This window comes from Streptomyces sp. Inha503, from assembly GCF_047215865.1.
Classification (GTDB): domain Bacteria; phylum Actinomycetota; class Actinomycetes; order Streptomycetales; family Streptomycetaceae; genus Streptomyces; species Streptomyces lycopersici.
In genome coordinates, this window is the sequence record NZ_CP178360.1 from 801,114 (window position 1) to 857,393 (window position 56,280).

Genomic DNA, 56,280 nt, shown 5'->3' on the forward strand with positions numbered 1-56,280 from the left:
CCGGATCGAATCGCGAAACAACTGTCCCGGTTGTTCACGTTCCCGGTCCGGACTCGCTGGCCGTCGGCAGGTTGTCCGGACGAGTGGGCCGATCACAGTTCCCGGTATGAGTGCGACCAGGTATTTGGAGATCGCGGAGCGGTTGTCCGCCGAGCCGGGACGAGGCGATCGCAGTTATCACATCGTAATGAACCGGGAGAATTGGTGACATACGTCATGAGCAGGGAGCATCGCTGTGCCCTGCTGGCCGAGGCCGAGAGGGCCGAACTGATCGAACTGGCCGATGCCTGCATCGCCGACGGCGCGCGGATACGGGTGCTGGTGGGGCCCGAGGTCGGCTGCGTGACCGCGCAGGTCCGCGAGCCGGTACCGTTGAACACCCATATCCCCGTCGACCCGCTGACGGGTGACGAACTGACCGCGCTCGTGGACGGCCTCGCGGGCCTGCCGTACGGCGGGGAGGCCGTCGACCAACGGACACACGCGCTCCAGACGGCGTGGCTGGCGATGGACGCGGGCGCGGACGACGAGCTGGTGGTGGCCGCGGCGCTGCACGACATCGGCCGGGCCCGGCCGGTCCGGGCAGCACACCCGGGCCTGCCGCACGAGGTGGCGGGCGCCGAGTTCGCCCGCCGCCGGGTGAGCGAACGAGCGGCGTGGGTCATCGCCCGGCACGTACCGGCCAAGCGCTATCTGGTGGCGACCGACGCGGCGTACCACGCCCTGCTCAGCCCGGCGTCGGTCGCGTCCCTGAAGGTCCAGGGCGGCCCGATGGACGAACGCGATGTGGCGGAGTTCGCGGCCCATCCGCTGGCCGCGGACGCGGTCGCGGTGCGCCGCTGGGACGACGCGGCCAAGGACCCGGACGGCCCGCTGCTCGCGCTGCCCACCCTCCTGGCGGCCCACGCCCGCTGCGTGGCGGCGCGGCGGGCCTGAGGCCTTGTGCCCGGAGGGCACGGCGCCCATGTCTGCCGTGTTCCGTGGCTGGCCGCCTGAGCCGCCTCACGGTCAACCGCTTTGACAAAACGGAACGTCGCTCCGTACATTAATCGGAACGACGATCCGTTTTCGGCGCTGCCCGAAGCCGGACACTCCTGATCGCCTCACCCGCCCCGGCCGGACGAGACCGGCGGCAGAGGCCATTGAAGGGATACGCCCACCTCATGAGTGAATCGACATACGCGGCCGACGCCTTCGGCTCGCCCACTCCCGTCCTCTCGGTCAGCCCCGTGGTGCTGCCGGCCCCCGGCCGAGCCGTGGACCTGGAAGTGCGCGTCTCCGCGCCCGTGACCGGGGCCGACCTGCCGGTCATCCTCCTCTCACACGGCCAAGGCTACTCGAACCACCTCTCCTCACTGAACGGATACGCCCCGCTCGCCAACTTCTGGGCCGCACACGGCTTCGTCGTGATCCAGCCCACGCATCTGAGCTCGCGGACGCTCACCCTGGACCCCAACACCCCCGGCGCGCCGCTGTTCTGGCGATCGCGGGCCGAGGACATGACGCGCGTCCTCGACCAACTCGATGTGATCGAGGCCGCCGTTCCACAGCTCCTCGGGCGCGTTGACCGGAGCAAGGTGGCCGTGGCCGGGCACTCGATGGGCGGGCACACCGCGAGCCTGCTGCTGGGTGCCCGGCTCACCGACCCGGACGACGGAACGGAAGTGGACCTGGCCGAGCCCCGGATCACGGCGGGGGTGCTGCTCGCCGCGCCCGGCAGGGGCGGCGATGCCCTCACCGAATCCACGGCCGAGAACTTCCCCTTCTTCCTGACCACCGACTTCTCCAGGATGACCACGCCCGCACTCGTGGTCGCCGGCGACAAGGACGCCTCTCCCTACCTGACGGTCCGTGGCCCGGAGTGGCACACCGATCCGTACTTCCTCTCCCCCGGTCCCAAGTCCCTGCTCACGCTGCACGACGCCGAGCACGGGCTCGGCGGGGTCTCCGGCTATGACGTCGCCGAGACCACCGACGAAGACCCCGAGCGCCTGTCCGCGGTCCAGCGGCTCACCTCGGCCTACCTCCGCACCCAGCTCAACCCCGGGGATTCCGCGTGGCAGACGGCGTGCGACGCGCTGGCGGCCGGCCCCAGCCCGCTCGGGCGAGTCGAATCGAAGTAGGCCGGGAAGGCGGCGGCGAAGGGGACGACCCGCGTCAGCCCCGGACCCGCCACGCAAGGTCAGCGGAACCAGACCAACACGGGGACGCGGATCTCGCGGAGTTCGGGCAGGACGACGTATTCGAAGACCACCGGCTCGCCGCCGATCTGGAGGCTGTACCGGGCGCCGAGGTCGTCCATGGGGTCGCCGGGGGGCTGGCGGTCGCGGTCGATCGCGCCGCCGACTTCGAGGGCCAGCGCGCTCAGGAAGTTCACCACCTTCTTGGAGAGGTCAGGTGGCATGTCGAGCAGCGTCCGGGCGGGGATCTCCTCGGTCCACGCCGTCCAGCCGCCACGCGGCCGGGGGCTCATCGGGTGATTCCCTCCAACTGGTCGACGAGGTCGTCCACGGAGACCAGGCGGGTGCCGGCGGCGGCGTGGGAGCGGCTTTCCGCGGCGCCGGGGGCGCGGTCGAGCATGGCCGCCTTCCACCACTTGCGCATGACGCCCGGAACGGTCTCCTCTTCGGCGGCCAGCACCTCGGCGTAGAACTGGGCCCGGTTCGCTCCGGTCAGCGCGTCGCCGATGCCGTTGATCGTGTTCGGGATCGCCGGAATCCTGCGGTCGGTGGGGTGTTCGGGCTGTGCGCTCATCTCCGAGTTCCCTTTCCCGCATCGGGCGTGACGGTCGGCGGCCCCGGTCGAGACGCCGTCGCTCGGGTCATTCTCTCGCAGGACGCGTGCTCCATGGGGCGTAGTGGGAGATCAGGGTAGCCGGTGGGCCGCCGCTCCACCGTTGGCACAGCTGGTGGCCCGCTCCCCCGCCGGGCGGCTCGGCCGCGGCACCGTACGGATCGGGCGGCCCTGGCGACCCTGGCCACCGTTCGCCCACGGGGGAGACAGCGGCCCCGTACCGTCGCGGCGGTACGGGGCTCCGCGGCCTCAGCGCGCGCTGCCCAGATTCCGGTCGGCGTCGGCGCCCTCGAGCATGAGGGTGGTCTCCTCGATGCGGCGGAACCGCCCGTCAGGGGCGAACTCGGCGAAGAGGTAGACCTCCGTGCGCACGGTGGAGCCGTCGGTCTTGACGACGTCGATGACATGACGGTCCGCGTACCGGTCGCCCTGTGCGAGCTCGTCGAGGACCTGGACCGATCCGCCGGCCACGACCGTGCGCAGATGGGCGATGTGGGCCATGAACTCCCCGCGGTCGTCCCAGCGGCCGTCGGTGCGCTGGCGGTAGTCGGGGGCGAAGTGCCGGTCGGCGGCCTCGGCCAGTTCGAGACCGGGCGTGAAGAGCAGGTCGGTGAGGGCGGTGGCGATATCGGTACGGGAGGTGGGGGTGGCGGTGGCGGTGGCCATGACGGTGCCCTTCGGTTTCGGAGGTCGAGAACTGCGTGCGCCAAGCACGCACTTGCACCGTACCGCATATTGCGTGCGTCGCGCACGCTAGACTGGGAGTCATGCCGACCGACGTGGGACACGAGATCGCCGACGCACTGGGAACGCTGCTCAAGCGCGGCACCCGTGAACAGATCTACCGACGCCTGACCGAGGGCCTGGGCGAGGCCGTGGACGAGGTCACCTATCCCGTGCTCAGCGGGCTCGCCCGCACCGGCCCGCGCAGCGCCGCCGGTCTCGCCGACGAGATCGGCCTGGACCGCTCCGGCGTCACCCGCCGCGCGACCCGCCTGGAGGAAGCCGGTCTGCTACGCCGCGAGCCCGACCCCGCCGACCGGCGCGCCACTCTGCTCGCCCTGACCGACGCCGGGCGAGCGGCGATCGAAACGACCCGGCAGCGCCTCGCCGCGCATATCGAGGACTCCCTCGCCTCCTGGCCACCCGGCGAAGCCCAGACCTTCGCCCGCCAGCTGCACCGCTTCGTCGACCACGGACCCTTCACCGCGTAGGCCGGTCGCGACGACGGGCCGCGCGTAGCGGCGTGCGCGGGTCAGGAGAGCCAGTCGGTGTAGCGGGTGGGGGCGAGGTCGGCGCCCGTGTCGGTGAGGACGTCGCCCTTGACGGCGCCGAACAAGCCTGCGGTCGGGTCGGTGACGACGGTGCGGTTGTCACCCTTGGAGGCCAGGGTGATCCGGCCCAGCTCGTCCAGGGGAAAGACCTCGGGGCCCGCGATGTTGCGAATGCCGCGCAACGGGGGCCCCTGGGCCACATCCGTCACCGCCGCGGCCACGTCCTTGGCGGCGATCGGCTGGATCGGCGTGGCGGGCAGCCGCACGGTCTCGCCGTCAGCGGTCCAGGACATGGTGGCGTCCATGAACTCCATGAACTGCGTCGCCCGGACGATCGAGTACGGGACCGGCCCGGCCACGAGGATCTCCTCCTGGAGCGCCTTGGCCCGGTAGTAGTCCAGCTCCGGCACCTGGTCCACACCGACGATCGACAGGATCACGAAGTGGCCGACACCGGCCTTCTGGGCAGCGGCCAGCAGGTTGTCCATCGAGGTCCGGAAGAAGGCCAGGGAGGCCTCGTCGAAGGTCGGGGAGTTCGCCAGGTTGACGACGACATCGGCCCCCGCCACCGCCTCGTCCAGCCCCTTACCGCTGATGATGTCGACTCCCGTGGACGGCGAATGCGGTACCGCCTCATGCCCGGCGGCGTTCAGATTCTTGACGACCTGCGACCCGATGAGCCCGGTACCGCCGATGACCGCGAACTTCATAACAGGCCTTTCGTCGAGGTATGTCCGTAAAGAGACAGATAACCCCAATACGGGATTCCATGCACCGAGCTCGCACACGTTCCGTCCAAGACCGCCCACGGACCGCGACGGGATGGGGGCCGTAACCGCCGCCGCCGTGCGGGCCGCCCAGTTCCGGTTGTAGATATATGCGTCTGTCTCGCTCGGAACGTGCGCTTCCGTACCTATGTCGTGCCAGACTGTGGGTGGCCCTCACCGCATCCCCCGTCGGTGAGGGCCACTTACGTGAGGTGGGTCCGGGCTGCCGCCACGGGGCCCCGATCGTGGCGATGGCCTGGCCGATGACCTCCTGCGGGGACAGGCCCGTGTGCTCGACCAGCGATCCGAGCAGCAGGGCCCCGAGCAGCGCGGAGCTCTGCCCCAGATGGGTGGCGATCTGGGTGAACTCGTCCCAGCCCGCGATCATCCGCTCCACGTCCCCCGTCTCGGCCGCCCGTGCGAAGGTCGCCGTACCGTCACCACTCGCGGTGGCGAGGAGAGTGCCGTCGGGAGAGAACGCCACGGACCGGATGGTGCGCTGCGTCATGTCCGTCGTTCCCCGCGTTCCCCCACGTCGTGCCGTGGGGAGCCAGGGCAGAGCCATAGCCACGGCGTCCTGCCGTGTCCGGCTCAGCGTGCGTCTGCCACCAGCTCCTGGTGGACGAAATCCACCAGGAGTTCGCGCATGGTTCCGATGGTCATGCCGGGAACTCCGGTCAGTACCTGGATGGCCGCGCCGTCGGTGAGGGCGGTCAGGCGCAACGCGACGACGTGCGGGTCGGCGTCCGCTCGGAAGATGCCCTGCCGCTGGCCGCGCTGGACGATCCGGCGGACGGTTTCCTGCCAGCGTGCGTAGTACTCGTTGTGGGCCGGGCGGAATTCGGGGCGGATCGTGGCCTCGGCCCAGTACTGGAGCCAGATGGCCCACTCGTCCCGGACCTGGCCGACCCGTGGCAGCTGCATGTCGATCAGCTTCAGCAGCCGCTCGTGTGCGTTGTGGACGGCGCGCAGTTGGGTGGACTGGCGGGCGAACGCCCGGTCGACGCAGTACTTGAGGGCCTCCGCCAGGACGTCATTCTTCCCGGGGAAGTAGTAGTGCACCGTGCCGGTGCTGGTGCCACAGACCTTGGCGATGTCGGCGATGCGCACGGCGTGGAAGCCGCGCTCGGCGATCAGCTGCCACGTGGCGTCGAGGATTCTCGCCCTGCGGTCCTCATCGCTCCTGGGCTCCGCCTTCGTCCCTGTGGTCACATCGTCTCCCCGTGGTCGTCGATCCTGGCACCCCCGTCCGCGTCGGCGCTCAGCGTCCGCCCATTCTGACTGATGCGTCAGTTTCTCGGCAAGTCCCGGGTCCGCGGCGAACCCCCTCTGATGCAGGACTTTTCTGGTCGCCACCTCTTGACGTCAGTCTCGACGAGAGGGCTAACTGACGCATCAGTCAAACCTTTGGCTCCCATCCTTTCCGCACACAGATCGAGGAGGCTCTGTGCGCACAGACCAACCCGTGCCGCCGGTCAGCGGACTACGGCCGGATGTCCACACCGGCAAGGTCGCGCTGGTGACCGGCGGGGGCACCGGCATCGGCCGGGCCACCGCCCTGGACCTGGCCGCCGGCGGCGCGCGCGTCGTGATCTGCGGGCGCCGCCCGGAGCCCCTGGCAAAGGCCGCCGAGGAGATCGAGGCCCTCGGCGGCTCCTGCCTCACGGTGTCCGCGGACATCCGCGAGGAGAGTCACGTCACCACGGTCGTCGACCGCGTGCTCGACGCGTACGGACACGTCGATGTCCTGGTCAACAACGCGGGCGGACAGTTCTCCGCACCCGCCGAGGAGATCAGCCCGGGCGGCTGGCGGGCCGTGCACCGGCTCGCCGTCGACGCCACATGGGCGATGACCCGCGAGGTCGCCCGCCGGGCGATGATTCCGCGGCGCTCGGGCGCGGTGTTCTTCATCGCCTTCTCCCCGCGCCGCGGCATCCCCGGCTTCGCCCATGCCGCCTCCGCGCGGGCCGCGGTGGAGAACCTGGCGGCCGGGCTCAGCCTGGAGTGGAGCCGGTACGGCATCCGTACCGTGTGCGTGGCCTCCGGCACCATCGCCACCGGGGGCCTGGACGACCACTACACACCGGAGGACCGGGAGCGCTGGGAGAGCTCGGTGCCGCTCGGCAGGCTCGGCCGGCCCGAGGACGTCTCCGGCCTCATCTCCTTCCTCGCCTCCCCACAAGGCTCGTACATCACCGGCACCACCGTCGTCGTCGACGGCGGAGCCGATGCCTGGGGTGCCGGTCACCCCGTACCCGACGTACCCCACCACCTCACCACGCCGGACTCGTCCCCCAAGGACAACCCATGAGCCTCTCCGCCACCGAGCGGCGCGTTCCCGGACGCGACCTGGGACCGCTCTTCGCACCGAACGCGGTCGCCGTCGTCGGGGCCAGCAACGACCGGGCCAAGTGGGGCAACTGGATCAGTGTGCAGGCGCTGCGCATGCGGGGGCGCCGCCCGGTGTACCTGGTCAACCGCCGTGGTGAACCGGTGCTCGGTGAACGCGCCTACCGCTCCATGGCCGAACTCCCCCAGCGCGCCGACCTCGCGGTGATCGCCGTCCCGGCGGCCGGGTTCGAGTCGGCCGTCGAGGACGCGCTCGCCGCCGGGGCGCGCGCCATCGTCGGCATCACCGCGGGCTTCGCGGAGCTCGGCACGGAGGGCGAGGCGCGGCAGTCGGCGCTGGCCCGGCGGGTGCGCGAGGCGGGGGCCGTGCTGCTGGGCCCGAACTGCCTGGGCGTCCTGGACAGCGGCAGCGAGCTGTATCTGTCCTCCAATCCGCTGCCGCCCGGCACGGTGGGCCTGATCTCGCAGAGCGGCAACATGGCCCTGGAGCTCAGCCGGATCCTCTCCGAGCGGGGGCTCGGCTTCTCCCGCTTCGCCTCGCTCGGCAACCAGGCGGATCTCACCGTGGCCGACCTCATCCGTGCCTACACCGTGCATCCGGAGACCAAGTTGATCGCGGTGTACAGCGAGGACTTCGGCGACGGCCGGGACTTCGTGGCCGCGGCCGCCGAGGCCACCACCATGGGCAAGCCCGTGGTGCTGCTCACGGTCGGCGCCAGCGAGGCGTCCGTACGCGGCGCCAAGTCGCACACCGGGGCGCTGGTCAGCGACGGCTCGGTGATCGACGCGGCCTGCCGGGCCGCCGGGATCGACCGGGTGGCCAGCCCCCGGCAGATGGCCGGCCTGCTGGAGGCGCTGCATCTGTTCGGCGCGGCCCCCGCCCGCAGGGTGGCGGTGCTCGCCGACGGCGGCGGCCATGCCTCGGTCGCCTGTGACCTGGCCGAGCGGTACGGGCTGTCCGTACCGGAGTTCGACCCCGAGCTGTCGCGGCGGCTGCGTGACCATCTGACGCCGTCGGCGGGGGTGGGCAACCCGGTGGACCTGGCGGGCATGGGCGAGAAGGACGTCACCTCCTTCGCCCGTGTGCTGGGCGATCTGCTCGACGCGCCGGGCACCGACTCGGTCCTGATCACCGGATACTTCGGCGGCTACGGCGAGTACGGCGCCGCCCTCGCCACCGCCGAGGTCGAGACCGCGGCCGAGATCGGTGAGCTGGTGCGCGACCGCTGCAAGCCGGTGGCCGTGCACACCATGTACCCCTACAGCGATGCCGCCGAGGAGTTGCAGCGGCGCGGCGTCCCGGTCTTCCGCGCCATCGAGGAGGCGGCCCGCAGCCTCGGGATGCTGGCCCGGCGCACCGCCGCCGACCCCGCGCTGCGGCCCCTGCCCACCCCGGCGCCGCCGGTCACGGACGACGGCTACTGGAGGGCACGCGAGCTGATCCGGGCCGCGGGCGTGGACTTCCCGGCGGCGCGCCGGGTCACGTCGGTGGACGAGGCCGTGGCGGCGGCCCGGGAGATCGGCGGCAGGGTCGTGGTCAAGGCGCTCGGCCTGCTGCACAAGTCCGACTCCGGGGGTGTCGCGCTCGGGCTGGAGGGCGACACGGCGGTCCGGACCGCCGTCGCCGACATGGCCGAGCGGCTGTCCCCGCCGGGGTACTGCGTCGAGGCCATGGCGGATCCGCGCGACGGTGTCGAGCTGATCGTCGGTGTCCGGCGTGACCCCCGCTTCGGGCCGGTCACCATGCTCGGCCTCGGCGGGGTCACCACCGAGGTGCTGCGCGACGTGGACTTCGCCCTCGCCCCGCTCACCCCCGGGCAGGCCCGTGAGCTGCTGGACCGGCTGCGTTCCGCCGCCCTGCTGCACGGCGTACGCGGCCGGCCCGCCGTCGGCATCGACGCACTCGCCCACGCCATCGCCGCCATCACCGACGTGGCGGCTTCCCACCCGGAGATCGCCGAGCTGGAGGTCAATCCGCTGCTCGCCACTCCGCGCGGATGCCAGGGCCTGGACGCCCGCATCGTCCTGGGCTGACCCCATCGCACAAGAGCACTCACCCAGCGCTCCCCCGCGCCACAGCAACAGGAGGAACACCGTGGAATTCGCCCTCAGCCCCCGTCTGCTCGAACTCAAGCAGCGTGCCGCCGGCCTGACCGGCAAGATCATGCAGTTCGAGGACGAGTGCGAGGCCAACAACGGTCTGCCGCCCGAAGCCCACGCCGCGATCCGCGAGGAGGTGCTGGCCCATGGCCTCCAGGCCATCAACATGCCCGCCGAGTGGGGCGGCGCGGGCCTGACCATCCTCGAACAGGTCGTCGTCCAGGACGAGTTGGGCAAGCTGACCAACGCCCTGTGGGACGCGGTGTGGCGCCCGGCCAACTGCCTCAGCGCGTGCACTCCCGAGCAGCGCGACCGCTACCTCGTCCCGGACATCGAGGGCCGCCGTCGCGATGCCGTGGCCATCACCGAGGAACACGCCGGTTCCGATCCCTCCCGGATCCGCACCACGGCCACCCGGGACGGCGACGGCTATGTCCTGAACGGCGAGAAGTGGTTCGTGACCGTGGGCGACGCGGCGGACTTCCTCATCGTCCTGGCCTACGTACAGCCGGACAGCGAGCCGACGATGTTCCTCGTCGACAAGGACACCCCCGGCGTCTCGGTCAAGCGCACCCCCCGCTACACCCACACCTTCGTCTACGAACACCCCGAGTTCCTCTTCCAGGACGTCCGGGTCGGCCAGGACGCCGTCCTCGGCAGGATCGGCGAGGGGTACGACCTGACCCGCGACTGGTTCACCGAGGAGCGGCTGATGATATCCGCGCGCACCATCGGCGCCGCCGAGCGCGCGCTGCGGCTGGCCGTCGACTGGGCGAAGGAGCGTGAGCAGGGCGGGGACGTGCTGATGAACCGTCAGCTGATCCAGGGCATGGTCGCCGACTCGGTGACCGAGATCGTCACCAACCGGGCCTTCACCCACCAGGTGGCCTGGGAGTTCGACCAGGGTGGCGACCGCAAGACCCTGCACGCCAAGGCCGCCACCGCCAAGCTCGCCGCCTCCGAGGCGTCCAACCGGATCGTCGACCGCTGTGTGCAGATCTTCGGCGGCCGCGGCTACATGCGGGACGTCCCGGTCGAGCGGCTGTGGCGCGAGCTGCGGGTGGACCGGATCTGGGAGGGCACCTCCGAGATCCAGCGGCTGGTCATCGCCAACGAGGTCGGCAAGCGCGGCCTGGACGACCTGCTGTCCTTCACCGCCGGGAGCTGACCGGCGCGCTTCGGCGGCAGGGGCCGTAGGGCCACGCCGGGCGTACGGCCACGTACGGCCACGTGGCGACGTACGGCCACACCCAGTGCCGTACGGCCCCTGCCGCCGTGCGCCCCACTGCCGCCGCCCGACCACGTGGCGCGGCAACGTTCCCCCGAGCCCTCAGACAGGAGAAGCACCAGAGCCATGACCGTCACCGACACGACACCCGCCGCCTCCTCGGAGGCCGGCACCGTGGAAATCGAGCGCACCGGCGAGCACCAGGACATCGCCGTCCTCACGCTGCGGCGGGAGCAGAAGCTCAACGCGCTCTCCACTCATATGGAGTCCGCCCTGCTCGACGCCCTGCGCGGCCCGCAGGTGCGCACCAGCCGGGCCGTGGTCGTCACCGGAGTGCCGCGCGCCTTCTCGTCCGGGGCGGACACCGGCGAACTGCGCGAGATGACCCCCGAGGCGATCGCCGAGTACTACCGCTCGTCCGGCGCGGTGTACGAGGCGTTCGCCGCCCTCCCCCAGCCCACGGTGGCGGCCCTGTCGGGCTACTGCCTCGGCGGCGGCCTGGAACTGGCGCTGGCCGCGGACATCCGGGTGGCCGACCCGGACACGGTCTTCGGACTGCCCGAGGTGGGCATCGGCATTCTGCCCAGCTCCGGCGGGGTGACCCGGCTGGTGCGCGAGGTCGGACCGGCCCGCACCCGCGATCTGGTGCTGCGCGGCCGCCGCTTCGGCGCGCAGGAGGCGTACGCCTGGGGGCTGATCGGGGAGATCGCCGAGGGGGCAGTCCGGGAGAAGGCGGTGGAGATCGCCACGGAGCTGGCCGGACAGCCGCGGTTCGCCGTCTCCGTCGCCAAGCAGGTGATCACGGCGGCCACCGAAGCCCCGCGCGAGGCGGCGCTGCTGCTGGAGCAACTCGCGTACGCCGCGCTCAACCGGACCGGCTGAACCGTCGTCTCGGCGGCAATCAGGCCGCGAAGATTGGCTCGTGACCTACATCACAGGCCCCGCTTCCGCATTCCCGTGGAATGATGTTCAGCGTTTTGGCTGGTCGTCATCGGGGGAGACACGAATGCCGACGATGCTTGTCATCGGGTATAGGGACGGCCTGGACGAGGCCCTGCGGCGCCGAGACTTGGAGCCGTTCTATATCGTGCAGGCGCCGGTGCGCCCTCCGCGAGGCCGGGGCGTCAAGTACGTCGCCGACATGGAGAACGCCCAGGAAATATTGCGAGCAGTGCTTTCCGCGCAACTCGACGACATAGCCGGAGTGCTGACCGTACATGAGATGGGCGTATTCGGAGCGGCCTATCTGCGGCAGCAGTTGAATCTTCCCGGCAATACGGATTCAAAGACCACCCTGCGTTTCCGGGACAAGTACCTACAGAAGAGCAAGCTGCCGCCCCACGTCAGGCGAGCGCGTTGCCGGTATGTCTCCGTGGGCACGTCGTTCAAGGATCTCGCCGACGATCTGGGAGAGGTCTTCGTGGTCAAACCGGCCACCGGAGCCGGCGCCCTCCGTACGGCCGTCGTCCGGTCCCCGGAAGAGTACGAACGAGCCTTGACCCCGTTCACCGGGCAGTCGGACGTCGAGGTCGTCGCCGAGGCCTTCATCGACGCCTCGGAAGTCTACATAGACGGCATCTGGAAGGACGGCGATCTCCGGTGGTCGTCCATGAGCCGCAACCACACCTCTCCACTGAGTGCCGTACAAGGCGGCGTCCTGGCCGCCCACATCTTGGACAGAAGGCGCTATTCGACGCTGTTCCAGGAAGCGGAGACGCTTGCCGGGCAGGTGCTCACAAGCCTTGACGCACCTGATTGCGTATTCCATCTGGAAGCGTTCACGGAAGACGCGGGGCTGACGTTCGGCGAGTGCGCCATCCGCCTCCCGGGCGCGCTCTCCCCTCAGATCAACAAGCTGACATTCGGCGTCGACCTCTTTGACGTCGAGATCAGCCTCGCACTGGGGGAAGAGCTGTCCGGGCCGCTGAACAGCGGTGACCCGGATCGCTTCTACGGGTACATCCTGCTACGCCGCCCGAAGAGCGGAAGCCTCACTCAACAGGATTTCGAGCGCAACTTCCGCTTCGACGAGATCCAGTATTCCTCGTCACCCGACACGCCGCTCGGCCCGTACGGCCGCGTGGGGCAGGCCATCGTATCCGACCAGGATGAGCTGAAACTCCAGCAGACAATCGCGGAAATCGTGCGGTTCAATGAGGCTGGCGGCGGATACGCCCAGCCCCGGGGCGAATCATGATCCTGGGACTCGGCATCTCCGCGTTATGCGCCTTCGGCGCGCTGATCGCCCTGATCGGCGTCCTCGCGATGGCGCTCCCGGGCCGGCCCCAGCCGTGGCCGCTGCATCTGATGCGGCGTGGCGCATGGCTGGCCGCCGCTGCCGCGGCGTCCATCTATGCCCTGGGGCTCTTCGCCGTTCTCGGGTCCGAGCAGGAGTTCAACAACGGCGCCGACTCGGTGCCCGCTCCGGCGTGCCGTGAGGGCTTCGACCCGGGCGTGGTTCAGCACCTCTCCCATCACCGGTCCTCCTACCTGCCGCTTCGTTTCGACTGCGTCCTCGACGACGGCACGGTCTACTCCAGCGATCCCCGTTACGCATGGATGAACTGGATGGCCCTGCTCCTCGCGCTGTCCGGTGCGTTGCTCGCCATCGGTGCGGGCTACGTGACCGAACTCCGTGCCCGGAAGCACGCGCGTTACCGCCAAAAGCGTTGACGCTTCGGGTGAGGCATCTGCCATTCCATGGCATCCGACAGGCCGGTTGACGTTCGACCATCCGAACGAAGGCTTGACGTAGACGGCTTGTGCGTGGTGCGTCGGCCTGCTCACCCAGACCAACTCCACCTGCTGACCCCACCGGTCTCGCGACCACACCCTCGGTGCCTGCCGCCCACCGCGCCAGCTGGTCGATGCGGTGGCTTAGGATGTGGCCCGAGGTGCACTAACAGATATCCACGGCAGAGAGTGACAACGTGACAACCGTCGCATACCAGGGCGAGCCGGGATCCAACTCTGCGACCGTCACCCTCACCCTGTTTCCGGGAGCCGGGGAATTGGCGTGCACCACTTTTGAGCAAGCCCTGGACAGCGTGACGCTCGGCACCGCTGACATGGCGGTGATTCCCATCGACAACTCGGCGGCGGGCCGCGTCGCCGATGTGCACCACCTGCTTCCCGGGTCCGGCCTCTTCATCGTCGCTGAGCACTTCCTGCCCATCCGCTTCGACCTCATGGGCATCCCTGGCACGCCACTCGACGAGGTGGTGTACGTACGCAGCCACATCCATGCCCTGGGGCAGTGCCGAAAAGTTCTGCGCGAGGGCGATTGGCGCACCGTCGTCAGTGACGACACGGCGGGCGCGGCCCGTGAGGTGGCCGAGCTGGGCGACGCCAGGCACGCGGCGCTCGCCCCACCCGCGGCGGCACCTCTCCACGGCCTGGAGGTCTTCAAGTCGAAGGTCGAGGACGATCCCGAGAACACCACCCGGTTCGTCGTCCTCTCCCGAAACACCACCGTGCCGCCGAACACGGAGGAAGCGACCATGACGAGTCTGTTCTTCTGCGTGCGCAACGTTCCCAGCGCCCTGTACAAAGCCCTCGGTGGGTTCGCGAGCAGTGGCGTGAACCTCACCAAGATCGAGAGCTACCAGATGGGCGCCGGTCTGAACGCCAGCGGCTTCTACGCCGAGGTCGAGGGACATCCCGACGATCCGCGTGTGGACCTCGCCCTTCAGGAATTGCGCTTCTTCTCTTCGGAGGTGCGAGTCCTCGGCGTGTATCCGGCTCATCCGCACCGGCTGCGCGAGCGGAACCGCTGACGCGGAGCGTTCACCGAAGACTCTCCAGGCGATCGGTCGTCGCGCGGATATGGGATCGAGCGGCTCGCTCGGCCTCCTCCGGGTCCCCGGACTCGATGGCGGCGAGGATCTGGACGTGTTGTTCGATCGCCCTTGCCGCCGTCCCCACTTCCAGGGACGTCCTCTCTTCGGCGGCGAGCCGCGCCGCCAAGCCGTCCACGACCTCGCGGACGGCGTACGCCTGCAACAGCGTCTCCGTGTCCCCGGCGAGGGGCAACATGACGGCAACGTGGCCGGAACGATCCGACCAGTCCGATCGCGGAACTCCTGCGCCGCGGGGGCTATCGGACGGCGGCGTTCGGAAAGTGGCACCAGACCCCGGACTGGGAGATCGACCCGGTGACGGGCCTTCGACCGGTGGCCGACCGGTGAGGGATTCGGTGGGTTGGGCGCATGCCATGAACACACCGTTCCAGTGGACCAAGATGGTGGCGTCACATCTGGGCGGGACCCGGCAAGGGCTCGTGGTGCACTGGCCGGACGGCATCGCCGCCCGTGGCGAACTCCGCTCGTAGTGGCACCACGTGGTCGACGTCACGCCGACCCTGATCGACATGCTCGGCCTCGACACGGACATCCCCGCTTTCGACGGGTGGGCGTGCGCCAAGCACGCCACCCCTGGAAAGCCCGCGTGGGCCCCTCCGGAAACTTCAAGGACGATGTGTGGGAACTCTACGCGCGATCGGACTCGGTGAAGGTACCGCTCCCAATGTCAAGAACAGGTCGTTCCGGCTGACGGTCGGGCTGTCGGCCGACGGCTTCTCGCGATGTGACGGGGTGCTCGTCGCCCAGGGCGGGCGCTTCGGCGGTTGGGTCTTGTACGTCGAGGACGGCGACCTCGTCTACTGCCACACTTCATGGGCCTCGAGCGGACCCTCGTGCGAGCGCGCTCCGCACTGCGCGGGCCCCGGCACGATGTGGCGCTCGACATGAGGTACCTGGGGAAGGGATACGGCGGCCCGGTGGACGTTCCGTACGAGGCGGCGGTCGAGATCCACGCCGTCGAGTAGGCCGGCCACCGGAGCCGAGGTCTGCGTACCGGCGCTTCAGGCGTCGTACATGTAGAAGCCACGACCGCTCTTACGGCCGAGGTGCCCTGCCGCGACCATGCGTCGCAGCAGGGCGGGCGGTGCGTACAGGGGTTCCTTGAACTCCTCGTACATCGACTCGGCCACCGCCTGGGCGGTGTCGAGGCCGATGAGGTCGAGGAGGCGGAGCGGCCCCATGGGGTGGGCGCAGCCGAGTTCCATGCCCCGGTCGATGTCGTCCGGCCGTGCCGAGCCCGATTCCACCATGCGCACCGCGCTCAGCAGGTAGGGCACGAGGAGGGCGTTGACGACGAAGCCCGAGCGGTCGGCTGCCTGGATGGCCTGCTTGCCGAGCCGCTGGACGACGTCGCGGGTGCGCCGCACGGTCTCCTCGCTGGTAGTCAGCGCGGGGATGACCTCGACCAGCTGCTGCACGGGCACCGGGTTGAAGAAGTGCATGCCGATGAGCTGGGTGGGCCGTTCCGTGGTGACGGCGAGGTCGACGATGGGAATCGAGGAGGTGTTGGTGGCCAGGATCGCCGTCGGGTCTTCCACGACCTTGTCCAGGGCGCGCAGGACGTCGGTCTTGATGTCGCGGTTCTCGGCGACGGCCTCGATGACGAATTGGCGGTCGGCCAGGTCGCTGAGGTCGTGGCTGAAGGAAAGCCGGGCCAGTGCCTGGTCTCGCTGCTCCTCGCTGAGCTTGCCACGCCGTACGCCCTCGTCGAGGGAGGCGGTCAGACGGCGGCGGCCCGCCTCGGCGGCGTCCGGGGTGGCTTCGGCAACACGGACATCGATGCCGTGGCGGGCGGCGACTTCGGCGATGCCGGAGCCCATGAGGCCGCAGCCGACGACACCGAGACGGGTAACGGTATCCATCTGAGGTCCTATCCGGTGCGTAAGTGATGTGGCTGGGCTGGTCAGACGTTGCGGCGGTACTGGCCGCCGACCTCGAAGAAGGCGTCGGTGATCTGCTGTAGCGAGCAGACCCGGGCGGCGTCCATGAGGACGGCGAAGACATTGCGGTCACTCACAGCCGCGTCCTTGAGGGCGGCCAGCGCGGCGTGGGCCGTCTCGTGGTGGCGGGCCTGGAAATCCCGGACGCGCGCGAGCTGGGACTGCTTCTCCTCCTCGGTGGCGCGCGCCAGCTCGATGGCGTCGGGCTCGGCGGTGTCCGCATGCGGGTTGCGGAAGGTGTTGACGCCGATGACCGGCAGGGTGCCGTCGTGCTTGCGCTGCTCGTACAGCATCGACTCGTCCTGGATACGGCCGCGCTGGTAGCCGGTCTCCATGGCGCCGAGCACACCGCCGCGTTCGCTGATCCGCTCGAACTCCGCGAGTACGGCCTCCTCCACCAGGTCGGTGAGCTCGTCGATGATGAACGACCCCTGAAGGGGGTTCTCGTTCATCGCCAGACCCCACTCCCGGTTGATGATCAGCTGGATGGCCAGGGCCCGGCGGACCGAGTCCTCGGTGGGGGTGGTGACGGCCTCGTCGTAGGCGTTGGTGTGCAGGCTGTTGCAGTTGTCGTAGATGGCGATGAGCGCCTGGAGGGTGGTGCGGATGTCGTTGAAGTCCATCTCCTGGGCGTGCAGCGAGCGGCCGGAGGTCTGGACGTGGTACTTCAGCTTCTGGCTGCGCTCGTTCGCGCCGTACTTCTCCTTCATCGCCACGGCCCAGATGCGGCGGGCGACCCGGCCGAGGACGGAGTACTCGGGGTCCATGCCATTGGAGAAGAAGAACGACAGGTTCGGGGAGAAGTCGTCGATGTGCATGCCCCGGGCGAGGTATGCCTCGACGTAGGTGAAGCCGTTGGCCAGGGTGAAGGCGAGCTGGCTGATGGGGTTCGCGCCGGCTTCGGCGATGTGATAGCCGGAGATGGACACCGAGTAGAAGTTGCGGACCTTGTGGTCGATGAACCACTCCTGGATGTCGGCCATCATCCGCAGGCTGAACTCGGTGGAGAACAGGCAGGTGTTCTGGCCCTGGTCCTCCTTGAGGATGTCGGCCTGCACCGTGCCGCGCACGCTTCCCAGGGCGTGTGCACGGAGTTCGGCCGTCTCCTCGGGCGACGGTTCGCGGCCCTCGGTCTCCCGGAACCGGTCGATCTGCTGGTCGACGGCGGTGTTGAGGAAGAAGGCCAGGATGGTCGGCGCCGGTCCGTTGATCGTCATGGAGACCGAGGTGGTGGGCGCGACGAGGTCAAAGCCGTCGTAGAGCGCCTTCATGTCCTCCAGCGTGGCCACCGAGACGCCGGATGTGCCGACCTTGCCGTAGTTGTCGGGGCGTTCGTCGGGGTCGCGGCCGTAGAGGGTGACGGAATCGAAGGCGGTGGACAGGCGGGTGGCCGGTTGGCCCTCGGAGAGCAGCTTGAAGCGCCGATTGGTGCGGAACGGGCCGCCCTCGCCGGCGAACATCCGCGCCGGGTCCTCGTTGTCACGCTTGAAGGGGAACACCCCCGCGGTGAAGGGGAAGTGGCCGGGCAGGTTCTCTCCGCGCCAGAACCGCACCAGTTCCCCGTGGTCGGTGAAGCGGGGCAGGGCGACCCGGGGGATCTTGTTGCCGGACAGCGACTCGCGGGTCAGCTTGGTGCGGATCTCCTTGTCCCGGATCTTCACGACCTGCTCATCGCCGGAGTAGGAGGCGATGACGGCGGGCCAGTTCCCGATCTGCTCCGTGATCTCGTACGGGAGCTGCCTGCGGGCGTCCTCGAGCAGCGACCGTACGTTCCCGGCGTCGGAGCCCGCCTCGTCGAGCTCGGCCGTGACCGCCTCCAGACGCTGCACCCGCCTCGCCGCTTCGACCAGTTGACCGGTCTCGGCGTGGTACCCGCGGACCGTCTCGCTGATCTCGGCGAGGTAGCGCGCCCGCTCCGCGGGAACCACCCGCCGGATGCCGGAGGAGTGACGCACGTCGACCGGCGCCAGGGTGCCCTCGGACAGCGGCAGGCCCTTCTCGGCCAGCGCGGTCTTCAGGTACTGGTGGAGCGCGGTGACGCCGTCGTCGTTGAACGTGGCCGCCGAGGAGCCGTACACCGGCATGTCCTCGGGCCGCATGGCGAACGCCTCGCGGTTGCGGACCAGTTGACGGCCCACGTCGCGCAGGGCGTCCTTGGCGCCGCGCCGCTCGAACTTGTTGATCGCCACGACGTCGGCGAAGTCGAGCATGTCGATCTTCTCCAGCTGCGAGGCGGCACCGAACTCGGGCGTCATCACATACATCGAGGTGTCGACGAACGGCACGATCGCCGCGTCGCCCTGGCCGATGCCCGGCGTCTCCACGATCACCAGGTCGAACCCGGCGGCCTTCACCACATCGATCACGTCGGACAGGTGCTCGGGCAGCTCACGGCTGCCGCGGGTGGCCAGACTCCGGAAGAACACCCGGTTGCCGTCGAGGGAGTTCATACGGATGCGGTCGCCGAGCAGCGCCCCTCCCCCGCGGCGACGGGTCGGGTCGACGGCGATCACCGCGATCCGCAGCTTGTCCTGCTGATCGACGCGGAAGCGGCGCACCAGCTCGTCGGTGAGCGACGACTTGCCCGAACCGCCGGTGCCGGTGATGCCGAGCACCGGGGTGACCCGCGCCCCGGCCGCGGCGCGCAACTGCTCCAGGAAGTCCTGCGGCAGCCGACCGAGTTCGGCGCCGGTGATGGCGCGGGCGATCGAGAACCGGTCGCCCGCCAGCACGGCGGCTACATCGGCCGGTTGACGGTCCCACAGCCCGAAGTCGCAGTCCTTCACCACCGAGTTGACCATCCCGGCCAGCCCCATCCGCTGCCCGTCCTCGGGAGAGAAGATGGTCACTCCGCTGGCGCGCAGCCGGTCGATCTCCTCGGGCACGATCACACCGCCCCCGCCGCCCACGACACGGACGTGTTCCGCGCCCTGCTCGCGCAGCGACTCCACGAGGTACTCGAAGTATTCGACATGGCCGCCCTGGTAGGACGAGACCGCGACACCGTGCGCGTCCTCCTCCAGCGCCGCGTCCACGACCTCCCGCACCGACCGGTTGTGACCGAGGTGGATCACCTCCGCGCCCTGGGACTGGAAGATCCGCCGCATGATGTTGATCGACGCGTCGTGCCCGTCGAACAGCGCCGAAGCGGTAACCAGGCGGACGGGGTGCACAGGACGGTGCAGATCGCTCATGAGGGCCTTCCAGACAGGTCAGAGGCGCCGACTGAAGAGATACTAGGACGTCCTAATAAATTACTGGAAGCGAGGAGAGTGTGAAGAGGAGCACAGAAGCAGTGCGAGTGATCCGTAGAGCGTGCCGGCGTCAGCCCGTTCGGCCCGGATCGGACGCCGCGGTACGGCAGGGGAGCCGGGCCCGGAAGACGGTGGCGCCCGGCCCGCTGGTCAGCGTGATCGTGCCACCGTGCGCGGCGACCACGGCCCGCACGATCGCCAGCCCCAGTCCCGTTCCGCCGGCCGCCCGCGAACGGCCGGGATCGGCGCGCGCGAACCGCTCGAACACCTCGCTCTGGAGTGCGTCCGGGACGCCCGGTCCGTCGTCCGCCACCGTCAGCTCGGCGTCGCCGTCCGCCACGGCGAGCCGGACCGTGACCCGGGTGCCGGGTGGGGTGTGGGTGCGGGCGTTGGTGAGCAGGTTGCCCACCACCTGCTGGAGACGGTGCTCGTCGCCGAGCACCGTCACCGGTTCCTCGGCCAACTCCAGTCTCCAGCGGTGGTCCGGTCCGGCGGCCCGTGCGTCGCCCGTCGCGTCCAGCACCAGCCGGGTCAGATCGACCGGTCGGCGGGCCAGCGGCCGTCCCGCGTCGAGCCGGGCGAGCAGCAGCAGATCGTCCACCAGCGTGGACATCCGCTCCGACTCGGCCTGGATCCGCTCCAGCGCGTGCCGTACGTCATCCGGCACCGGGCCCGGATGGCGCAGTGCCAGCTCGGCGTGGCCGCGGACCGAGGCCACCGGCGTTCGCAGCTCATGGCTGGCGTCGGCGGCGAAGTGCCGCAGCCGCTCCTCGCTCGCCTGGCGACGGGCCAGCGCGTCCCCGACGTGGCCGAGCATGCGGTTGAGCGCGGTGCCCACCTGCCCCACCTCGGTACGCGGATCGGTGTCCGGCACCGGCGGCGGCATGGCCACCTCTCCACTGGCCAGCGGCAGCTCGGCCACCCCGGCGGCGGTCGTGGTCACCCGCCGCAGCGGGCGCAGCGACAACCGTACCCACAGCGCCCCGGCCACCCCAGTGGCCAGCAGCGCGCTGCCGAATACCACGCTCTCCACGAGCTCCAGCCGGTGCACGGTCTCCTCCACCGGACGCAGCGGCAGCCCGGTGACCAGGACATCTCCGTCATCCCCGTGGACGGCGACCACGCGGTAGCCGCCGAGCGCGGACAGCCGCACACTGTGGCCGTCGCCGTCCGCCGGCAGCCCCGCCAGGACCCGCCGGTCGGCGCCGGTCAGCGGTACGGCGGCGTCCGTCTGGTCGCGCACCACCGCCGCGTCGGTCGTCGTACCGCGCAGCAGCCGGGCGCCGAAGGTGCGGTCCGACTGGCCGCGGGTGTCGGGCGCGTTGTCGGCGTCGGGGTGCCGCTCACCGTGTTCCAGGCTGGCCGGGAACCGGCCTCCGGCCGCCGTCAGCTGCTGGTCCAGCCGCCGCACCAGAAATCCCTCCAGGGCGAACACCGTGGTCAGCCCCACCGCCAGACTCGCCACCGCCAGCAGCACCACCAGTCCCGCGGTCAGCCGGGCACGCAGCGTACGGGGCGGCCGCCACGACAGCCCCCTGGTGAGCGGCCGCCTCATGAAGGCTCCGCCTTCAGCACGTAACCGACCCCGCGCACCGTGTGGATCAGCGGCGCCCGACCCGCGTCGACCTTCTTGCGCAGATAGCTGATGTACAGCTCGACCACATGGGCCTGGCCGCCGAAGTCATAGCTCCACACCCGATCCAGGATCTGCGCCTTGGACAGCACCCGCCGGGGGTTGCGCATCAGGAACCGCAGCAGCTCGAACTCGGTGCGGGACAGCTCCACGGCCACACCCCCGCGGGTCACCTCCCGCGCCTGCTCGTCCATCACCAGGTCCGCCACCACCAGCCGGTCGTCGCCCGGCTCCCGCGCCATCCCGGCCCGGCGCAGCAGTCCGCGCAGCCGGGCCAGCACCTCCTCCAGGCTGAACGGCTTGGTCACATAGTCGTCGCCGCCCGCCGTCAGCCCCGCGATCCGGTCCTCCACGGCGTCGCGCGCGGTCAGGAACAGCACGCACACATCCGGCAGCTCCGCCCGCATCGCGCGCAGCACCGCGAGCCCGTCGGTGTCCGGCAGCATCCAGTCGAGCACCACCGCGTCCGGGCGGAACGCCCGCGCGGCGTCCAGCGCGGACGCGCCGTCGGCGGCGGTACGGACCTCCCAGCCCTCGTAGCGCAGCGCACCCGACAGCACCTCGGTCAGGTCGGGTTCGTCGTCGACGACGAGGACGCGGACCCGGGCGCCGTCGGGTCGCAGCAGAAAACGGCTGGTGGCGTGCGTATCCATGATGCATCCAGCATCCCTCGTGGGGCGCGGTGCCGAGGCCCGCCCTTCCTCTGAGTTTCCTCTGAATCCGACGGCGTCCGTCCGGGTTCAGAGGGTCCTCAGAGCTTCGCGGGCCACGCTGACCGGGCACATCACCGAGAGGACTCCCATGACCAGCACGACGCCGCCGGCCCCGGCCAGGACCCGCCCGTCCCGGTCGGCACCGCGCCCGCCCAGTCCCGTCCCGGTGCTCGCACACGTGACGATCTGGGGCGGGGCCGCCGCCGTCCTGGCGCTGTGGTGGCACGACACCCCCTCGGTCGTCGGCGCCGCCGGCTGGCTGACCGGCGCGGGGCGGATCACCGGGCTGCTGGCCGGGTACGCCTGCGCGATCCTCCTGCTGCTGATGGCGCGCGTACCGCTGCTGGACCGCGCCATCGGCACCGACCGGCTGGCCCGCTGGCACGCCCTGGGCGGCCGCTACACGATCTCGCTGGCCTGCGCCCATGTCCTGCTGATCATCTGGGGGTACTCGCTGGAATCGCACACCGGGGCAGTGGAGCAGACCGCCACCCTGGTCCTCCACTATCCGGACCTGCTCAAGGGGTCGATCGGCTTTCTGCTGTTCCTGATCACGGCGATGGTGTCCGCGCGCGCCGTGCGCCGTCGCATCCCCTACGAGACCTGGCACCTTCTGCACTTCGCGACCTATCTCGCGGTCTTCCTGGCCTTCGGGCACCAGCTCTCCGACGGGGCCGACTTCACCGGAGACCGCACCGCCCAGTTGGTCTGGTACGCCCTCTACATCGCGGTGGCGGCGCTGCTGGCCTGGTACCGGTTCGCCGTCCCGGTGCGCCGGGCGCTGCGCCACCGGCTGTACGTATCCGAGGTCCGGCCCGAGGCTCCGGGCGTCGTATCGGTCTATCTGTCGGGCAGCGGGCTGGCGGAGCTGCGCGCGGAGCCAGGCCAGTTCTTCCGGTGGCGGTTCCTGACCCGGGGCATGTGGTGGGCCGCCAATCCCTACTCCCTGTCGGCCGCTCCGCACCCCTCGTATCTGCGGATCACGGTCAAGGCGTCCGGTGGCCACAGTGCGGCCCTCGCCCGTCTCCGACCCGGCACCCGGGTATTCGCGGAGGGCCCGTACGGGGCCTTCACCGCACGCCGCCGCCGCGCCCGCAAGACCCTTCTGCTGGGTGGCGGCGTCGGGATCACCCCGCTGCGGGCCCTCTTCGAGACGCTGCCCGGTGAGGTGATCCTCGTCTACCGGGCCCGGCGCCCCGAGGATCTGGCCCTCCGTGGCGAGCTCGACGCACTCGCCGCCGCGCGCGGGGCGGCCGTCCATTACGTCGTCGACGAACCGGCCGCCCACTCCTCTCCGCTGACCGCCGGGGCACTGCGCGGTCTGGTGCCCGACATCGCCGAACGGGACGTCTACCTGTGCGGCCCGCCGGGCATGACGGAGGCCGCGCTGCGCGCCCTGCACGAGGCGGGGGTGGAGCGCCGCCGTGTCCACCACGAGTCGTTCGCGTTCTGAGTCCGATCCGCACCGCGTCCGAAGGAGATCCACCGTGCGCAAGGCCGCCGTGACCACCGTCTCGACCGTGGCGGGAGTGATCCTGCTGCTGTCGCTCAAACCGCATCAGAACCCGGCCCCGGACATGACGGCACCGCCACCCTCCTCCGGGACACCGGGAGCGTCGCCGTCCCCCGCGCCGACTGGGCACAAGCCCTCGAGCGGAGGCACCTCCGGCACGTACACCGGCAGCGTGATCAGTACCTCGTACGGACCGGTCCAGGTGTCCATCACGCTCTCCCACGGCAGGATCACCGCCGTCAGGGCGCTCCGGACACCGTCCGACCGCCCCCGCTCCCAGCAGATCGCCGCCGACGCCGTGCCCCGGCTGACGCGGGAGGCGCTGAGCGCCCAGAGCGCGCACATCGACGCGGTCTCCGGTGCCACCTACACCAGCGAGGGGTACACCAGGTCCCTACAGAGCGCACTGGACAGGGCCGGTGTCTGAGGCGCCCGCCCCCGTGCGCGGAACGCGCCATGTCGAGCACGCCATGGGCACGGTGTTCTCCTTCGACCTCCGCGACCCGGTCACCCCGCCCGTCCGCCGCGCCCTGAAGGAGGCCGTGGCCTGGCTGCACCACGTGGACGAGGTCTTCTCCACCTACCGCCCCGACAGCGCGATCAGCCGCCTGGGCCGCGCCGAGCCGGTCCCGGAGCGGTACGCGCCGGAGGTGGCCGAGGTGTTCGCGCTGTGCGAGGAGGTCGCGCACACCACCGGCGGCTGGTTCAGCCACGCCCCCGGCGGCCGGCTCGACCCCTCCGGGTTGGTCAAGGGCTGGGCCGTCGAGCGGGCGTCACGGATGCTGTACGAGGCGGGCGCGCACAACACCTGCGTCAACGGCGGCGGAGACGTCCAGCTGCGCGGCGAGGCCGCCCCCGGCACACCCTGGCGGATCGGCATCGCCCACCCCACCCGCCCCGGGAAGCTGGCCGCCGTGGTCACCGGTCGCGATCTGGCCGTCGCCACCTCGGGGACGGCCGAGCGCGGCGCGCACATCCTGGACCCGCACACCGGCGAGCCCGCCACCGCCCTGGCCTCCCTCACGCTGACCGGCCGCGGCCTCACCCGGACCGACGCCTACGCGACGGCCGCGTTCGCCATGGGCGCCGGGGCCCGTGACTGGATCGAGGCGCTGGACGGCTACGAGGGGCTGGGGATCACCACGGCGGGCGAGACCTGGTGCACCCCGGGCCACCGCATCAACCGCGCTCCGCGCCAAGCCGGCGACGGTAGCGCAGGCCGGGGCGTCCGCCAACGGTGGCGTCCGCCACGACGGTGAATCCATTGCGGCCGAGCACGGTCATGGAGGCCACGTTGTCGAGGGTGGTGTAGGCGGTGAGGGTGGAGAGCCGGTACTCCGTGGCGGCCAGGTGACACACCTCTCGCACCGCGGCGGTCGCCATCCCCCGGCCCGCGGCGCGCTCGCCGATGCGGTAGCCGAGTTCGGCGTCCCCTTCCGCCACGTCCACGAGATTGACGCGGCCGGCCAACTCCCCCCGGTCGTCGACGACGACGTGGAAGTGACACACACCGGCGTCCTGCTCGTCGAGCCGGGCACGCAGCAGGGCGGCGAACTCCTCGAAGTAGGCGTCCCCCCGGTCCGAGATCGACCGGGCGAAGTACTCCCGGTTCTCGCGCTCGAAGGCCAGCAGGGCGGGCTCGTGGTCGGCCCGGAGCCGTTCCAACCTCAACATGCCCAAAGTATACGTAACGAGGGTCGCGCCCGGCCGCGGTCCGGGCCCGCCAAGCATTCGGTGCGGAATTCTCCCCGGTCCGTCGTATCCCCGGGAAGGAAATCCACAATCTGCTTGTGCATCATGCCTATCCCTCAAGTATGCGGCCCGAGTAGCCTGTTCTTCCGCCGATACCGTCGTGCTTGGGAGGCTGAGAGCCAGTGATCGTACTCGGTTACAACGGATTCAGCAGAGGTGCGGAGCTTTTCGGGCGTCTCTACGGGGCGACTGGTGTCGGCCGTAATCTCTTGGTGGGTCATGACGCCGCGGCGGCTCTGGTGATCGACGGCGAGGTGGTGGCGGCGGTCGAGGAGGAGCGGCTGAGCCGGGTCAAGAAGACCTCCGATTTCCCGGCGCAGGCAATCAGCTGGTGTCTGAACTCCGCCGGTGTCGACCTCGACCAGGTGGACGTTTTCGCTTTCCCCTGGCGGTTTTCGTCGGCTGTGGCCGAGGAGATGATTTCGGGGATATGCGACTCCGACATGCCGGTCGCGGCCAAGTTCGACGCCCTGCGCAGCACGGGTGAGCTCTACACCGGCATGCTCAGCCCGGACGCGGTGTACCACGACTTCGTCGAGCGCACCGGCTACGAGCTGGATCGCAACAAGCTGACCCTGGTCCCCCATCATCTGGCCCATCTCATGTGCGGCGCCTACCTGGCCGGCGGGGGTGACGCCGCCTTCCTGGTGAGCGACGGCCGGGCGGAGACGCTGTCCTCGGTCATGGGCGAGCTGCGGAACGGTGTGGTCCGCCAGTTCGACGAGAGCGCGGTCCCCATGACCAGCTCGCTCGGGGTGGCGTTCGGGCGGATCACCCGCTATCTCGGGTTCGTACCGAACAACGACGAGTACAAGGTCATGGGCCTGGCCGCGTACGGCCCGCCGCCGCGGCACAACCCGCTGCTCGAACGCGTGGTGCGGCTGCACGAGAACGGCTCGTACACCATCTCCACCCCCCGGGACATATCGGCGTACTACGCGCTGTTCGACGACCTGTTCGGCGGCGACAGCGAGAAGCGCGAGCAGTTCGACTTCCGGGTCAAGGTCGCCGGGCTGGCACAGCATATGGTCGAGGCCGTCACCGCCCATCAGGTGCGGGCGCTGACCGCGGCCTCCGGCCTGGACACCCTGCTCTTCGAGGGCGGGCTGGCACTGAACTGCGTGGCCAACACGAAGATGCTGGAGAGGTCGCCGTTCACCGGTATGGAGGTCAGCTTCGGGGCCAGCGATCCCGGGGTCGCCATTGGCGCGGCGGTCTACGCCGCCGGTCTCAGGAACCGGCCGGCCGACGCGGTCACCACCCCCTACCTGGGGCCTTCGTACGACGAGCGGCAGGTCCAGGACGCGCTGGCGGAGTACGCGGACCGCGTCGAGTGGCGGGAGGAGCCCGACGCCGCCTCGATCGCCGACCGCACGGCGGAGCTGCTGGCCGGGAAGAACGTCGTGGGCTGGTTCCAGGGCCGGAGTGAGTTCGGGCCGCGCGCCCTGGGCAACCGCAGCATCCTCGCCAACCCGGCCTTCCCCGACATCAAGGACATCATCAATCTCCGGGTCAAACACCGGGAGCCCTTCCGGCCGTTCGCGCCCGTCATCCTCGAGTCGGAGGCCCCCCGCGTCTTCTCGATGGGCAAGAAGACCTCGTCCCCGTATATGACCTTCGTCTTCCCGGTGCGGAAGGAGTACCAGGAGCGGATCCCCGGCGCCTGTCACGTGGACGGCACGGCGCGGGCCCAGACCGTGAACGAGCGGCAGAACCCCGAGCTCGCCCGGCTGTTGCGCGCCTTCACGGCGCGGACGGATGTGCCCTGCCTGCTCAACACGTCCTTCAACGTGGCCGGTGAGCCCATCGTCTGTTCGCCGCGGGACGCGTTGGAGTGCTTCCTCGCCACCGAGATCGACTATCTGGTCATCGACCGGTTCGTGATCACCAAGAAGGGGAGCTGAGCCGCCGGCCCGCGGGGCACGTGCGCCCCGCGGGCCGGTGGTCCTCAATTCCCCGGGAGCTGAATGGGCTCGTTCGGCCCGTCCTTTGTCTCGATGGTCAGGAACGACAGAACGTCATCGCCGATGTTCTTCAGATCATGCAGATGATATCGCCCCTCGGCGCAGCGGAAATGCTGGGACTGTCCGCGGGCATAAGAGATCTCATGTGTGGTGCCATCGCTCGAGTGCTGCCGGGCCCGGCCATTTGTCAGGGCTATCCAGAAGTAGTCCAGCACATGCCGATGGACGGGAATTCGCTCTCCCGGCTGAAGGTGGGTCTCCCAGATGCGCAGGGAATCGGTCTCTTTCACCAGTGTCTGGCCGATCCACCCGTGATGGGCGTTGGTGTCGAATTCCTTGTGCAGCTGCGGGCTCCAGCGGGCATAACCCTCGGCGACGACAGCGCTGGACAGAGGGGTTTCGGAGCGGGAATCCTTACCCACGAGCGGGGTCCTTTCGCTGAAACGGCATGGCTCACAGAGCGGAGGAGAGTGCTTCGAGCAGGGCGGTGTTCGCGCGCCGATCGCCGATGGTGATACGGCAGGTGTCCGGGATCACCCGCCCGGTGTCGGCGACGACGATGCCCGCGCCCCGGAGCTGGTCCATCACCCGCTCGTGCTTGTGCAGTCGGACGAAGAGGAAGTTGGTCTCCGAGGGGAACACCCGGGCCACCGCGGGGTGCTCGGTCAGCACCGAGGCCATCCGGTCACGTTCGGCACGGATGCGCCGGATACCGGCGAGCACCCGCCGCGCATCGGTCAGCCGGTCCCGCACGGCGTGCTGGGAGGCGTTGGTGAACCCGAAGGGCACCTGCACCCGGCGCAGCGCTTCGATGATGCCGGGCTGGGCCAGCGCGATTCCGCAGCGCGCGCTTGCCAGTCCCCATGCCTTGGAGAGTGTCCTGAGCACGATGAGGTTGTCGTGCTGGGCGATCAGCCGGGCGTACGAGGGCTTCTCGCTGAACTCGACATAGGCTTCGTCGATCACCACCAGCCCGCGGCCTCGAACCACCAGCTCGTGGACCCGCTCCGGGTCGAGCCTGGTCCCGACGGGGTTGTTGGGGTCGCACAGGATGGTCACCCGTGGATCGGCCGCCAGGATGCGCTCGGTGTCCAGCTGGGACAGGTCGTCGCCGTACAGCGGCACCTCGACGACGGGCAGGCGCAGGAGGTGGGCGAAGTGGCCGTAGAGCGGGAAAGTGGGCGGTGTGACGCAGACGCGCTCACCGGGTGACGCCAGCGCCGCCAGGAGCAGCATGACGCCGTCCACCGAGCCGCTGCTGAACAGCAGGTGGTCCGCGCTCAGCGCGTCCACGCCCTCGTGGCCGGGCAATGTCGCGATCGTGGCCAGATAGGTGGCGGCCAGCTCTGTCGTGTCGAGGTGGGGGTACTCGCCCGCGGCGCCCAGGAACGGGTTGGTGTTGCTGGACAGGTCGATCGTGTCGAACCGGGGCACCTGGCGGAAGCGGGCCGGGCCCGGGACCGGCACCCCCGCGACGGGGGGAGCCGCGTACTCCGACAGCGGGTGTTCCGCTCCCGCTTCCTCCGGGAAGGCGAGGCCTGGGGCGCGCAGCCAGTGGTCGAGGGGTACGAACAGATCGGCTCCGAGGCGGCGCATGCGCGGGACGTCACCCCGGCCGAGGTGGACCCACTCCAGGCCGGAGCGCCTGGCGTGGAGGTACAGCCGGTACACGGACGCGGCGAAGAGGTCGTCCCGCGCGGCGGGGTCGTCGTGGTCAATGGCCTGTGTGAGGGAGTAGATCCCCCGGCCGTTGTGGGACGTGGTGATGAGCCCGGCCTGGACCACGGCGTTCTCTTTGCGGCGCACGAGCAGCTCGGTGCGATCGGCCAACGGGCCGTGTGCCAGGGCGTCGAGGGCGTCGGCGCCGTACAGGTTGTCGTGGCCGCCGTGGCGTTCGGCCTGCCGCCGGTGGAGCGTGACGAAGGCGTCTCGCGCCCAGGGACTTCCCGGCAGCTCGCCCAGCCGGATGCGCTCCCAGGTCACCTCGACGGAGACCTCGCGGTCGCGGCGGCGGAGGTCGTCGAGTTGTTCGGCGCCGATGCGGGTCCGCAGGGCCTCGTCCACCTCCGCGGTCAGCCGGACGACACACTCGCTCTCGGTGGCGATCGGAACGAACCCCGCCGCCCGCAGCGCGCTGGTGTCGTCGCCGCGGCGCACATTGGGCACCAGGATCTGGGGCACGCCCAGGGTCTCGGCACGGCGGACCAGTTCATCGAGGGCGTGGCGGGTGGGGGCGGGGGTGGTCGGGTGGTACGGGGACCCGCCGCCCACCAGGGTGGGGCGCTCGACCACGGCGGTGTCCAGGGCGGCGAACGCGCCCGTGCCCTGGCCTAGTCGGCCCAGGGAGCACACCGGGTCCGGGGACCCGAGGGCGGCGGACAGCACATGCTGAAGCGCGTCGATATCTGCGGACCTGCGCATGCTCGTTCTCCACTCCTCGTGGTCACTGGGATGTCCCGGCTCCGTGCGCGGCCAGATACGCGTCGACGCGGTCGCGGTACTCCTCGAACAGGGCGGCCACGGTGCGGGCGATACCGGCCCGCCAGCCGATGGCGCAGTCGCCGATCAGGCCACGGCGTACGTCGTGGTCGAAGATGGCCGTTTCCCGGCTGTAGTCGCCGCGGTCCAGCCGCACCGGCACTCCGGTGAGCGCGGACAGGTACTCCAGCAGATCGGTGATGCCGACCTCCTCGTCCCCGCCCCAGTTCACGACCCGCGCGGGCGCCCTCGCGACGTTCCACAGCAGTGGCACCTGGCGCACGACGTCATCGGTGTGCAGCAGATTGCAGTAGTTCTGGCCCTCGCGGGGCACCGCGCACGGCTGCCCGTCGCGCATCTGGTTGAACAGGATCATGGGCACGCCACCGTGGCCGTACGGGCCGTAGGCGATGTTGAGGCGGGCGATCACCGTCGGCAGCCCGAGTGTCCCGGCCAGACCGCGCGCCACCCCCTCGGCGGTGATCTTTGCGATGGGGTACGTCGGCAGCCATGGCGCCGCCCCGCCCAGCGGATCGCTCTCCCGGTAGCGATGTGTCCGATCGGCACGGTTGTAGACCACCCCGGACGAGACGTACAGGAACGACTCGGCGGCGGAGCAGTGGGTCATCAGCCGTGCGGTGCCGACCGCGTTGACGCGCGCGGTGTCCTCGAAGTCCTTGCCGTCACCCCGGTGCACCGCCGAGTGCAGCACATGGGTGAAGTCGTCCGGCAGGCCCTCCAGGTCATCGGTGGCCATGTCCCAGACGGCGGTGTGGGCGCCCGCTTCCTCCAGCGCCTTGCGGGCGTGTGGATCGCCGAACCGGCCCAGGCACCACACCTCGTTGTCGATGGCGAGCGATTCGGCGACGGGCCTGGCGACCTGTCCGGTCCCGCCGGTGATGAGTATCTTCTTGCCTTGCATGATCGGCCGCTCCTGGTGGTGTCAGCGGTTGCCTTTGCCGGTCCTCAGCCGAGCGCGCGGGCCAGTTCGTGCCGCAGGGTCGCCTGGAAGGTGTGCACATGCTGCGGGCCCATCAGGGTGTAGTGCTCCCCGTCGACCTCGATATAGGTGTTGGGGGCGCGGGTGAACTCGTCCCAGTGGCTGAGCTGGTGGTCCAGCCACTCCTTCTTGGTGCCGCGCAGCGGAGTGCAGTAGAAGACCCTCACCCGCCCGACCGAACCCGAGGGTTCGTAGTCGCGGCCCAGGTGCACCATGCTCTGTGCGAGGTGCACCCAGTCGGCGAACCGTTCGAGGGTGAGGTCGAGTTCGGTCAGCCGCCGCTTCGGGGCGTGGTCGATCAGATGGGCCAGTTGATCGGCCTCGGGCAGTGGGCGGAGGGTGGCGGTCAGCCGCTCGATGTCGGTGGCGTCGATGAGTTCGAGGAACAGCGCCAGGTTGATCGCGCCGTCGGTGAAGGTGATCTCGTTCATACGGTCGGAGATCCGTGGTGGCAGGTTGAAGACGCCCACGAAGTCGACCTTGTCGCCGTCGGCTTCCAGCCGCTTGGCGATCTCGAATGCCACCGCCCCGCCGTAGGAGTACCCCGCGACGGCATAGGGGCCGCTGGGCTGCGCCCGCCGGATGGCCTGGACATAGGTGGACACCATGTCGTCGAACGATCCGAAGTGGGTCTCCCCCTGCCCGAATCCACGGGCTCGCAGCGCGTAGAACGGCCGCTCGCCGGTGAAGTACTTGGCGAGGTTGACGAACACCAGCACCTCCCCCAGACCGGGGTGGACGCAGAAGAGCGGCGTCCCGTCCCCGGTGACCTGGAGCGGCACCAACGGATCGTAGGTGGCGTCGCCGCCGGCGCCCTGCCCCGCGGTCAGGCGGCCGGCCAGCGCTCGTACGGTCGGGGCCTGGAGGAGCGTGGACATCGGCACGTCCTCGATGCCGAACGCGGCCTGGATCTCCAGCTTGAGCCGCAGCACGTCCAGCGAGGTACCGCCCAGGTCGAAGAAGCTGGCGGTGGCCGACACCGCCTTGGTGTCCAGGACGCGGGCGTAGACCTCGGCCAGTGCGGTCTCCACCTCGCCGTCCGGCGCCATATGGCCGCCGAGGAAGCGGGTGCTGATCTCGTCCGACCGGCGGGCGGCCTCGTCCAGGCTCCCGTTCTCGACGGCGGCGCGCAGCCGTGACCGCTGGGGCTTGCCGAGGTTGCCACGGGGGATCTGGTCCTCGGCGACGGGGAGGATCAGCTGGGGGCGGAACCCCCAGTGCATCACCGTGGAGCTGCGGATCGCCACGATGGCCCGGTACACCGCGATCTCGTCGGCGGGGTCGCCCGCCGGGACGAAGGCGATGGCGAGCTGTTCGGTGTCGGCTCCCTCGGGCCGTATCGGGAACGCGGCGACGTGGCCGCGCTTCACCCCGTCCAGCTCGTCCAGGACCGCTTCCAGGTCGTGGCTGTAGTAGTTGACACCGCTGACGATGATGGAGTCCTTGCTGCGGCCGACCAGCGTCAACCGGCCGTCGGAGTCGAGGTGGCCCAGGTCTCCGGTGCGGAACCAGCCGTCGGCGGTGAACGCCTGCGCGGTGGCCCGCGCATCGCCGAAGTAGCCGCCCGAGACCATCGGGCCGTGCAGCTGCACCTCCCCCGGCTCGGCCGCGCCGGGCCGGTCGGTGGAGGCCAGCACCGTGCCGTCGTCGTCGGTGACGCGAATCCGCAGGCCCCGCACCGGGCGGCCCAGCGGGGGGAACTCCGTCTCCAGGTCGCGGGTGGCGAAGTCGCGGTTGAACACACTGCCCGCGCAGGTCTCGGTCATCCCGAACGCGGGCACGATCACGTCGCCGCGCAGTCCGTAGGGCGCGAGCGTGTCCAGGAACGCCCGTACGGTGGCGGTCACGGTGGCCTCACCGCCGGAGATGATGTGCCGCACCTGTGACAGGTCCACCTCCTGGCGCGACGGGGGCCGCCCGGCGAATGCCTGGTTGATCTGCCCGAAGAGGAAGTTGGGGGTGAACGTCACGCTCACCCGATGGGCCGTCAGCAGCCTGAGGAACTCCACGGGGTCGCCCAGCACGGTGGCCGGTACCGCCATGATCTGGGCGGCGCCGTTGAACATCGGCAGCAGATGCGCCTCGATCGCTGCGATGTGATCGACCGAGATCCAGTTCAACGAGGTGTCGTCGGGCCCGAGTTCGAGCGCCCCTGCCTTACCGGCCTGCGCCGCCAGCAGATTGGCGTGGGTGAGCCTGACCGCCTTGCTCGATCCGGTGGATCCGGAGGTGAGCATCAGCAGGGTGAGATCGTCCGGCGCGGGCACATGGAGCTGATCGGGTTCGGCCGTCGCATGGCTCAGCTCCTCGACCGTCACGGACCGCAGCCCGACCTCGGGCAGCTCTCCATGAGCCGTCTTGGACACGATCACCAACGGGTCGCCCAGGAGCGTGCGCAGATGCTCCAGCCGGGCACGCCACCGGGCAGGGTCGGCCGGCGGTGCGACCGGGCACGGCACGGCACCGGCGAGTACGCATCCCCAGAAGGCGCGGAAGAAGATCTCCGGATCACCGGCCGCGATGAGCACTCGGTCGCCCGGGGCGGTGCCGCGCTCCCACAGCCCTTGCGCGATCCGGCAGGCGCACTCCCGCAACTCGGCGTAGGAGAGGAACGGGCCGCCGATGAACGCGATGCCTTGAGTCGTGTCGCGGGCCGCACGCTCGAGCAGCTGCGGGAGTGTCGAAGCATGACGTTGATCCGGCATGGGGGAAGTCCTCCGATCAGAAGGGACGGAAAACCATGGCGAGCAGGGCTGGGGCGCGACGCCGTACCGGGGAAGGGCACCGGGGCCGGGCTCTGACATCGCCTCGGCGGTGGTGCGATCGTGGGGGCGCGGCCGAACGCGGCTGGGGCGGGCGGAGCTCGGCGCCCGCGGCACATGTGATCGAGGTGGACGCGACCGTGTCGGCGTCGGGGTGGCCCGGGCCGGTGGCTCGGTCGGACCGGCCGTCAGATCAGGTGGATCCGACCTCGTTGAATCGCACGATGTCCTCGATCGTCTTGTGCAGTTTCAGCTCATCCGGGTCGGAGACGATGGCCTGTCCCACACGGCCATACGGCCCGACCGGCGCATCAGGCGATGAGTCGTAGACGATCTCATCGAAAAGGAAGTTCCGCTCAAAGTCGCTCTGGGTTAAATTGCACCCGTCTGCGCGGCGCAGAAGAATATATCCATGGAAGCGCTCCGGCGTGCGCTGGTCGCCCAGGGTCCGGGTCGCCCCCTCCCCCAGCGCGAGACTGATTTCGACGTCAAAGAGATCGACGCCGTATGTCAGCCGATTGACCTGAGGGGACAGCGCTCCGGGGAGGCGGATGGCGCACTCGCCGAAGGTCAGCCCTTCCTCTCTCGTGAACGCTTCCATATGGAATACGCAGTCGGGTGCGTTCAGGCTGGTGAGCGCCTGCCCGGCGAGCGTCTCCATCTCATGGAACAGGACGGAATGCCGCTTCCGGTCCAGGACGTACGCGGACAGGACGCCGCCCTGTACGGCCCTGAGCGGTGAGGTGTGATAGCTGCTCATGGACGACCACTGAAGGTCTCCCTTTTCCCAGACGCCGTCGAGATAGACCTCCGGAGCGTCCATGAAGGACTCGGCGACGATCTCGACATCCGACTGACCGGTGAAGGGCGTCAGGGCCCGTGCGTACTCTTCCGGGGTGCGCACGACGTTCGTACGGAGAGCGCCGGCCCCGGTCGCCGGCTTGACCACGAAGGTCTCTCCCAGATCGTCGGCGAGCTCCGTGAACGACGTGCCCATGGGCACATGACGGCAGCGCGCTCGCCTGATCCGGGGCGGCAGCAGGCTCTTCTGGAGGTACTTGTCCCGGAAGTGGAGGGCCGTCCTGGAATCGGCGTTCCCGGGAAGGTTCAGCTGCTGCCGTAAGTAGGTCGCCCCGAATACGCCCATTTCATGGACGCTCAGCACCCCGGCCACATCGCCAATGTCCGCGGACAGCACCGCTCGGAAGATTTCCTGGACGTTCTCCATGTCGGCGACCCAGGTGAATCTCCGACTCTTCGGCGGACTCGCCGGCGCCTGGACGATATAGTAAGGATCAACGCCGCGGCGCCGCAGTGCCTGATCGAGATCGCCTCTGTATCCGATAATAATCATCGTCGGCATTCTCGCCTCCCCGTTACGGCCAGCCAGAACTTGAAGAAGTCATTTGCCGTACTGCCGCCCGATGTGGATTCGGGTCGACCGGTGGATCGGTGATGTCTCGCGATGAGCTACTTCGAGGCCAGCACCGAGGCATCGTTTCACAGGGATACGAAAATGTGATCCATTGATGAGGTGCTTGTGACGCAAGTCACAAGCCAAGGAATGAGCACTAATGGAATTGCCCATTCCATTAGTGCTCATGGCGTGTATTCACCATTCCGGTCATATCTCGTAAAGCACTACATGGAGAAAATGACGCGGCGGCAGCCCGTCGTCGGCGCGCTCAGTCGCGCGCGAGCAGTTCGAGCGTGTCGATGACGCGGTTCGAGAAGCCCCACTCGTTGTCGTACCAGGCCACCACCTTGATGTGCTTGCCGTCGACGCGGGTGAGGGCGGCGTCGAAGATGGACGACGCCGGGCGGCGGGTGATGTCGCTGGAGACGAGCGGCTCGTCGGAGTAGTCGAGGATGCCCTTGAGCCTGCCGTCGGCGGCGGCGCGGTAGGCGGCGAGCACCTCGTCGCGGCTGACGTCCCGGGAGACCGCGGTGTTCAGCTCCACGATCGAGCCCACCGGCACCGGTACGCGGATCGAGTCACCCGACAGCTTGCCGTCGAGGTTCGGCAGCACCAGGCCGATGGCCTTGGCGGCGCCGGTGGTGGTGGGCACGATGTTCACCCCGGCGGCGCGGGCGCGGCGCAGGTCGCGGTGGGGGCCGTCCTGGAGGTTCTGCTCCTGGGTGTAGGCGTGCACCGTGGTCATGAAGCCGTGCTCGATACCGGCCAGGTCGTCCAGTACGGCTGCCAGCGGGGCCAGCGCGTTCGTGGTGCACGAGGCGTTCGAGACGATCACGTGCTCGGCGGGGTCGTACGCCTCGGTGTTCACGCCGTAGGCGAGCGTGACATCGGCACCGGCTGAGGGTGCGCTCACCAGCACGCGCCGGGCACCCGCGCGGAGGTGCGCGCGGGCGGCGTCGGCCGCGGTGAAGCGGCCGGTGGACTCGAGCACGATGTCGACGCCGAGCTCGGCCCACGGCAGTTCGGCGGGCTCGCGCGCGGCGAGCACCTTGAGCCGGCGGCCGTCGATGACGAGGTCGGTTCCGTCGACCTCGACGGAACGGCCGAGCGGGCCGAGCGAGCTGTCGTACTTGAGCAGATGGGCGAGGGACTCGGGGGCGGTGAGGTCGTTGACGGCGACCACCTCGAGGTCGCTGTCGCGCTCGAGCAGGGCACGGAGGGTGTTGCGTCCGATGCGGCCGAATCCATTGATGGCGATGCGGGTCATGGAGATTCCTTTCGTTTCCGCCCCCATCGTCGGCATCCGGATCCCCGGCCGACAGCGGCATGAACGCCACCACGCGCAAGGATCTCGCCACAGCCATCGCACCCTTCATATGAACGGCGCCCGGAAGGGGTCTCAGGCCGAGAAGGTGTGGCGGTACTCCGTCGGGGAGGTGCCGAGAATGCGGTGGAAGTGCAGACGCAGATTCGCGCCGGTGCCGAGCCCCACCCGGTCGGCGATCTGCTCCACGCTCAGATCGGTGCGTTCGAGCAGCTCACGCGCCAGGTCCACGCGCGCCCGGAGCACCCACTGCATCGGCGTGTAGCCGGTGTCCTCCACGAACCGCCGGGAGAAGGTGCGCGCCGATACCCGCGCGTTGCGGGCGAGCGCTTCGAGCGTCAGCGGCTCGGCGAGGTGTGCCAGGGCCCACTCCCGCGTGCTCGCGAACAGGTCGCCGAGCGGTTCGGGCACACTCCGGGGCACGTACTGCGCCTGTCCCCCGCTGCGATACGGCGCCGCCACCAGCCGTCTCGCCACATGGTTGGAGAGCCCGACGCCGTGGTCGCGCCGCACCAGGTGCAGACAGAGGTCGATGCCGGATGCCGCGCCCGCCGAGGTGAGCACGTCGCCCTCGTCCACGAACAGCACGTTCTCGTCCACCCGCACAAGCGGATGCCGCTCGGCGAGAGCCTTCGTGTAGTGCCAGTGGGTCGTCGCCCGCTTGCCGTCGAGCAGGCCCGTGGCCGCCAGCGCGAACGCCCCGGTGGAGATGGCCGCGAGCCGGGTGCCACGCTCGTGGGCGGCCATGAGCGCGCTGACGACGGCCGCCGGTGGCTCCGTGGTCGCCGGCTCCCGGTAGCCGGGGATGAAGACGGTGTCGGCGTGCTCGAACGCCTCAAGCCCCTCGGCCACGTGGTACGAGAGTCCTTCGCCACCGGTCACCGGTCCGGGCGCGGCGCCGCACACCCGCAGCTCGTACGGCATGCTCGGCCGGTTGGAGAACACTTGCGCGGGGATTCCGACGTCGAGGGGCTTCGCGCCGTCGAGCACGAGCACGACGACATGGTGGTTCTTCCGGCTCATCGGGCTCCTTCGGCTTCCCGCGATCGAACGGGGCCCCGCGCGCACCCGTGACCTCGATGACGACTACCGCGAGCATCCTGCCACCGGCTGCCGGGGCGGCTCGCCACCCAGCACCCAGCTGAGGTCGTGTTCGGTGTGTTCCCGCGACCGGGCGCTGAGCTGGTCACCGATCCACATCTTGGTGGGCCGCGGCACCCGTGGATCGGCGACGAGTGCTTCCAGGTCCTGGCGCGTTGCCGCGTACGAGCGGCGGATCGCGCAGCTCACCAGAGCCAGGGCGTACCGTTCCGGAAAGACCACGCGGTCGGCGTCGTCCTCCGGGCCGTGCTCCTTGAGGTGCTCCCACAGTCTCCGGTACACGGCCGGGGAGCCGTGGTCGAAGACGCTGTCCATCGCGCCACGCAGGGACTTGGCGAGGTGGTTCTCCGCGGCGCGGCCCTGTTGCGAGGCCACGGCCGCGCCGATGACGCGGATCAGCAGCTCGGCGGCGGGTGCCGCGCCGTGTGCGGCGCTGAGCCGCCGTACCAACTGGCCGAGCCCGCTGATCAGTCCGGCGTCGGTCGGTGGGGCGAAGGCCAGGTCGAGGGCCGTGGTGAGGGCCGTGGGGGTGAGCGGGCCGGACTCGCAGGCGGCCCTGAGCAGTGCCTTGCGGGCGGCGTTCCGGGTGGCGGCCGACGCGTCATCGAGGACGGGGATGCCTCCAGTGGCGTCGAACACCAGCTCTGAAAGGAAGGTGTGTGCCGTGGTGTACTGGGCGGGTTCGCGCGCCGCGACGGTTCCCACCAGCCCGAGGAAGGCCGCCCGGGTCTTCTGGTCGGAGAAGGTGCGGTACCGGGGCAGGAGTTCGGTCAGGCCGGGCGCGGGGAGGACGCCGGCGGACACCGAGCACTCCCAGAGCGTGAGTGCCTGGCGCTGTCGCTTTCCGCTGTTGCCCTCGGCGATCTCGTCCGCGATCAGCCCGGTGAGGGCCGGTGCCGATGCCCGCAGCGCGGCCAGCACCCGCTCATGGGCGAGAGGTGGCAGCGGACCCGTGCCCTTCTTGGCCCGGCCGGTGGTGACGGCCTCCAGGAGTACGGTGTCGGCGTCCATGAGTGACAGGTTCACCAGCAGAGCGATGTGGCGCTCGGTGTGGAGCCCGGCGTCCGTGACCGCCCGGTGCAGGGACTGGCGGACGAGGCTCCGCGCGGCGGCCGGGGCGGTCGTCGCCTTCTCGATCCTGCTCACGGCGGTGGGGTGACCGCCGAGCGCGGCCGGCAGGAGCAGCGTGGCCAGGCCGTCCCGGGACAGCCACAGCTCGGAGTCGGCGTCCCAGCCGGAGAGTTCCAGTACCTGCCGCACACGGTACGGGGGTACGTCCCGGTGGGCGAGGATCCGGCGGGCCACGAGCGCGAGCCGCTGCGGGGGCGTGACCGGCTGGTTCTCGGGGCAGGGCAGCGCCTTGAGCAGGGCGGCGAGCCGGTGGACGAGACGTTCCGCGGCGGCGCAGTCGGCGCTGAGCAGCAGCGGGAAGACCATCCGGTGCTGGAGCGCGTGCGGCGCTCCCGGCCCGGTCATCGACAGACAGCGGTCCAGGGTGGCCTCGATGGCCCAGTGGCCGTGCGGCAGAGTGGTCAGGACGGCTGCGGCGGCGATCAGCCCGGCGTTGCCCGCGGTGTCGTGGTCGTCCGCTTCGAGGAGCGCCACCGCGGTGTCGAGGCGGCGCGTCCAGGGGTGGGGTGCGGTGGCGGGACCGCCGCCGGGGGTGTCGGGGTCGTCGGCGCCGCCGACGGGGAGTCCGTGGTCACCCTGAGGTCCGTGGTCACCGGGGAGTCCGTGGTCGTGGGTCCAGGAGGCGGCCAGCACTCTGCCCAGGGCCGTTTGGAAGAGCTCGACGTCGTACGACTTCCGGGCGAGACGCACACGCTGGACGCGCTCCTGGACGGCGGCGGCCCATTCCACCGAGCCCAGCGCTTCCCAGTGCCGTGCCCAGAGGGTCATGACGCCGGACGCCAGCTCCGACAGCCCCCGGGTCAAGGCGAAGTCGAGCATTTCCATGAGGCCCGTCCGGGCGGACGCCACATCGACGTGTGACGTCAGCACGAGCAGCCGCGGCAGGACGTCGAGGCCAGCGCCGGCCGTACGGCGCCCGGTCAGCTCCCGTACGCAGCCCCAGTCGGCGAGCGCGGCGTGCACCGCGAGCGGGTTCTGGGCGGCCAGCCGTTCCAGCGCTTCGAGCACGGCCTCCCGCAAGCTGGGCTCCTGCCTCTCCCACAGCCCGTGGAGCCGCGGGAGCAGGGCGTCGATGTCCGTCTCGCGCACGGTCGGGGCCAGCACCGCGTACCGTCGCGCGACGCCGTGCGGCGCCGTCGCGAGCAGGGGCTCGACGGGCACGCCCACGGCCGGGTTCCGGGCCGCGACGGCCACGGCGACGGTGTGCAGGATCATGGCGTCCTCGTGCGCCGCCATGCGGATCAGCGTGTCCCGCACCGGGCCGCGATACCGTTCGGATCCCGCGGCGAGCATGAGGAGTTGTTCCAGGATCGCCCCGACGAAGAAGTCACGGGGATGGGACCCGATCCACTCGCACAGCGACAGCAGCGCCCGCGCCCCGGTGAGGTGCAGCAGGCCGCGCGCGGCCGCGTACTCGAACATGGTCTGGTGGAAGAAGTGGATGCCGTCCGAGGCCCCCCTGCCCAGCACGCCCCGGTCGAGCAGCAGATCCAGGGACGACCGGACGCGGGCGGGTTCGTACGGCCACGCGGGGCGGGGGCCGCCGTGCGGCGAGGTGAGCCGGTCGACCAGGTCCTCGCGTGACAGCTCGGTACGGCCGGCCGACATCAGCACGACGGCGATGGCACCGGTGATCGAGGAGAGGTCCTCCGGCGCCGTGGCGCTCGGGTTGCCGTGCTGGCGCCGGTCGGTGACGACCCGGTGGTCCCAGTAGCGGCGGTAGAGGCCGGTGGCGTCGATCTCGGCGCTGGGGAACGCCCCGTCGTCCCGGGCGAGTTCGAACAGCAGCCGCAGCTGGAGGGGGCTTCGGCACACCTCGCGCACCGGCAGTCCGCGGGCCACGGGCTCCATCAGCGTCCGCACCCGTGCCCCGTCGTCCCGGGGGACGGCGTCGGGGCAGTAGAGCGCGGCGTGGCCACGGATGGCGTGGGGGATCTCGGCGTCGTCGTAGGGGCCGAGCGACATCCGGAGGAAGCCGGTGCGCAGCCGGTTCGCCTCCTCCGGACGGGAGGTCAGCACCAGGCGGACACCGGCGGCGGCGAGATCCTCGCACAGGTCGAGCAGCGCCATCTCATGGTGGTCGTCGTGCAGCAGCAGATCCGCGGTGTCGAGGAGCACGACGGGTGTACGCCCCCGCGTCCGGGCGTGGGTGGCCCCGGACACCACGGTCGCGGGGGCCAGCATGGGCGTTGCGGGGGTGCCGCTCAGGGGGCGCAGCAGCCAGGCGGCGTTCACCAGGAAGACCTCGGCGTCCTCCAGAACGGTCAGGTCCCGGGCGAGGCCCCACAGCAGGCTGCTCTTCCCGTTCCCGGCGTCCCCGGTCACCAGGACCGCCTTCGGATCATCGTCGTAAAGGGCCTCCACCACCCGGTCCTGGATGGCGCGCCGCACATACAGCCCGCCGCTGAGCTGCGGTGGGGAGCCGGTGTCACCGTCCGGCCGCGGGGAGTCCACGAGGTCCAGGTCGTCGGCGAACCTCCGTGCCCAGCGGAGGAGTTGGCGGTGTGCGGCCGGTCCGGTGTCAGGTGGGGCTCCCGCATCCGGGGGCGGGGGCGGGGGCGTCGGACCTTCCGGGAACCGGTCCGGTACCGGGTCCGTGGGCGTCACCGGCCCAGGTGTGGCGGCGGGGCCGCCGCCGGGTGGCAGTTCACGGAGGACGGAGAAGGCGAAGGCGGCGGCGTGGCGCGCCGCGCGGGACTGCCAGCACTCGGCGTCCGCGTCGTACTTCCTGCCATCGGCCCGGTCGCTGATCCCGCGGACGATCAGGGCGGGTAACGCGGCGTTGAGATGGGCGGCCTGCGCCACGCCCGCGCCCTCCATCTCGATGGCGGCGGCGTCCTGGTAGTTCCGGCGCAGCTGCCGTCTCAGGGACGAGTCCGCCGAGTTGAGGACGACCTCACCGGCGGCCACCGGCTTGAGGTGTACGGCCGGGCGGGCGGCGCCGGGCGGGCGGTCCCTCAGTAGCTCCGTCCACGCACCGGACCTGCGGGCCATGCGGGCCAGCTGGTCGAGTTCCTGACGCACCGGCCAGACCCGCGGGCGGGAGTGGAACTCGCCGTCCTCGTCCTTGCCGCCGTGGTACGCGTACACATGCGTGGCCATGACGACGTCCCCGAGCTGGACATCGCCCTTGAGGGCGCCCGCCACCCCGACGAATGCCACGGCGCGCGGGCCGAACATGGTGATCGCCCGCTCGGTCAGCACGGCCGCCCCCTGGTTGCCGTCGCCGAGTTCGGCGAGCGCCACCCGCCACGGCGTACCGTCGAGCCGGCCCACCTCGAACAGGGTGCCCGCCGGGTGGAGTCGCGGCCGCGGATCGACCAGATGCGCCCGGACCGCCTCGTACTCCACGTCCAGTGCGGTCAGCACGACGAGTGAGTCGCTGTGATGCCCGGTGCTCTCCACGTCTCCCCCCGGCCACGGTCGACCCTCGTGCGGCCCGCGGGCGAAATGCTACCGTCCGCGATCTCCTGGGGCCGGGACCAGCGGGCGTGCCGTACACGCGACGGACGCACGAGCCCGCCGTGACCAACGGACGCACGAGCCGCCGCGGCCATCGGTATCGCCGAGCGGCGCCGAATGCTTGGATGCGCGGTATGGACCTCCCCCACACAAGCCCTTTTGTCCCGAGGCCGATGGCGGTGCCACCGTTCGACCCCGAGCTGAGGGTCGCGCTGGAGTCCTTGGGCAGCGGGCCGAGAGAGCCGGTCACCCCGGAAAACCTCGCGGCCAGGCAGGAGCGGGACGCCGCGACCCGGCCCAGGCCGACGGCCGATGACCTACGGGCCGATGGCCGTTTCGAGGTGGCGGAGCTGTCCGTCCCGGGGCTGCGGGACGGACCCGATGTCACGCTGGTGAGCGTGCGGCCCGCCGGACGCGAAGGGCCGCTGCCGCTGCTGTACTACATGCACGGCGGCGCGATGATCATGGGCAACGCATGGTCGGTGCTTCCGCGGATCCTTCGCGAGTGGGTCCTCCCGCTGGACATGGCCGTCATCTCGGTCGAGTACCGGCTGGCGCCGCGGACGCGGTACCCCGGACCGCTGGAGGACTGCTACGCGGGGCTCCTCTGGGCCGCCGGGCACGCGGCCGAACTGGGTATCGACGCGGACCGCGTCATCGTCGGCGGGAAGAGCGCGGGCGGCGGCCTCGCCGCGGCCCTCGCCCTGCTGATCCGTGACCGCGGCGGCCCCGGCATCCTCGGGCAGCTCCTGCTGTGCCCCATGCTCGACGACCGCGGACACACCTTCTCCAGCCGCCAGATGTCGGGCCTCGGCATGTGGGACCTCATCTCCGGCGAGACCGCCTGGAAGGCGCTGCTGGGTGACCTCTACGGCACGGCGGACGTGCCACCCTACGCGGCGCCTGCCCGCGGCACGGACCTCTCCGGCCTTCCCCCGGCGTTCATAGACGTCGGATCGGCGGAGATGTTCCGCGACGAGGGCGTGGCGTACGCGAACGGGATCTGGCAGGCCGGCGGCCAGGCCGAACTGCACGTATGGCCCGGCGCGTACCACGGCTTCGACGGCATGGCACCGCGGGCGGCCATCAGCGAGGACGCACGCCATGCCCGCACCCGCTGGCTCAGGCGGCTCCTCGCTCGGACGACGCGGTCGTCGGCCGGGAGCCCGGTTCCCGCGCCCCGCCGGGGACCAACCGCAGATGACGCCGCCCGCGTGCGTGCGGCGGGGCCGAGGACGCCCCGGACAGCCAGTCCTCGACACGGTCCATGACCAGCAACATCAAAACCAGCGTGGGCAGCACTGAGACCGCTACAACGATCACGACGAAGGGCCCCTTCCTCAGCAGGCGACCCCGACCGGGTGCCCCCGGCAGCCCAGTGCGTCAACGGTGTTGTGTGGGGATGATGTGAAGGTCGAGCGCGGTGGCGGCCGCATGGGCGAGGCCGGGCCCGGGCCCACGGGGGCAAATTCGGTGGACACCGTGTATCCCAGCGGTGAAGGGTGACGGCATGAACCAGGAGGAGATCTGGGACATCGACGCCGCGCAGCGCTATGACACGCCCGGCACGGGCATGTTCGCGCCCGAGGTCCTGAGGCCGACCGTGGACCGCCTGGCCGAGCTCGCAGGCGGCGGAGCGGCGCTCGAATTCGCCATCGGCACCGGCCGGGTGGCCGTCCCGCTCGCCCAACGCGGGGTCTCCGTCACCGGTATCGAACTGTCGCGTCCGATGATCCGGCAACTGCGCTCCAAGGCCGACGAGGCGTCGATCCCGGTCGTCGTGGGCGACATGGCGACGTCCGTGGCCCCCGGGGAGTTCACGCTCGTCTATCTCGTCTACAACACCATCTCCAACCTGCTCACCCAGGCCGAGCAGGTCGAGTGCTTCCGCAACGCCGCCCGCCACCTCAAGCCGGGTGGCAGGTTCGTGATCGAGCTCTGGGTGCCCGAGCTGCGCAAGCTCCCGCCGGGCCAGACGGCCACCGTCTGGCAGGCCGAGCCCGGTTACATCGGGTTGGACACCTACGACGTACTGCGCCAGCACGTCGTCTCCCACCACTTCCGGTTCGACGACACCCGGCAGGCCCGGCTGACCCGCAGCCCGCACCGTTACATCTGGCCGGCCGAACTCGATCTGATGGCCCAACTGGCGGGATTCGAGCTGGAGAGCAGGCACGCGGACTGGTCCGGCAGCGAATTCACCGCCGAGTCGCGCTCCCACGTCTCCGTCTACCGAATCCCGCCGAGCCGGTAGCCGCACCGGGCGGTTCTCTGACGGTTTCCCTCAGCCCGGCAGCGTGCTGATCTCGGCGATCTCGCGCGGCTCCCCCGCCTTCGGTCTTCACCGGGCCGGGCGAGACGGTGTTGACCCGCACTCCGCCGGCGCCGAACTCGGTGGCCCAGTAGCGGGCGAGGATCTCGATACCGGCCTTGGAGGTCCCTAGACGGCCCGCGTTGTTCACCAAGATGTCCACCTCGCCCGCCTCCGAGGCCAGCCGCAGGGTGCCCTCGGCATCGGCCAGGTCCGCGGCTATGAACCGGGCGGATCCGCCCAGCTCCGCGATCTCCTTCACCCCCAGCTGGAACGCGCCCAGGACCGCCTCTCCGTCGCCGAGGCGCGTCTGCCCGCCGACCTCGACGAACACAACGGCTGACGAAGGGCGCTTCGCCGCGTACCGCTGGCGTCTACCGCCGTTCCGGATCTGCGGCCGCCGCGGAACCGTCGGTGGCCAGGGACTCCAAGGCGGGCAGCGCGGCGGACAGCGTCCGTCGCTCCTCGGGGCTCAGCTCGTCGATTCGCGCGGCGAGCCGGATGGCCGCCTCGTGGCGCACGGTCCGGAGGAGTTCACGGCCGGTGTCGGTGAGGGCGATCAGACTGGCCCGGCGGTCATCGGGGTCGGGGGTGCGCTCGATCCAGCCTGAGGCGTCGAGCAGTTCGACCATGCGGGACGTGGTCGGCAGGGCGATGCCCAGCCGGGTCGCGAGGGTGCTGATGCGCATCGAGCCATGAGTGGCGAGCGCTGCCAGGGCCGCTTGGCGGCTGGGGGTGAGATCGCCGTGTTCGCCCCGGGAGCTCCGCAGGGCGGGGAGCAGATGCTGGAGGGCGGTACGGAGCCGTTCGGCCAGCTCCGTCGATTCCAGGGCGACGGGACTCCGGGTTACGGCTTCCGGGGTAACGGGCCCGGGGGTGGTGGGGTCGAGCGCGGTCATCTCGGCTCCTCTGAGGGTGGTCCCGGTCCTTGGCCGGGTGGCGATGGTGGCGTCGACGTGGGCGGTGGCCCGCCCCCGTGCACATACCGCCCGCCGCGCAGCAACGACGCCACCGCGGCCACCAGACACGCCGCGATGGCGAAGTCGAACGCGGCGGACAGGCCCTGGGAGAACGGCGGGGAGATCAGCGCCGGGAAGAAGCCGCGCCCCGTGAGATAGGCGGCGTGGTGGGCGGGCAGATGGTCGAGCACCTGCGGCCCGAGCAGGGTTTTCACCGGGTTGTAGCCGAGCAGCGAGGCGAACAGCACCCCGACCGGCGGCAGGGCGGCGACCCTCGCCGCGTCACCGGCCGGGACCCCCTCCGCGGTCAGGCCGTGGGTGAGGGCACCGGGGAGCGAACCGGCGAGCCCGGCGATCATCAAGGAGAAGAAGATGCCGATGGACAGGACGGTGGCCGAGTTCTGGAAGGTGGTACTGATCCCGGCGCCGACCCCCCGCTGATCGGGCGGCAGGCTGTTCATGATGGCCGCCCGGTTCGGCGAGCTGAACAGCCCCATGGCGATCCCGTTGACCAGCAGGATCGCGGCGAACACCGGATAGCCGAAGTCCACCGGCAGCTCCTCAAGGGCCACGAAGGTGGCGGCGGCCAGGAGCATCCCGCCGGTGGCGAACGTACGGGCGCCGAACCGGTCGGAGGCCCAGCCGGAGAAGGGGCCCGCGATCAGGAACCCGATGGTCAGCGGCAGCATGTAGATGCCCGCCCAGAGCGGGGTCTCCTCGAAGCCGTAGCCGTGGCGCGGCAGCCAGATGCCTTGCAGCCAGATGATCAGGATGAACATCAGGCCACCGCGCCCCAGCGCCGCCAGCAGACTGGCCACGTTCCCGGCGGTGAACGCGCGGATGCGGAACAGGCCCAGATGGAACATGGGCTGCGCGACCCGGTTCTCGATCAGGCAGAACACCCCCAGCACCGCCACTCCCCCGGAGATCGCGGCGATCACCCAGGGGTTGCTCCAGCCCATGGTGTGACCGGCGTAGGGCTGGATGCCGTAGGTGATACCGGACAGCACGGCGATCAGGCCGATGGCGAAGGTGAGATTGCCCCACCAGTCCAGCCGTGCCGGGGTGCGCACACCGGTGTCCCGCAGCTTCAGATACGCCCAGACCGTGCCGAACAGCCCGATGGGGACGGAGACCAGGAACACCAGGTGCCAGTCGAGCGGGCCGAGCAGTCCGCCCAGGATCAGCCCGATGAAGGATCCGGCGATGCCCGCCACCTGGTTCAGCCCCAGGGCGAGACCGCGCTGATCGGCGGGGAAGGCGTCGGTGAGGATGGCGTTGGAGTTGGCCATCAGCATGGCGCCGCCCACGCCCTGGAGCACTCGCATCCCGATCAGCCACAGCGCACCGGACGTGCCGTGCATCCAGGTCACGGAGAGCAGCACGGAGAACACGGTGAAGACCGCGAACCCCAGGTTGTACATCCGCACCCGGCCGAACATGTCCCCCAGCCGCCCGAAGCTCACCACGAGCACGGCGGTGACCACCATGTAGCTCATGATCAGCCACAGCAGCAGGCTGGTGTTTCCCGGGCGCAGCGGATCCACTCCGATGCCACGGAAGATGTCCGGCAGCGCGATCAGCATGATCGAGATGTTGATCGTCGCGATCAGGACGCCCAGCGTGGTATTGGACAGCGCGATCCACTTGTACCGCGGCCCCGGACCACTGTCGTCATCGGGCCGTACGGCCCTTTCGGCTCCGGCCGCACGTCGCTCGGTCGTCCAACCCACCGAGCATCACTCCCGTCGGGAGTTGGTTGCTTGACATCAACCAACCTAATCCCGATTTGTCCCCAGCGCCAAGGTGCCCGGGTCCCGTGTCATCCGCGGTACCCACTTATTTGTGGGTACTTGGCGCCGACGCACGGCCGGGCGAATCTGGTGGTGGGCGGTCGGAGGGCCGCCGGATCGGATGACACGGAGGTGGCGTTGCGTCAGGATGCCGACTGGGCCTCGGCCAGCTTCTCCAGGCGACGGTGTCCCCAATCGGACAGGGGGCCCAACGCCTCGGAGAGGTCGCGGCCGAACGCGGTGAGGGAGTACACGGTCTTCAGTGGCAGCACATCGTGGACTTCCCGGTGCACCAGCCCGTCCGTCTCCATCTCACGGAGCGCCTGAGTCAGAACCTTCTCGCTGAGCCCCGGCAGCCGCCGGCGTAGCTCACCGGGGCGATACGGGCCGGACTCCAGCGCCCAGAGCAGGGCGGTCTTCCACTTGCCGTCGATCACGGAGATCGCGGCGGTCACTCCGCAGACATTGGTGTCCTGAGCACGGCTGCGTGTCATCTTCGCTCTATTTCCTTCGCGCTATGTACGCGTATATCCATATGGGGGTTGAGTCATGTCCATGTACTCCGAACAGTCTGCCGTCACCGTGCTCGGCCTGGGGCCGATGGGCCGCGCCCTGGCCGACGCGTTCCTGGACGCCGGGCTGCGGATCACGGTCTGGAACCGGACGCCGGGCAGGGATCGGGAGCTGATCGAGCGGGGCGCGGTGAGTGCGTCCTCGGCGGAAGAGGCCGTCTCCGCAAGCTCGTTGGCCGTGGTGTGTGTGGTGAACTACGACGCGTCGGACGCGATCCTGCGACGCGACGCGGTCACCGACGCGCTCAAGGGACGCACCGTGGTGAACCTGAGCTCGGACACTCCGGACCGGGCCCGGGACACCGCGGACTGGGCGGCTGGGCACGGCATCCGATACCTCGACGGCGCGATCATGACGCCGACCACCACCATGGGAACGCCTGCCTCGGTGTTCATCCACAGCGGCCCGGCGGAGCTCTACCAGGAACACCGACCCGTGCTGGAGGCGCTGGCCGGTACCCACACCCACCTCGGCGAGGAGATCGGCCGGGCGGCGGCGTACGACATCGCGCTGCTCGACATCTTCTGGACGGCGATGGCGGGCTATGCGCACGCCCTGGCGGTGGCGCGCGCGGAGGGCATCAGCGCCCGCGAGTTGGCGCCCTTCGCCAAAGGCATCGGAGCGATCCTTCCGCCGCTCTTCGAAGAGACCGCGGAGCAGATGGACCGCGGCACCTTCTCCGGTGAGGGCAACCCGATGACCTCGGGCGTATCGTCCATGGCCCATATCGTCCACACCTCCGAGGGGCACGGCATCGACGCGGGGGTGATGCGCGCGGCCGAGGGCATGACCCGCCGCGCCATCGGGCTGGGCCATGGCACGGAAGGGTTCATCCGCGTCGCCGAGGTACTGGGCCGCCGCTGACCGTGTCATTCCGGCTTGGTCATTCCGGCTTGCGGGCCACGAAGCTGGCCACCGTCCGCTTCACGTCTCCGTCGGGCGCTTGCACCAGCCGTGCGGTGACGGCGAGCCCGGCCCGTTCCAGTAGTTCGGCGAGCCGGTCCGGTGGCAGCAGATGGGAGGCGTACGACACGGGATGCCCGCCGTACGCCCGCGTCGGACGCAGCAGCTCGTCGTCTCCCACATAGCCGACCAGCAGGAGATGCCCGCCGGGCGCCAGGGCGCGGTGGAACTCGGCGTACACCACGGGCAGCAGCTCCGGCGGGGTGTGGTGGGTGGAATAGAAGGCCAGGATGCCACCGAGCTCTTCGTTCCCGAGGTCGAGCGCGGTCATCGACCCCACGGCGAACCGCAGGTCCGGATATGCCTTCCGGGCCAGCTCGACCATCTTCGGCGACACGTCGATGCCGAACGCCGACACCCCGAGCCCGGCGAGGTGTGCCGTCACCTTGCCGGGCCCACACCCCAGGTCCGCCACCGGGCCGCGCCGGGCCGTCCGTACGAGCTCGGCGAACGCGGCCAGCATTCCGCGCGACAGCGGATCCAGCTCGGCGGGGTCCTTGACGCGCTCGACGTAGGCGGTGGCGACGGTGTCGTAGGACTCCCGGACGGCGGCGAGGTAGGAGGGCTCAGTCATGTGGCGAATGTAGACGGGAGCACCGACAGAGTCGGGCGGGAAGGTCGGGTCTGCCCAGTCGGTCAGCCGGGCCGGTAGGCCGAGGCGCACCGCGGCGGCGCCGGTGAGTACCAGAACCGGGTCGGCGTCCCTGCCGTTAATCGCTCTGCGCGGCGCACACTTCATCGCACGCTCAATCACTCCTATCGCACTTGCGGACCGGCACGGTCCAGGAGCGACGCGTCATCGGCAGCCGGGCTACGCGGTCACCTTGGCGAGGAACGCGGCGACGTTCGCCACGGTGCGCTCGATCTTCTGCTCCAGGGTGAGCGACTCCTGGGGGCGTGATCCGGCGCCCGCGTCCTTCTTGCCCCGTACGTACAGCGAGCAGGCGAGGTCGCTGCATATGTAGGCGCCCACCGAGTTGCCCTGCTGCCTGGCCTTCCCCGCCTTCGGCGCCACCATCAGGGACACGCCGCCCGTGTGGGCCGTCAGGCACATCGAGCACATACTGCGCCGCGCCTGCCAGGAGGCGGGGCCCGGGCAGCGCAGCGCGAGGGCGGTCGGGCGGCCGTCCAGCACGGTGACCAGATAGGCACGGCCGGGGGCCTGCGGATCTCGCCAGCCGAGGTAGTCCAGGTCGTCCCAGGGCCGGTCGGCCAGGTCGCGCGGGATGGACAGGCGCTTGGCCTCGCCCTTGGTGCAGTTCACGAACGCGGCACGGATCTCTTGTTCGGTCATCGGCTTCATAAGCCGCACGCTAATTTGCCTATAGGCTTTAGGCAAACACATAATCGGTTCTGGTCGAGGAGAGGACGGGTATGGCACGGGCAGGACTGACCGCGGAACGCCTGACCCGGGCGGGGGCGGAGCTGGCCGATGAAGTCGGCTTCGACCAGGTGACCGTCTCGGCGCTGGCCAGGCGGTTCGACGTCAAGGTCGCGAGTCTCTACTCGCACCTGAAGAACTCCCAGGACCTCAAGACCAGGATCGCCCAGCTGGCCTTGGAGGAGCTGGCCGACCGGGCCGCCGACGCCCTGGCGGGACGGGCCGGGAAGGACGCCCTCACCGCCTTCGCCGACGTCTACCGCGACTACGCCCGCGAGCACCCCGGCCGCTACGACGCGGCCCGGCTCAGGCTCGACCCGGAGACCGCGGCCGCCAGCGCCGGGGTCAGGCATTCACAGATGACCCGGGCGATCCTGCGCGGCTACGACCTGGACGAACCGGACCAGACGCATGCGGTCCGGCTGCTGGGCAGCGTCTTCCACGGCTTCGTGAGCCTCGAGATGGCGGGCGGGTTCAGCCACAGCGCCCCCGACAGCCAGGAGAGCTGGTCGCGGGCGCTGGACGCCCTCGACGCCCTGCTGCGGAACTGGCCCGCGGCCTGACGAGGCCCGTATCGCTCATCGCGGGTCCGCCGTATCGCTCATCGCGGGTCCGCGCGATCCATACATACATCCCTGATCAACAGGCTGGAACGATGCACACCACCGAGCACCACTGGATCACCACGCCCATCACCGCCGACATCCTGCGGGGCGCCCTGGACCTGGAGCGCACCGCGCACGGGCTGCTGCCGCACCGGCTGCCCGCCTGGGCCCGCGCCCAGTGCGCCGATGGGCAGCTCGCCATGGTGGAGGCCCAGCCGTCCGGCGTACGGCTGGTCTTCCGCACCCGGGCCACCGCGGTCGAACTGGACACGCTGCCCACCAAGCGGGTCTACGCGGGCGCCCCGCCCCGCCCTGACGGTGTGTACGACCTGCTGGTCGACGGCCGTCTGACCGCCCAGTCCACGGTGACCGGCGGCAACACCCTGGCCATCGACCTGGCCACCGGGGCCGCCGAGAGCCACCCCGGCCCGGCCGGAACCCTCCGCTTCGCCGACCTGCCCGACGGCGCCAAGGACGTCGAGATCTGGCTGCCGCACAACGAGACCACCGAACTCGTCGCCCTGCGCACCGACGCCCCCGTCGAGCCCGTGCCGGACCGGGGCCGCAGGGTGTGGCTGCACCACGGCAGTTCGATCAGCCATGGCTCCGACGCGGCGAGCCCCACCGGCATCTGGCCCGCGCTCGCCGCCTCCCTCGGCGGAGTGGAACTGATCAACCTCGGCCTGGGCGGCAGCGCCCTGCTCGACCCGTTCACCGCACGGACGATGCGGGACACCCCCGCCGACCTGATCAGCGTCAAGATCGGCATCAATGTGGTCAACGCCGACCTGATGCGGCTGCGCGCCTTCGGCCCGGCGGTGCACGGCTTCCTCGACACCATCCGCGAGGGCCATCCCACCGCGCCGCTGCTGGTCGTCTCCGCCGTGCTGTGCCCCATCCACGAGGACACGCCGGGCCCCGCGGCCTTCGACTTCAGCGCGCTCAGCGCCGGAAAGCTGCGGTTCCGGGCCACCGGCGACCCCGCCGAGCGCGCCGCCGGAAAGCTGACGCTGGGCGTCATCCGCGACGAGCTGTCCCGGATCGTGAAGCAGCGGGCGGCCGACGACCCCCACCTCCACTACCTGGACGGCCGCGACCTCTACGGCGAGGCCGACGCCGCCGAACTGCCGCTGCCCGACGACATCCACCCGGACGCGGCCACCCACCGCCGTATCGGGGAACGCTTCGCCACGCTGGCCTTCGCCGCCGATGGTCCGTTCGCGGACCACGGCGCCTGACGCCGGGCCCCGTCCGGTACAACGGGAAGGAGCGAGCAGGAACATCGACGCCCGTACGAGGGAGGGCCGCGATGACACCCGATGTGTGGGTGCGGGTCAACAGCGCGACGTTCGGCGGCCGGATGGTGCGCGCCGACACCGTCGAGCAGGTCAGATGGGACAAGAAGACGCCCCAGCACCTGATCCTGACCCTCCACGGCGGTGAAGAGGTCCGTCAGGACGTACGGGCCGGTGCGCCGGCCGACGACCTGGCCGACACCGAGGGTTCCGATCTCGCCGAGCAGCTGGTGCGCGCGATCGCACGGGCCTCGGACCGGCCCGGTGGCCACATGCTGGAGCTGAGGCCCGATGCGAGCGCCGGCGGCGTGCGGTGGCTCCGGACACCGCTGGTGGACAAGCCGTGGGCGGGGTGAGCCGGGGCCTCCCCCGGGCGGCCCGCCCCCTGCTCCACCGCGGAGCCAGGCCCTACCCTGGTGGCCGTGCACATCTCCTTCGTATGCAGCGGCAACATCTGCCGGTCGCCGTCCGCGGCGCTGGTCTTCGCCGAGCATCTGCGCCGGGCGGGACTCGACGGCGCGGTACGGGTCAGCAGCGCCGGTATCGGCCCCTGGCACGCCGGTGAGCCCATCGACGAACGGGCCGGAGAGCTGCTGGCACGGCACGGCTACCCGGTGGAGCATGTCGCGGCCCAGATCGGTGCCGAGCACCGGGACGCCGAGCTGTTCCTGGCGATGGACCGCGGCCACGAGAAGGCGCTGCGCCGGCTGGTCGACGACCCCTCCCGGGTCAGGATGTTGCGCTCCTTCGACCCGGACGCCACCGGTGACCTGGACGTACCCGACCCGTACTACGGCGGTCCGGAGGGGTTCGACGAGGTGCTGGCCATGATCGAAGCCTCGGTGCCCGGCCTGCTGGCCTGGGTGCGCGAGCGCCTCGGTTCATGAGCGCCCGTGCCGAGGCCGGGACGGGCGAGGACCCCGGTGCCGCGGCGGCCCGCCTCACCGGCCGTCCGGTGACCCGCCGACGGCCGCTGTCCGCCATGCTCACCGAGGTCACCCTCGACGGCGGGCAGGCGGTGATGGTCAAGCGGGGGGACGATCCAGGGGCGGTGGAGGCCGAGGCGGCGGGGCTGCGCTGGCTGGCCGACGCCGGTACGGTCCGCGTCCCCGCGGTGCACGGCCACGACCGCCACTGGCTGGTCACCGACCAGGTGCCGGTCGGCCGGCCGAGCGCCCGGGCGGCGGCCCGGTTCGGCCGCGACCTGGCCGCCCTGCACGCCGTCGGCGCGCCCGCCTTCGGCGCCCCGCCGCCCGACGGCCCCACCGACGCGTACATCGGCATGGCCCCGATGCGCAACGTCCGGGGCACCGACTGGCCGCGCTGGTACGCCGAACACCGGGTGCTGCCCTATCTGCGGCGCGCCGTCGACGACGGCACGGTGCGCCACGGCGAGGCCGAGGTGATCGAACGCGCATGTGAGCGCCTGCCCGAGCTGACCGGACCCGCCGAGCCACCCGCCCGGCTGCACGGCGACCTGTGGAACGGCAACGTCCTGTGGGGCGCCGACGGGCAGGCGTGGCTGATCGACCCGGCCGCGCACGGGGGCCACCGGGAGACCGATCTGGCGATGCTCCACCTGTTCGGCTGCCCGCATCTCGATCAGGTGCTGGACGGCTACCAGGAGGTGGCACCGCTCGCCGAGGGCTGGGCCGACCGCGTCGGACTGCACCAGCTCTTCCCGCTGCTGGTGCACACCGTGCTGTTCGGCCGCGGCTACGCCGGGCAGGCGGTCACGGCAGCCCGGGCCGCCCTGGCGCGCTGACCTGCCCCAGCTCCTCGTACAGCCCTTCCAGGGCGGTGTGGTCGTCGTCCGTGCCGGTGTGCGGGGCGGCGAACCAGCGGGCGTACTCGGCGATCTCGGAGAGGCGCCAGTCGAGCGCGAACAGCTCGACCATCGCCGGGTCGGGGCGCAGCCGGTCACCCGCACCGGCCGTGAGCAGATCGGCGTAGTCCCGTTCGCGTGGCGCGAGGGCCAGCGACTCCCAGTCGACGAGCTTCAGCCCGCACGCGCCCACGACCTGGTTGTCGTTGTGCGGTTCGCCGTGGGTTGTCACCCACTGGTCCCGGCGGGAATGGGCGAGGTCCGCGAGTTGGAGGTAGCGGTCCGTCCAGCGGGTGATCGCGGCATCGTGTGCGGCGATCGCGGCCCGCGCGTCCTCCGCCAGCGGGCCGGACGTCCAGGGCCGCGCGGTCCGGGCCCGTAGCCCGCCCGCGAACCCGGGGCCGACCTGGGGAGTCCAGTGCCGCAGACCGGGTGGCGGTGTGGCGCGGTGCAGGGTGGCCAGCGCGGCTTCGACCTCGCGGACGTGCCGGGGCCGGCTCGCCTCCTCCTCGGTCGGGCTGCGTCCGTCCAGCCACGGCGTCACGCTCAGCGCGCCCGCCTCGACGCCGACGGTGAACCGGCCGGACGACCGGGCGGGCAACGGCGCGCACACCACGTCCACACCGGCCGCGGCCAGTGCCGCCGCCCCCGCGTAGGCGGCCTCCAGCGTCGCCTCGGTGTGCCGCGGCTCCAGCTGGTCCAGCGTCACGAACAGGGTCGTGCCGCCACCGGCCACCCGCCAGTGGTGTGCGCCGAAACCCCAGGGCAGATACGCGACCTCGGCGACTTGCGGCAGCCAATGCGCGGCAATGGCATGCGCGATCACCTCGTCGCTGATGAAGGACGGACGGGAGAGCACAGGGCCCGATCCTAGGGAGCGGGTGGGCCACCGTCACCGGAATTTCCGGCGGCCCGTGCCGCCACCCCCCGTGAACGGAAACCGATGCGCCTGGCGGCCCGTCTTGAGGGGCGGAATCACACGGATGGGAAGCCATGGTGGAGCAGGTGGACAGCGGTACGGCGGCGCCGGTGCGGGCGGGGGTGGCCCGGCGGGCCGGGCGCCGGGTGGTGCGGTGGGCCCGGTGGGGTGACGCGGCGGGGGACGCGCGGGGCGGGTCGCCCTGGACGCGGGGGCGGGTGCTCGCCGCACTGGCGGTGCTGACGGCCGGGCTGCTGGAGTTCCACCGGGCGGTGCCCAACTCCGTGGGCCACATGGGCAGTTTGCTGGAGGCGTTTCTGCCGTGGCTCGGCGTGGTGGTCGTGGTGCTGCTCGGCCTGGCGCTGCTGCGCCGTTCGGCCCTCGCGCTGGTGGCGCTGGTGCTGCCGGTGGCGGCGTGGACGCATCTCTTCGGCGGACTGTTCCTGCCCGGGGCGGAGCCCGGCCCGCGTGACCTGGTGGTGGTGCAGCACAACGTCAGCGATGAGAACGCCGATCCGGCGGGTACGGCGCGCGCCCTGGCCGGCGCCGAGCCGGATCTCATCGCGCTGGAGGAGCTGGTGCCCGGCGCGCTGCCGGTCTACGAGAAGACCCTCGCCCCGGACTACCCGTACCACGCCGTCCGGGGCACCGTCGGGCTCTGGTCGAAGCATCCGCTCGCCGATGCCCGGCCGTTGGACATCAAACCCCAGGGGATCGCGGAGGGGTGGAACCGCGGACTGCGGACCACCGTCCGCACCCCGCACGGCGAGATCGCGGCGTATGTCGCGCACCTGCCGTCGGTGCGCGTCCGGGCCAGTGGCCTCGCGTCCTCCTGGCGTGATGAGAGCGCCGGTCTGCTGGGCGAGGCCATCGCCGCAGAGAAGCGCGATCGGGTGGTCCTGCTGGGCGACCTCAACGGCACGGTCGACGACCGTGGACTGGCCCCGCTCACCTCGCGGTTGAACGTGGCGGAGCGGGGCTTCGCCTTCAGCTTCCCCGCGGGCTTCCCACTGGCCCGGATCGACCAGGTCATGGCCCGCTCGGCAACCGTCGGCGACATCCGCACCCTGCCCGCCACCGGCAGCGACCACCTGCCGGTCGCCGCCCGGATCGCATGGGGGTGACCGGAGCCAGGTCCGGCCGCGCGCCCGCCACCACGTCGCGGGGTCTCCTCGGGAGCGGTCCCGGGACCCGCGGGTTAGAAATGCCGCGCACGCGTTCCCGACCCAGGAGGTTCCACTGATGAGTACCGGTATGCGCTGGAGGACCGCGACGGCCGCGGTGACCACGACTCTGGCGGGCACGCTGGGACTCGGCCTGATGTCGCCGGTGGCGCAGGCCGCCGCCCATGGGCCCTGCTACGACGGGCGGTGCAAGGTCACCGTGTCGAGGCCCACGAGCATCAAGGTCGACAGCCACCGGTTCGGGTTCGGGAAGCTGCGGATCACCCACATCAGCTCCCGGTCCGTGAAGATGGCGGCCACCACTACGGGCGGCGCGCGCCTGAGCGGCAGCACCAGCCCGGGCGGCACCGTCAGGCTCAACAACCTGAGCATCGGGGTGCGGTCGGTCAGCGGCCACAAGGCCAAGCTGGTCCTGTCGTCCTGATGTACTGACTCCTCGTCAACTCAGCAGGGAATGGCACCCCGGCGCATGCGCCTGCGTCGGGGTGCCATCCGTAGTACGGTTCCGTCGTCACGCGCCGCGAACCGGATTCCTGCTCGGACAGGACTCGCCTCGGCTGCCCATTCCGGCCCGATCATGACGAGGACTCAGAGCGATGCCACCGTCCCTCAGCAACTTCAACATGGACCTCCTGGTCCCGCTGCACGCCCTGCTGA

The 56,280-nt window shown here is 70.6% G+C and carries 52 protein-coding genes (1 of these 52 cut by a window edge); 26 read left to right on the forward strand and 26 right to left on the reverse strand.

The features are described 5' to 3' along the window. Positions 1-216: 216 nt before the first annotated feature. A complete protein-coding gene (locus ACJX2R_RS03635) occupies positions 217-936 on the forward strand; it encodes an HD domain-containing protein (protein ID WP_413098718.1) in 720 nt (239 codons plus the stop codon). Positions 937-1,163: 227 nt separating this feature from the next. Beyond that, positions 1,164-2,123 (forward strand): alpha/beta hydrolase family protein, encoded by a 960-nt coding sequence (locus tag ACJX2R_RS03640; protein ID WP_413098719.1) that lies wholly within the window; start codon positions 1,164-1,166, stop codon positions 2,121-2,123. A gap of 59 nt (positions 2,124-2,182) precedes the next feature. Here the strand turns inward: ACJX2R_RS03640 and ACJX2R_RS03645 are convergent, their stop codons facing one another. The 3 genes from ACJX2R_RS03645 to ACJX2R_RS03655 all read right to left on the reverse strand — a co-directional run bounded on the left by ACJX2R_RS03645 (position 2,183) and on the right by ACJX2R_RS03655 (position 3,459). Next, complete coding sequence (locus ACJX2R_RS03645) at positions 2,183-2,473, reverse strand: hypothetical protein (protein WP_413098720.1); 291 nt, start codon at positions 2,471-2,473, stop codon at positions 2,183-2,185. Then, complete coding sequence (locus ACJX2R_RS03650) at positions 2,470-2,754, reverse strand: hypothetical protein (protein WP_413098721.1); 285 nt, start codon at positions 2,752-2,754, stop codon at positions 2,470-2,472. The genes ACJX2R_RS03645 and ACJX2R_RS03650 overlap by 4 nt, the downstream gene beginning before the upstream one ends. Positions 2,755-3,042: 288 nt before the next feature. Next, positions 3,043-3,459, reverse strand: a complete 417-nt coding sequence (locus tag ACJX2R_RS03655; RefSeq protein WP_413098722.1) for a nuclear transport factor 2 family protein — start codon at positions 3,457-3,459, stop codon at positions 3,043-3,045. Between the two features lie 101 nt (positions 3,460-3,560). Between ACJX2R_RS03655 and ACJX2R_RS03660 the strand changes: the two genes are divergently transcribed. Beyond that, the gene (locus tag ACJX2R_RS03660; protein ID WP_413098723.1) at positions 3,561-4,007 is read left to right on the forward strand and encodes a MarR family winged helix-turn-helix transcriptional regulator; all 447 of its coding nucleotides are present in this window, start codon (positions 3,561-3,563) and stop codon (positions 4,005-4,007) included. Between the two features lie 41 nt (positions 4,008-4,048). On the opposite strand, the gene ACJX2R_RS03665 is transcribed toward ACJX2R_RS03660, so the two are convergent. After that, positions 4,049-4,777: an SDR family oxidoreductase gene (locus ACJX2R_RS03665; RefSeq protein ID WP_413098724.1), complete on the reverse strand. Its 729-nt coding sequence runs from the start codon at positions 4,775-4,777 to the stop codon at positions 4,049-4,051. A gap of 648 nt (positions 4,778-5,425) precedes the next feature. Then, positions 5,426-6,046 carry a TetR/AcrR family transcriptional regulator gene (locus ACJX2R_RS03670; protein WP_413098725.1) on the reverse strand — a complete coding sequence of 207 codons (621 nt, stop codon included), beginning with the start codon at positions 6,044-6,046 and terminating at the stop codon, positions 5,426-5,428. A 235-nt stretch (positions 6,047-6,281) separates the two neighbouring features. Here ACJX2R_RS03670 and ACJX2R_RS03675 point away from each other — a divergent pair, with 235 nt between their 5' ends. The 7 genes from ACJX2R_RS03675 (at position 6,282) to ACJX2R_RS03705 (ending at position 14,287) form a co-directional block, all read left to right on the forward strand. Then, on the forward strand, positions 6,282-7,145 hold the full coding sequence (locus tag ACJX2R_RS03675; RefSeq protein ID WP_413098726.1) for an SDR family NAD(P)-dependent oxidoreductase: 864 nt from the start codon (positions 6,282-6,284) through the stop codon (positions 7,143-7,145). Continuing rightward, complete coding sequence (locus ACJX2R_RS03680; protein WP_413098727.1) at positions 7,142-9,217, forward strand: acetate--CoA ligase family protein; 2,076 nt, start codon at positions 7,142-7,144, stop codon at positions 9,215-9,217. The genes ACJX2R_RS03675 and ACJX2R_RS03680 overlap by 4 nt, the downstream gene beginning before the upstream one ends. Before the next feature lie 61 nt (positions 9,218-9,278). Continuing rightward, the gene (locus ACJX2R_RS03685) at positions 9,279-10,451 is read left to right on the forward strand and encodes an acyl-CoA dehydrogenase family protein (protein WP_413098728.1); all 1,173 of its coding nucleotides are present in this window, start codon (positions 9,279-9,281) and stop codon (positions 10,449-10,451) included. 186 nt (positions 10,452-10,637) lie between these two features. After that, positions 10,638-11,393: an enoyl-CoA hydratase/isomerase family protein gene (locus ACJX2R_RS03690; protein WP_413098729.1), complete on the forward strand. Its 756-nt coding sequence runs from the start codon at positions 10,638-10,640 to the stop codon at positions 11,391-11,393. Positions 11,394-11,517: 124 nt separating this feature from the next. After that, positions 11,518-12,708 carry an ATP-grasp domain-containing protein gene (locus tag ACJX2R_RS03695; protein WP_413105765.1) on the forward strand — a complete coding sequence of 397 codons (1,191 nt, stop codon included), beginning with the start codon at positions 11,518-11,520 and terminating at the stop codon, positions 12,706-12,708. Further along, complete coding sequence (locus ACJX2R_RS03700; RefSeq protein ID WP_413098730.1) at positions 12,705-13,184, forward strand: hypothetical protein; 480 nt, start codon at positions 12,705-12,707, stop codon at positions 13,182-13,184. The genes ACJX2R_RS03695 and ACJX2R_RS03700 overlap by 4 nt, the downstream gene beginning before the upstream one ends. A 257-nt stretch (positions 13,185-13,441) precedes the next feature. After that, positions 13,442-14,287 (forward strand): prephenate dehydratase, encoded by an 846-nt coding sequence (locus ACJX2R_RS03705; protein ID WP_413098731.1) that lies wholly within the window; start codon positions 13,442-13,444, stop codon positions 14,285-14,287. A gap of 10 nt (positions 14,288-14,297) precedes the next feature. Here ACJX2R_RS03705 and ACJX2R_RS03710 read toward each other — a convergent pair whose 3' ends face one another. Next, entirely contained in the window at positions 14,298-14,546 is a 249-nt protein-coding gene (locus ACJX2R_RS03710) for an FCD domain-containing protein (protein ID WP_413098732.1), read from the reverse strand. A 637-nt stretch (positions 14,547-15,183) separates the two neighbouring features. On the opposite strand from ACJX2R_RS03710, the gene ACJX2R_RS03715 reads away from it, so the two are divergent. Next, positions 15,184-15,336: a hypothetical protein gene (locus tag ACJX2R_RS03715; protein ID WP_413098733.1), complete on the forward strand. Its 153-nt coding sequence runs from the start codon at positions 15,184-15,186 to the stop codon at positions 15,334-15,336. Between the two features lie 36 nt (positions 15,337-15,372). Here ACJX2R_RS03715 and ACJX2R_RS03720 read toward each other — a convergent pair whose 3' ends face one another. From ACJX2R_RS03720 to ACJX2R_RS03735, 4 genes are all read right to left on the reverse strand, one after another. Next, positions 15,373-16,233 carry a 3-hydroxybutyryl-CoA dehydrogenase gene (locus ACJX2R_RS03720; protein WP_413098734.1) on the reverse strand — a complete coding sequence of 287 codons (861 nt, stop codon included), beginning with the start codon at positions 16,231-16,233 and terminating at the stop codon, positions 15,373-15,375. A gap of 41 nt (positions 16,234-16,274) precedes the next feature. Then, on the reverse strand, positions 16,275-19,505 hold the full coding sequence (gene icmF, locus ACJX2R_RS03725; protein ID WP_413098735.1) for a fused isobutyryl-CoA mutase/GTPase IcmF: 3,231 nt from the start codon (positions 19,503-19,505) through the stop codon (positions 16,275-16,277). A 130-nt stretch (positions 19,506-19,635) separates the two neighbouring features. Beyond that, positions 19,636-21,120 (reverse strand): sensor histidine kinase, encoded by a 1,485-nt coding sequence (locus ACJX2R_RS03730; RefSeq protein ID WP_413098736.1) that lies wholly within the window; start codon positions 21,118-21,120, stop codon positions 19,636-19,638. Next, positions 21,117-21,851 (reverse strand): response regulator transcription factor, encoded by a 735-nt coding sequence (locus tag ACJX2R_RS03735; RefSeq protein WP_262698421.1) that lies wholly within the window; start codon positions 21,849-21,851, stop codon positions 21,117-21,119. The genes ACJX2R_RS03730 and ACJX2R_RS03735 overlap by 4 nt, the downstream gene beginning before the upstream one ends. A 148-nt stretch (positions 21,852-21,999) precedes the next feature. Between ACJX2R_RS03735 and ACJX2R_RS03740 the strand changes: the two genes are divergently transcribed. The 3 genes from ACJX2R_RS03740 to ACJX2R_RS03750 are packed head-to-tail and all read left to right on the forward strand — an operon-like array spanning position 22,000 to position 24,683. Further along, positions 22,000-23,364, forward strand: a complete 1,365-nt coding sequence (locus ACJX2R_RS03740) for a ferric reductase-like transmembrane domain-containing protein (RefSeq protein WP_413098737.1) — start codon at positions 22,000-22,002, stop codon at positions 23,362-23,364. Between the two features lie 34 nt (positions 23,365-23,398). Continuing rightward, positions 23,399-23,851, forward strand: a complete 453-nt coding sequence (locus ACJX2R_RS03745; RefSeq protein WP_413098738.1) for an FMN-binding protein — start codon at positions 23,399-23,401, stop codon at positions 23,849-23,851. A 43-nt stretch (positions 23,852-23,894) separates the two neighbouring features. Further along, complete coding sequence (locus ACJX2R_RS03750) at positions 23,895-24,683, forward strand: FAD:protein FMN transferase (RefSeq protein ID WP_413105766.1); 789 nt, start codon at positions 23,895-23,897, stop codon at positions 24,681-24,683. Here the strand turns inward: ACJX2R_RS03750 and ACJX2R_RS03755 are convergent. Continuing rightward, a complete protein-coding gene (locus tag ACJX2R_RS03755; RefSeq protein WP_413098739.1) occupies positions 24,604-25,098 on the reverse strand; it encodes a GNAT family N-acetyltransferase in 495 nt (164 codons plus the stop codon). The two genes, ACJX2R_RS03750 and ACJX2R_RS03755, sit on opposite strands and share 80 nt — an antisense overlap. Positions 25,099-25,298: 200 nt before the next feature. Here ACJX2R_RS03755 and ACJX2R_RS03760 point away from each other — a divergent pair, with 200 nt between their 5' ends. Beyond that, positions 25,299-27,080 carry a carbamoyltransferase gene (locus ACJX2R_RS03760; protein WP_413098740.1) on the forward strand — a complete coding sequence of 594 codons (1,782 nt, stop codon included), beginning with the start codon at positions 25,299-25,301 and terminating at the stop codon, positions 27,078-27,080. A 44-nt stretch (positions 27,081-27,124) separates the two neighbouring features. Here ACJX2R_RS03760 and ACJX2R_RS03765 read toward each other — a convergent pair whose 3' ends face one another. From ACJX2R_RS03765 to ACJX2R_RS03800, 8 genes are all read right to left on the reverse strand, one after another. Beyond that, a complete protein-coding gene (locus tag ACJX2R_RS03765; protein WP_413098741.1) occupies positions 27,125-27,562 on the reverse strand; it encodes a hypothetical protein in 438 nt (145 codons plus the stop codon). A 31-nt stretch (positions 27,563-27,593) separates the two neighbouring features. Further along, the gene (locus ACJX2R_RS03770; RefSeq protein WP_413098742.1) at positions 27,594-29,561 is read right to left on the reverse strand and encodes a pyridoxal phosphate-dependent aminotransferase; all 1,968 of its coding nucleotides are present in this window, start codon (positions 29,559-29,561) and stop codon (positions 27,594-27,596) included. Between the two features lie 22 nt (positions 29,562-29,583). Beyond that, positions 29,584-30,540, reverse strand: a complete 957-nt coding sequence (locus tag ACJX2R_RS03775; RefSeq protein ID WP_413098743.1) for an NAD-dependent epimerase/dehydratase family protein — start codon at positions 30,538-30,540, stop codon at positions 29,584-29,586. Positions 30,541-30,584: 44 nt separating this feature from the next. Continuing rightward, positions 30,585-33,323 (reverse strand): alpha/beta fold hydrolase, encoded by a 2,739-nt coding sequence (locus ACJX2R_RS03780; RefSeq protein ID WP_413098744.1) that lies wholly within the window; start codon positions 33,321-33,323, stop codon positions 30,585-30,587. A 250-nt stretch (positions 33,324-33,573) separates the two neighbouring features. Beyond that, positions 33,574-34,743, reverse strand: coding sequence for an ATP-grasp domain-containing protein (locus tag ACJX2R_RS03785; RefSeq protein ID WP_413098745.1), 1,170 nt, complete (start codon positions 34,741-34,743; stop codon positions 33,574-33,576). Positions 34,744-35,065: 322 nt separating this feature from the next. After that, on the reverse strand, positions 35,066-36,064 hold the full coding sequence (gap, locus tag ACJX2R_RS03790) for a type I glyceraldehyde-3-phosphate dehydrogenase (protein WP_413098746.1): 999 nt from the start codon (positions 36,062-36,064) through the stop codon (positions 35,066-35,068). A 132-nt stretch (positions 36,065-36,196) separates the two neighbouring features. Further along, positions 36,197-37,144, reverse strand: coding sequence for a GlxA family transcriptional regulator (locus ACJX2R_RS03795; RefSeq protein ID WP_413098747.1), 948 nt, complete (start codon positions 37,142-37,144; stop codon positions 36,197-36,199). A gap of 63 nt (positions 37,145-37,207) precedes the next feature. Continuing rightward, positions 37,208-41,758 (reverse strand): hypothetical protein, encoded by a 4,551-nt coding sequence (locus ACJX2R_RS03800; RefSeq protein WP_413098748.1) that lies wholly within the window; start codon positions 41,756-41,758, stop codon positions 37,208-37,210. Positions 41,759-41,988: 230 nt separating this feature from the next. Between ACJX2R_RS03800 and ACJX2R_RS03805 the strand changes: the two genes are divergently transcribed. Continuing rightward, complete coding sequence (locus ACJX2R_RS03805) at positions 41,989-43,086, forward strand: alpha/beta hydrolase (RefSeq protein ID WP_413098749.1); 1,098 nt, start codon at positions 41,989-41,991, stop codon at positions 43,084-43,086. Between the two features lie 239 nt (positions 43,087-43,325). Next, the gene (locus tag ACJX2R_RS03810; RefSeq protein ID WP_413098750.1) at positions 43,326-44,069 is read left to right on the forward strand and encodes a class I SAM-dependent methyltransferase; all 744 of its coding nucleotides are present in this window, start codon (positions 43,326-43,328) and stop codon (positions 44,067-44,069) included. On the opposite strand, the gene ACJX2R_RS03815 is transcribed toward ACJX2R_RS03810, so the two are convergent. The 4 genes from ACJX2R_RS03815 to ACJX2R_RS03830 all read right to left on the reverse strand — a co-directional run bounded on the left by ACJX2R_RS03815 (position 44,014) and on the right by ACJX2R_RS03830 (position 47,372). Continuing rightward, positions 44,014-44,460: an SDR family oxidoreductase gene (locus ACJX2R_RS03815; RefSeq protein WP_413098751.1), complete on the reverse strand. Its 447-nt coding sequence runs from the start codon at positions 44,458-44,460 to the stop codon at positions 44,014-44,016. The genes ACJX2R_RS03810 and ACJX2R_RS03815 overlap by 56 nt on opposite strands. A 40-nt stretch (positions 44,461-44,500) precedes the next feature. Beyond that, on the reverse strand, positions 44,501-45,025 hold the full coding sequence (locus ACJX2R_RS03820; protein ID WP_413098752.1) for a MarR family winged helix-turn-helix transcriptional regulator: 525 nt from the start codon (positions 45,023-45,025) through the stop codon (positions 44,501-44,503). Then, a complete protein-coding gene (locus tag ACJX2R_RS03825) occupies positions 45,022-46,818 on the reverse strand; it encodes an MFS transporter (RefSeq protein ID WP_413098753.1) in 1,797 nt (598 codons plus the stop codon). The genes ACJX2R_RS03820 and ACJX2R_RS03825 overlap by 4 nt, the downstream gene beginning before the upstream one ends. A gap of 203 nt (positions 46,819-47,021) precedes the next feature. Continuing rightward, entirely contained in the window at positions 47,022-47,372 is a 351-nt protein-coding gene (locus ACJX2R_RS03830) for a winged helix-turn-helix transcriptional regulator (protein WP_413098754.1), read from the reverse strand. A 55-nt stretch (positions 47,373-47,427) separates the two neighbouring features. On the opposite strand from ACJX2R_RS03830, the gene ACJX2R_RS03835 reads away from it, so the two are divergent. Then, positions 47,428-48,315, forward strand: coding sequence for an NAD(P)-dependent oxidoreductase (locus tag ACJX2R_RS03835; protein WP_413098755.1), 888 nt, complete (start codon positions 47,428-47,430; stop codon positions 48,313-48,315). A gap of 19 nt (positions 48,316-48,334) precedes the next feature. Here the strand turns inward: ACJX2R_RS03835 and ACJX2R_RS03840 are convergent, their stop codons facing one another. Beyond that, positions 48,335-48,988, reverse strand: coding sequence for a class I SAM-dependent methyltransferase (locus ACJX2R_RS03840; protein WP_413098756.1), 654 nt, complete (start codon positions 48,986-48,988; stop codon positions 48,335-48,337). A 237-nt stretch (positions 48,989-49,225) separates the two neighbouring features. Then, on the reverse strand, positions 49,226-49,717 hold the full coding sequence (locus ACJX2R_RS03845) for an FBP domain-containing protein (protein WP_413098757.1): 492 nt from the start codon (positions 49,715-49,717) through the stop codon (positions 49,226-49,228). A 71-nt stretch (positions 49,718-49,788) separates the two neighbouring features. Between ACJX2R_RS03845 and ACJX2R_RS03850 the strand changes: the two genes are divergently transcribed. The 5 genes from ACJX2R_RS03850 (at position 49,789) to ACJX2R_RS03870 (ending at position 53,460) form a co-directional block, all read left to right on the forward strand. After that, positions 49,789-50,358, forward strand: coding sequence for a TetR/AcrR family transcriptional regulator (locus tag ACJX2R_RS03850; protein WP_413098758.1), 570 nt, complete (start codon positions 49,789-49,791; stop codon positions 50,356-50,358). Between the two features lie 92 nt (positions 50,359-50,450). Further along, positions 50,451-51,638: a GDSL-type esterase/lipase family protein gene (locus ACJX2R_RS03855; RefSeq protein ID WP_413098759.1), complete on the forward strand. Its 1,188-nt coding sequence runs from the start codon at positions 50,451-50,453 to the stop codon at positions 51,636-51,638. A gap of 71 nt (positions 51,639-51,709) precedes the next feature. Then, entirely contained in the window at positions 51,710-52,051 is a 342-nt protein-coding gene (locus ACJX2R_RS03860) for a hypothetical protein (RefSeq protein ID WP_413098760.1), read from the forward strand. Between the two features lie 66 nt (positions 52,052-52,117). Beyond that, entirely contained in the window at positions 52,118-52,582 is a 465-nt protein-coding gene (locus ACJX2R_RS03865) for a low molecular weight protein-tyrosine-phosphatase (RefSeq protein ID WP_413098761.1), read from the forward strand. Further along, a complete protein-coding gene (locus tag ACJX2R_RS03870) occupies positions 52,579-53,460 on the forward strand; it encodes a fructosamine kinase family protein (protein WP_413098762.1) in 882 nt (293 codons plus the stop codon). The genes ACJX2R_RS03865 and ACJX2R_RS03870 overlap by 4 nt, the downstream gene beginning before the upstream one ends. Here ACJX2R_RS03870 and ACJX2R_RS03875 read toward each other — a convergent pair. Next, complete coding sequence (locus tag ACJX2R_RS03875) at positions 53,429-54,379, reverse strand: aminoglycoside phosphotransferase (protein ID WP_413098763.1); 951 nt, start codon at positions 54,377-54,379, stop codon at positions 53,429-53,431. The genes ACJX2R_RS03870 and ACJX2R_RS03875 overlap by 32 nt on opposite strands. A gap of 134 nt (positions 54,380-54,513) precedes the next feature. On the opposite strand from ACJX2R_RS03875, the gene ACJX2R_RS03880 reads away from it, so the two are divergent. The 3 genes from ACJX2R_RS03880 to ACJX2R_RS03890 all read left to right on the forward strand — a co-directional run. Further along, a complete protein-coding gene (locus ACJX2R_RS03880) occupies positions 54,514-55,563 on the forward strand; it encodes an endonuclease/exonuclease/phosphatase family protein (protein WP_413098764.1) in 1,050 nt (349 codons plus the stop codon). Between the two features lie 118 nt (positions 55,564-55,681). Continuing rightward, positions 55,682-56,047, forward strand: a complete 366-nt coding sequence (locus tag ACJX2R_RS03885; protein ID WP_020874454.1) for a hypothetical protein — start codon at positions 55,682-55,684, stop codon at positions 56,045-56,047. 172 nt (positions 56,048-56,219) lie between these two features. Then, positions 56,220-56,280, forward strand: the beginning of a protein-coding gene (locus ACJX2R_RS03890) for a LysR family transcriptional regulator (protein ID WP_413098765.1). The gene runs 908 nt beyond the window's last position; the window shows 61 of its 969 coding nt (coding positions 1-61); the start codon lies at positions 56,220-56,222; its stop codon lies beyond the right edge, outside the window.

What these genes read in the sequence shown, in the direction of transcription:
- ACJX2R_RS03820 (WP_413098752.1), bottom strand. Translation starts at nt 45,025, where the DNA reads ATGACCGCGCTCGACCCCACCACCCCCGGGCCCGTTACCCCGGAAGCC.
- ACJX2R_RS03755 (WP_413098739.1), bottom strand. Translation starts at nt 25,098, where the DNA reads ATGTTGAGGTTGGAACGGCTCCGGGCCGACCACGAGCCCGCCCTGCTG.
- ACJX2R_RS03710 (WP_413098732.1), bottom strand. Translation starts at nt 14,546, where the DNA reads ATGTTGCCCCTCGCCGGGGACACGGAGACGCTGTTGCAGGCGTACGCC.
- ACJX2R_RS03770 (WP_413098742.1), bottom strand. Translation starts at nt 29,561, where the DNA reads ATGCGCAGGTCCGCAGATATCGACGCGCTTCAGCATGTGCTGTCCGCC.
- icmF (WP_413098735.1), bottom strand. Translation starts at nt 19,505, where the DNA reads ATGAGCGATCTGCACCGTCCTGTGCACCCCGTCCGCCTGGTTACCGCT.
- ACJX2R_RS03840 (WP_413098756.1), bottom strand. Translation starts at nt 48,988, where the DNA reads ATGACTGAGCCCTCCTACCTCGCCGCCGTCCGGGAGTCCTACGACACC.
- ACJX2R_RS03735 (WP_262698421.1), bottom strand. Translation starts at nt 21,851, where the DNA reads ATGGATACGCACGCCACCAGCCGTTTTCTGCTGCGACCCGACGGCGCC.
- ACJX2R_RS03845 (WP_413098757.1), bottom strand. Translation starts at nt 49,717, where the DNA reads ATGAAGCCGATGACCGAACAAGAGATCCGTGCCGCGTTCGTGAACTGC.
- ACJX2R_RS03640 (WP_413098719.1), top strand. Translation starts at nt 1,164, where the DNA reads ATGAGTGAATCGACATACGCGGCCGACGCCTTCGGCTCGCCCACTCCC.
- ACJX2R_RS03695 (WP_413105765.1), top strand. Translation starts at nt 11,518, where the DNA reads ATGCCGACGATGCTTGTCATCGGGTATAGGGACGGCCTGGACGAGGCC.
- ACJX2R_RS03720 (WP_413098734.1), bottom strand. Translation starts at nt 16,233, where the DNA reads ATGGATACCGTTACCCGTCTCGGTGTCGTCGGCTGCGGCCTCATGGGC.
- ACJX2R_RS03740 (WP_413098737.1), top strand. Translation starts at nt 22,000, where the DNA reads ATGACCAGCACGACGCCGCCGGCCCCGGCCAGGACCCGCCCGTCCCGG.
- ACJX2R_RS03690 (WP_413098729.1), top strand. Translation starts at nt 10,638, where the DNA reads ATGACCGTCACCGACACGACACCCGCCGCCTCCTCGGAGGCCGGCACC.
- ACJX2R_RS03660 (WP_413098723.1), top strand. Translation starts at nt 3,561, where the DNA reads ATGCCGACCGACGTGGGACACGAGATCGCCGACGCACTGGGAACGCTG.
- ACJX2R_RS03635 (WP_413098718.1), top strand. Translation starts at nt 217, where the DNA reads ATGAGCAGGGAGCATCGCTGTGCCCTGCTGGCCGAGGCCGAGAGGGCC.
- ACJX2R_RS03665 (WP_413098724.1), bottom strand. Translation starts at nt 4,777, where the DNA reads ATGAAGTTCGCGGTCATCGGCGGTACCGGGCTCATCGGGTCGCAGGTC.
- ACJX2R_RS03855 (WP_413098759.1), top strand. Translation starts at nt 50,451, where the DNA reads ATGCACACCACCGAGCACCACTGGATCACCACGCCCATCACCGCCGAC.
- ACJX2R_RS03860 (WP_413098760.1), top strand. Translation starts at nt 51,710, where the DNA reads ATGACACCCGATGTGTGGGTGCGGGTCAACAGCGCGACGTTCGGCGGC.
- ACJX2R_RS03680 (WP_413098727.1), top strand. Translation starts at nt 7,142, where the DNA reads ATGAGCCTCTCCGCCACCGAGCGGCGCGTTCCCGGACGCGACCTGGGA.
- ACJX2R_RS03885 (WP_020874454.1), top strand. Translation starts at nt 55,682, where the DNA reads ATGAGTACCGGTATGCGCTGGAGGACCGCGACGGCCGCGGTGACCACG.
- ACJX2R_RS03715 (WP_413098733.1), top strand. Translation starts at nt 15,184, where the DNA reads ATGGGCCTCGAGCGGACCCTCGTGCGAGCGCGCTCCGCACTGCGCGGG.
- ACJX2R_RS03810 (WP_413098750.1), top strand. Translation starts at nt 43,326, where the DNA reads ATGAACCAGGAGGAGATCTGGGACATCGACGCCGCGCAGCGCTATGAC.
- ACJX2R_RS03775 (WP_413098743.1), bottom strand. Translation starts at nt 30,540, where the DNA reads ATGCAAGGCAAGAAGATACTCATCACCGGCGGGACCGGACAGGTCGCC.
- ACJX2R_RS03835 (WP_413098755.1), top strand. Translation starts at nt 47,428, where the DNA reads ATGTCCATGTACTCCGAACAGTCTGCCGTCACCGTGCTCGGCCTGGGG.
- ACJX2R_RS03830 (WP_413098754.1), bottom strand. Translation starts at nt 47,372, where the DNA reads ATGACACGCAGCCGTGCTCAGGACACCAATGTCTGCGGAGTGACCGCC.
- ACJX2R_RS03700 (WP_413098730.1), top strand. Translation starts at nt 12,705, where the DNA reads ATGATCCTGGGACTCGGCATCTCCGCGTTATGCGCCTTCGGCGCGCTG.
- ACJX2R_RS03655 (WP_413098722.1), bottom strand. Translation starts at nt 3,459, where the DNA reads ATGGCCACCGCCACCGCCACCCCCACCTCCCGTACCGATATCGCCACC.
- ACJX2R_RS03850 (WP_413098758.1), top strand. Translation starts at nt 49,789, where the DNA reads ATGGCACGGGCAGGACTGACCGCGGAACGCCTGACCCGGGCGGGGGCG.
- ACJX2R_RS03805 (WP_413098749.1), top strand. Translation starts at nt 41,989, where the DNA reads ATGGCGGTGCCACCGTTCGACCCCGAGCTGAGGGTCGCGCTGGAGTCC.
- ACJX2R_RS03750 (WP_413105766.1), top strand. Translation starts at nt 23,895, where the DNA reads ATGGGCACGGTGTTCTCCTTCGACCTCCGCGACCCGGTCACCCCGCCC.
- ACJX2R_RS03870 (WP_413098762.1), top strand. Translation starts at nt 52,579, where the DNA reads ATGAGCGCCCGTGCCGAGGCCGGGACGGGCGAGGACCCCGGTGCCGCG.
- ACJX2R_RS03795 (WP_413098747.1), bottom strand. Translation starts at nt 37,144, where the DNA reads ATGAGCCGGAAGAACCACCATGTCGTCGTGCTCGTGCTCGACGGCGCG.
- ACJX2R_RS03785 (WP_413098745.1), bottom strand. Translation starts at nt 34,743, where the DNA reads ATGCCGACGATGATTATTATCGGATACAGAGGCGATCTCGATCAGGCA.
- gap (WP_413098746.1), bottom strand. Translation starts at nt 36,064, where the DNA reads ATGACCCGCATCGCCATCAATGGATTCGGCCGCATCGGACGCAACACC.
- ACJX2R_RS03645 (WP_413098720.1), bottom strand. Translation starts at nt 2,473, where the DNA reads ATGAGCCCCCGGCCGCGTGGCGGCTGGACGGCGTGGACCGAGGAGATC.
- ACJX2R_RS03650 (WP_413098721.1), bottom strand. Translation starts at nt 2,754, where the DNA reads ATGAGCGCACAGCCCGAACACCCCACCGACCGCAGGATTCCGGCGATC.
- ACJX2R_RS03780 (WP_413098744.1), bottom strand. Translation starts at nt 33,323, where the DNA reads ATGCCGGATCAACGTCATGCTTCGACACTCCCGCAGCTGCTCGAGCGT.
- ACJX2R_RS03880 (WP_413098764.1), top strand. Translation starts at nt 54,514, where the DNA reads ATGGTGGAGCAGGTGGACAGCGGTACGGCGGCGCCGGTGCGGGCGGGG.
- ACJX2R_RS03730 (WP_413098736.1), bottom strand. Translation starts at nt 21,120, where the DNA reads ATGAGGCGGCCGCTCACCAGGGGGCTGTCGTGGCGGCCGCCCCGTACG.